The sequence below is a fragment of the Promicromonospora soli genome (genome assembly GCF_014653785.1).
Taxonomy (GTDB): domain Bacteria; phylum Actinomycetota; class Actinomycetes; order Actinomycetales; family Cellulomonadaceae; genus Promicromonospora; species Promicromonospora soli.
In genome coordinates, this window is the sequence record NZ_BNAS01000002.1 from 797,128 (window position 1) to 854,798 (window position 57,671).

General features: G+C 70.2%; 44 protein-coding genes (1 of these 44 running past the window's edge). 27 read left to right on the plus strand and 17 right to left on the minus strand.

Going from position 1 to position 57,671, the window contains the following annotated elements; genetic code table 11:
- From IE250_RS09385 to IE250_RS09395, 3 genes are all read right to left on the minus strand, one after another.
- On the minus strand, nt 1–1,437 hold a 1,437-nt coding region (locus IE250_RS09385; RefSeq protein ID WP_189668985.1), incomplete at its 3' end, for an alpha-amylase.
- A gap of 149 nt (nt 1,438–1,586) precedes the next feature.
- Entirely contained in the window at nt 1,587–1,775 is a 189-nt protein-coding gene (locus IE250_RS09390) for a PspC domain-containing protein (protein ID WP_189668986.1), read from the minus strand.
- Nucleotide 1,776: 1 nt separating this feature from the next.
- Entirely contained in the window at nt 1,777–1,974 is a 198-nt protein-coding gene (locus tag IE250_RS09395; RefSeq protein WP_189668987.1) for a PspC domain-containing protein, read from the minus strand.
- A 386-nt stretch (nt 1,975–2,360) separates the two neighbouring features.
- Between IE250_RS09395 and IE250_RS09400 the strand changes: the two genes are divergently transcribed.
- The gene (locus IE250_RS09400; protein ID WP_229872323.1) at nt 2,361–4,568 is read left to right on the plus strand and encodes a hypothetical protein; all 2,208 of its coding nucleotides are present in this window, start codon (nt 2,361–2,363) and stop codon (nt 4,566–4,568) included.
- 45 nt (nt 4,569–4,613) lie between these two features.
- Here the strand turns inward: IE250_RS09400 and IE250_RS09405 are convergent, their stop codons facing one another.
- The gene (locus IE250_RS09405; protein WP_444544351.1) at nt 4,614–9,104 is read right to left on the minus strand and encodes a DUF3418 domain-containing protein; all 4,491 of its coding nucleotides are present in this window, start codon (nt 9,102–9,104) and stop codon (nt 4,614–4,616) included.
- 405 nt (nt 9,105–9,509) lie between these two features.
- On the opposite strand from IE250_RS09405, the gene IE250_RS09410 reads away from it, so the two are divergent.
- Complete coding sequence (locus tag IE250_RS09410; RefSeq protein WP_189668989.1) at nt 9,510–10,145, plus strand: hypothetical protein; 636 nt, start codon at nt 9,510–9,512, stop codon at nt 10,143–10,145.
- Nucleotides 10,146–10,233: 88 nt separating this feature from the next.
- Here the strand turns inward: IE250_RS09410 and IE250_RS09415 are convergent, their stop codons facing one another.
- The 4 genes from IE250_RS09415 to IE250_RS09430 all read right to left on the minus strand — a co-directional run bounded on the left by IE250_RS09415 (nt 10,234) and on the right by IE250_RS09430 (nt 13,010).
- Nucleotides 10,234–10,899 (minus strand): HNH endonuclease family protein, encoded by a 666-nt coding sequence (locus tag IE250_RS09415; RefSeq protein WP_189668990.1) that lies wholly within the window; start codon nt 10,897–10,899, stop codon nt 10,234–10,236.
- Between the two features lie 198 nt (nt 10,900–11,097).
- Nucleotides 11,098–11,763, minus strand: coding sequence for an HNH endonuclease family protein (locus IE250_RS09420; protein WP_189668991.1), 666 nt, complete (start codon nt 11,761–11,763; stop codon nt 11,098–11,100).
- 251 nt (nt 11,764–12,014) lie between these two features.
- Nucleotides 12,015–12,527, minus strand: a complete 513-nt coding sequence (locus IE250_RS09425) for a hypothetical protein (RefSeq protein ID WP_189668992.1) — start codon at nt 12,525–12,527, stop codon at nt 12,015–12,017.
- A gap of 201 nt (nt 12,528–12,728) precedes the next feature.
- A complete protein-coding gene (locus IE250_RS09430) occupies nt 12,729–13,010 on the minus strand; it encodes a hypothetical protein (protein ID WP_189668993.1) in 282 nt (93 codons plus the stop codon).
- Between the two features lie 309 nt (nt 13,011–13,319).
- On the opposite strand from IE250_RS09430, the gene IE250_RS09435 reads away from it, so the two are divergent.
- The 10 genes from IE250_RS09435 (at nt 13,320) to IE250_RS09480 (ending at nt 22,909) form a co-directional block, all read left to right on the plus strand.
- Nucleotides 13,320–15,212: a M15 family metallopeptidase gene (locus IE250_RS09435; protein ID WP_189668994.1), complete on the plus strand. Its 1,893-nt coding sequence runs from the start codon at nt 13,320–13,322 to the stop codon at nt 15,210–15,212.
- 23 nt (nt 15,213–15,235) lie between these two features.
- Nucleotides 15,236–15,550, plus strand: coding sequence for a DUF2087 domain-containing protein (locus IE250_RS09440; protein WP_189669180.1), 315 nt, complete (start codon nt 15,236–15,238; stop codon nt 15,548–15,550).
- An 89-nt stretch (nt 15,551–15,639) separates the two neighbouring features.
- Nucleotides 15,640–16,107 carry an aminoacyl-tRNA deacylase gene (locus tag IE250_RS09445; RefSeq protein WP_189668995.1) on the plus strand — a complete coding sequence of 156 codons (468 nt, stop codon included), beginning with the start codon at nt 15,640–15,642 and terminating at the stop codon, nt 16,105–16,107.
- A gap of 260 nt (nt 16,108–16,367) precedes the next feature.
- Nucleotides 16,368–16,769: an STAS domain-containing protein gene (locus IE250_RS09450; protein ID WP_229872290.1), complete on the plus strand. Its 402-nt coding sequence runs from the start codon at nt 16,368–16,370 to the stop codon at nt 16,767–16,769.
- A gap of 42 nt (nt 16,770–16,811) precedes the next feature.
- Entirely contained in the window at nt 16,812–18,068 is a 1,257-nt protein-coding gene (locus IE250_RS09455) for an FAD-binding protein (protein ID WP_189668996.1), read from the plus strand.
- An 81-nt stretch (nt 18,069–18,149) separates the two neighbouring features.
- The gene (locus tag IE250_RS09460) at nt 18,150–19,712 is read left to right on the plus strand and encodes a sodium-dependent transporter (RefSeq protein WP_189668997.1); all 1,563 of its coding nucleotides are present in this window, start codon (nt 18,150–18,152) and stop codon (nt 19,710–19,712) included.
- The gene (locus IE250_RS09465; protein WP_189668998.1) at nt 19,709–19,885 is read left to right on the plus strand and encodes a methionine/alanine import family NSS transporter small subunit; all 177 of its coding nucleotides are present in this window, start codon (nt 19,709–19,711) and stop codon (nt 19,883–19,885) included. The genes IE250_RS09460 and IE250_RS09465 overlap by 4 nt, the downstream gene beginning before the upstream one ends.
- 281 nt (nt 19,886–20,166) lie before the next feature.
- Entirely contained in the window at nt 20,167–21,093 is a 927-nt protein-coding gene (locus IE250_RS09470) for an ABC transporter substrate-binding protein (protein WP_189668999.1), read from the plus strand.
- 32 nt (nt 21,094–21,125) lie between these two features.
- The gene (locus IE250_RS09475) at nt 21,126–22,097 is read left to right on the plus strand and encodes an amino acid ABC transporter permease (RefSeq protein ID WP_189669000.1); all 972 of its coding nucleotides are present in this window, start codon (nt 21,126–21,128) and stop codon (nt 22,095–22,097) included.
- On the plus strand, nt 22,094–22,909 hold the full coding sequence (locus tag IE250_RS09480; RefSeq protein ID WP_373301644.1) for an amino acid ABC transporter ATP-binding protein: 816 nt from the start codon (nt 22,094–22,096) through the stop codon (nt 22,907–22,909). Before IE250_RS09475 ends, IE250_RS09480 begins: the two co-directional genes overlap by 4 nt.
- Nucleotides 22,910–22,996: 87 nt before the next feature.
- Here the strand turns inward: IE250_RS09480 and IE250_RS09485 are convergent, their stop codons facing one another.
- Complete coding sequence (locus tag IE250_RS09485) at nt 22,997–24,049, minus strand: sensor histidine kinase (protein ID WP_189669001.1); 1,053 nt, start codon at nt 24,047–24,049, stop codon at nt 22,997–22,999.
- Complete coding sequence (locus IE250_RS09490) at nt 24,046–24,900, minus strand: response regulator transcription factor (RefSeq protein WP_189669002.1); 855 nt, start codon at nt 24,898–24,900, stop codon at nt 24,046–24,048. Before IE250_RS09490 ends, IE250_RS09485 begins: the two co-directional genes overlap by 4 nt.
- A gap of 203 nt (nt 24,901–25,103) precedes the next feature.
- Between IE250_RS09490 and IE250_RS09495 the strand changes: the two genes are divergently transcribed.
- From IE250_RS09495 to IE250_RS09510, 4 genes are all read left to right on the plus strand, one after another.
- Nucleotides 25,104–25,679, plus strand: a complete 576-nt coding sequence (locus tag IE250_RS09495; protein WP_189669003.1) for a SigE family RNA polymerase sigma factor — start codon at nt 25,104–25,106, stop codon at nt 25,677–25,679.
- Nucleotides 25,676–27,088 (plus strand): hypothetical protein, encoded by a 1,413-nt coding sequence (locus tag IE250_RS09500; protein ID WP_189669004.1) that lies wholly within the window; start codon nt 25,676–25,678, stop codon nt 27,086–27,088. Before IE250_RS09495 ends, IE250_RS09500 begins: the two co-directional genes overlap by 4 nt.
- 217 nt (nt 27,089–27,305) lie before the next feature.
- Nucleotides 27,306–28,130 (plus strand): SigE family RNA polymerase sigma factor, encoded by an 825-nt coding sequence (locus tag IE250_RS09505; RefSeq protein ID WP_229872291.1) that lies wholly within the window; start codon nt 27,306–27,308, stop codon nt 28,128–28,130.
- On the plus strand, nt 28,127–29,485 hold the full coding sequence (locus IE250_RS09510) for a hypothetical protein (protein ID WP_189669005.1): 1,359 nt from the start codon (nt 28,127–28,129) through the stop codon (nt 29,483–29,485). Before IE250_RS09505 ends, IE250_RS09510 begins: the two co-directional genes overlap by 4 nt.
- A gap of 123 nt (nt 29,486–29,608) precedes the next feature.
- Here the strand turns inward: IE250_RS09510 and IE250_RS24840 are convergent, their stop codons facing one another.
- Nucleotides 29,609–30,766 (minus strand): excalibur calcium-binding domain-containing protein, encoded by a 1,158-nt coding sequence (locus IE250_RS24840; protein WP_189669006.1) that lies wholly within the window; start codon nt 30,764–30,766, stop codon nt 29,609–29,611.
- 168 nt (nt 30,767–30,934) lie between these two features.
- Between IE250_RS24840 and IE250_RS09520 the strand changes: the two genes are divergently transcribed.
- Nucleotides 30,935–34,912: a TM0106 family RecB-like putative nuclease gene (locus tag IE250_RS09520; RefSeq protein WP_189669007.1), complete on the plus strand. Its 3,978-nt coding sequence runs from the start codon at nt 30,935–30,937 to the stop codon at nt 34,910–34,912.
- A 126-nt stretch (nt 34,913–35,038) separates the two neighbouring features.
- Here IE250_RS09520 and IE250_RS09525 read toward each other — a convergent pair whose 3' ends face one another.
- Entirely contained in the window at nt 35,039–35,764 is a 726-nt protein-coding gene (locus IE250_RS09525) for a hypothetical protein (protein ID WP_189669008.1), read from the minus strand.
- A 164-nt stretch (nt 35,765–35,928) separates the two neighbouring features.
- On the minus strand, nt 35,929–37,209 hold the full coding sequence (locus IE250_RS09530; RefSeq protein ID WP_189669009.1) for an ABC transporter substrate-binding protein: 1,281 nt from the start codon (nt 37,207–37,209) through the stop codon (nt 35,929–35,931).
- Between the two features lie 335 nt (nt 37,210–37,544).
- On the opposite strand from IE250_RS09530, the gene IE250_RS09535 reads away from it, so the two are divergent.
- The 3 genes from IE250_RS09535 to IE250_RS09545 all read left to right on the plus strand — a co-directional run bounded on the left by IE250_RS09535 (nt 37,545) and on the right by IE250_RS09545 (nt 40,401).
- Nucleotides 37,545–37,748 (plus strand): cold-shock protein, encoded by a 204-nt coding sequence (locus IE250_RS09535; protein WP_036971009.1) that lies wholly within the window; start codon nt 37,545–37,547, stop codon nt 37,746–37,748.
- A 226-nt stretch (nt 37,749–37,974) separates the two neighbouring features.
- Nucleotides 37,975–39,042: a threonine aldolase family protein gene (locus IE250_RS09540; protein WP_229872325.1), complete on the plus strand. Its 1,068-nt coding sequence runs from the start codon at nt 37,975–37,977 to the stop codon at nt 39,040–39,042.
- Nucleotides 39,043–39,102: 60 nt separating this feature from the next.
- Nucleotides 39,103–40,401 carry a glycoside hydrolase family 3 N-terminal domain-containing protein gene (locus IE250_RS09545; RefSeq protein ID WP_189669011.1) on the plus strand — a complete coding sequence of 433 codons (1,299 nt, stop codon included), beginning with the start codon at nt 39,103–39,105 and terminating at the stop codon, nt 40,399–40,401.
- Between the two features lie 9 nt (nt 40,402–40,410).
- On the opposite strand, the gene IE250_RS09550 is transcribed toward IE250_RS09545, so the two are convergent.
- Nucleotides 40,411–42,516, minus strand: a complete 2,106-nt coding sequence (locus IE250_RS09550; protein WP_229872326.1) for a S9 family peptidase — start codon at nt 42,514–42,516, stop codon at nt 40,411–40,413.
- 420 nt (nt 42,517–42,936) lie between these two features.
- On the opposite strand from IE250_RS09550, the gene IE250_RS09555 reads away from it, so the two are divergent.
- Genes IE250_RS09555 through IE250_RS09570 form a run of 4 tightly spaced genes read left to right on the plus strand, consistent with a single transcriptional unit; the run spans nt 42,937 to nt 47,104 of the window.
- On the plus strand, nt 42,937–44,361 hold the full coding sequence (locus tag IE250_RS09555) for a branched-chain amino acid ABC transporter permease (RefSeq protein WP_189669012.1): 1,425 nt from the start codon (nt 42,937–42,939) through the stop codon (nt 44,359–44,361).
- A gap of 13 nt (nt 44,362–44,374) precedes the next feature.
- Complete coding sequence (locus IE250_RS09560) at nt 44,375–45,364, plus strand: branched-chain amino acid ABC transporter permease (RefSeq protein ID WP_189669013.1); 990 nt, start codon at nt 44,375–44,377, stop codon at nt 45,362–45,364.
- Nucleotides 45,354–46,343 (plus strand): ABC transporter ATP-binding protein, encoded by a 990-nt coding sequence (locus IE250_RS09565; protein WP_189669014.1) that lies wholly within the window; start codon nt 45,354–45,356, stop codon nt 46,341–46,343. The genes IE250_RS09560 and IE250_RS09565 overlap by 11 nt, the downstream gene beginning before the upstream one ends.
- Nucleotides 46,340–47,104: an ABC transporter ATP-binding protein gene (locus IE250_RS09570; RefSeq protein ID WP_189669015.1), complete on the plus strand. Its 765-nt coding sequence runs from the start codon at nt 46,340–46,342 to the stop codon at nt 47,102–47,104. Before IE250_RS09565 ends, IE250_RS09570 begins: the two co-directional genes overlap by 4 nt.
- A gap of 122 nt (nt 47,105–47,226) precedes the next feature.
- Here IE250_RS09570 and IE250_RS09575 read toward each other — a convergent pair whose 3' ends face one another.
- Both IE250_RS09575 and IE250_RS09580 read right to left on the minus strand, forming a co-directional pair.
- A complete protein-coding gene (locus IE250_RS09575; RefSeq protein ID WP_229872292.1) occupies nt 47,227–50,817 on the minus strand; it encodes a hypothetical protein in 3,591 nt (1,196 codons plus the stop codon).
- Between the two features lie 421 nt (nt 50,818–51,238).
- On the minus strand, nt 51,239–52,534 hold the full coding sequence (locus IE250_RS09580) for an endonuclease/exonuclease/phosphatase family protein (RefSeq protein WP_189669016.1): 1,296 nt from the start codon (nt 52,532–52,534) through the stop codon (nt 51,239–51,241).
- 304 nt (nt 52,535–52,838) lie between these two features.
- Here IE250_RS09580 and IE250_RS09585 point away from each other — a divergent pair, with 304 nt between their 5' ends.
- Nucleotides 52,839–53,387, plus strand: a complete 549-nt coding sequence (locus tag IE250_RS09585; protein WP_189669017.1) for a septum formation family protein — start codon at nt 52,839–52,841, stop codon at nt 53,385–53,387.
- On the opposite strand, the gene IE250_RS09590 is transcribed toward IE250_RS09585, so the two are convergent.
- Nucleotides 53,368–54,618, minus strand: coding sequence for an MFS transporter (locus tag IE250_RS09590; protein ID WP_189669018.1), 1,251 nt, complete (start codon nt 54,616–54,618; stop codon nt 53,368–53,370). The two genes, IE250_RS09585 and IE250_RS09590, sit on opposite strands and share 20 nt — an antisense overlap.
- Before the next feature lie 251 nt (nt 54,619–54,869).
- Between IE250_RS09590 and IE250_RS09595 the strand changes: the two genes are divergently transcribed.
- Together IE250_RS09595 and IE250_RS09600 are read left to right on the plus strand one after the other, a co-directional pair.
- Nucleotides 54,870–57,176, plus strand: a complete 2,307-nt coding sequence (locus IE250_RS09595) for an immune inhibitor A domain-containing protein (protein WP_189669019.1) — start codon at nt 54,870–54,872, stop codon at nt 57,174–57,176.
- A 147-nt stretch (nt 57,177–57,323) separates the two neighbouring features.
- Nucleotides 57,324–57,671, plus strand: partial view of a Gfo/Idh/MocA family protein gene (locus tag IE250_RS09600; RefSeq protein WP_189669020.1) — the beginning only. The gene runs 633 nt beyond the window's last position; only the first 348 of its 981 coding nucleotides appear in the window; the start codon lies at nt 57,324–57,326; its stop codon lies beyond the right edge, outside the window.

Consider the following 57,671-nt stretch of genomic DNA (forward strand, 5'->3'; position numbering starts at 1 on the left):
GTTTCGGGCGCCCACGTGGATCGCCACCGCTCCGTACGGCGGGACCGACGCCGTGAACCAGCCGTCCCCGTTGACGGTGCGCGTCACCGAGCAGCTAGTGCTCGCGACGACGTCGCAGTACGTGCCCGCGGGGAGCGACGTCTGGAACCAGCGCTGCACCGTCGACCCGGTGTTGTTCAGCACCACGTACCCCCGGTTGCCTCGGCCGTAGGCGACGAGGTTGCCGCCGTCGTCCCACCAGTTCGTGACTGCTGTGCCCGCAACGGCGTTGTGGAAGCCGACCATGCCGCGGATCTCCGTCCAGCGCTGGGTGCAGGTCCACCGCCCTGCGCCGCAGGTCGCGTCGGGTACGGAGGTCTCGGTGGCGCCGGGCGCGCCGGCGTCGGCGTTCGAGAACTCGTAGCCGGAGTACACGGTGGGCGACCCGTACGGCCACGACAGCAGGAACGTGTTGGCCAGCACGTACTTGGCCCCCCACTTGTAGTTCATCGACTCGCCGTTGCGCTCGGTGTCGTGGTTGTCCACGAACACGCCTGCCCGGTTGGACGACAGCACGTTGTCGCCGATGAAGCGCAGGTTCTTGATCTGGCCGTCGAACTCGGCCTTGAGCCGGCGCACGTAGGTGAACTCGTGCGAGTCGCCGCTGCCCAGGTACTCCGACGGCTGGATCGGCTCGCCGGCGCCGCCGATCACCTCGTGCACCCAGAACACGTTCGGGTTGCTCATCCGCGCCTTGACCGCCTCGAGGTCCGACGCCGGGATGTGCTTCGCGGCGTCGATCCGGAATCCGTCGACGCCGAGGGAGACCAGGTCGTCGAGGTACGCGGCGAGCCTGCCGCGCACGTAGTCGGAGCCGGTGCGCAGGTCCTGGAGCGCGACGAGGCGGCAGTTCTGCACCTCATAGCGGTTGCCGTAGTCGGCGATGTTGGTGCGGCAGTCGTTGAAGTCCTGGGCGCCGTACGTGCCGGCGAAGCTGTCGTCCGAGAACTGGGTGCCGGCCACACCCGTGCCGGACTGGCCGGCGCCCGCCATGTGGTTCACGACGGCGTCGGCGATTACGCCGACCCCTGCGGCGTCGCAGGTGGCGACCATGTTCGCGAACTCCGCGCGGGTGCCCAGCTTGGACTCGATCCGGTAGCTCACGGGCTGGTAGGACGTCCACCACTGGGAGCCGCGGACGTGCTCCATCGGTGGCGAGACCTGCACGTAGCCGAACCCGGCCGGGCCGACGACGTTCGTGCACTCGGCGGCGACGGAGTCCCAGGTCCACTGGAACATGTTCAGGATGACGTCCCCGTCGCCGTGGACCGGGGTGGCGGCTCGGGCAGATTCGGCGGCGGGCGTGGCCGCGGTCGCGACCAGGCCCAGGGTTAGTGCGGTGGCGAACGTCGTGAGAGTTGCGAGCAGACGTCGGGGCACGTTCGGATGGCGCGTCATTGCGGCTCCTTGCGGCGTCGTACCGGGCTGAGGCGTGTGCGGCGTTGCACAGCCGTTCCGGATCTTGCTGCAAGCGTTGCAGAGCATCCGGCGACACGCCAGAGGCCCGGGTGAAAGACCCGGGCCCGGCGTGTCGGAGCTGTGGGCTCTCAGTCCTCGTTGGGCATGAGGATCCAGAACGCGATGTACGCGAGAAACTGCGGCCCCGGGATGAGGACCGAGGCGACGGTGAGGACCCGGACCAGCGTGGGGTCCCAACCGAATCGGCGCGCGATACCGGCGCAGACGCCGGCGATCATGCGTCCCTGGCGCGGACGAGAAAGTGTCTGTGTGGTCATGTCAGGCCGCCTGGGGCTCGTTCGGGATGAAGATCCAGCCGATCACGTAGGCCAGGACCTGCGGTCCCGGGATGAGGATCGATGCGACGGCGACGATGCGCACGGTCGTGGGATTCCAGCCGAAGCGGCGGGCGATACCGGCGCAGACGCCGCCGATCATGCGGCCCTGACGAGGACGGAAGAGTGTAGGTGTGCTCATGCCATCGACGGTACGTCTGTCGCGGGCTGGCGGGTATCCGGTGATTCCCTGGTGTGGCCCTGATCCGGGCCCGGAGAAATCTCCGAGAGTGAGCGCGGGTGAACTTCGCGGTTCTTCGTTGTTGTCGCGTTCTCGCCCGACCTAGTCTCGGCGCAGCCCTGCCTGCGCAGGGCCTTGCCGGCCCTGAGGGGGCCCTTCAGAGGAACGACGATTTGAACCCTTTGCGACCTACGGGTGTACCGAGCCGTGTCCTGGCAGTCCTGACTGGCGGTGCGCTCCTTGCAGGCCTGATCACGGTGCCTGCGATCCCGGCGTCGGCCGCGACGGCAGAGCCGTCACCGTCCGCGGAGCCTTCCGCCCCGGTAGAGCCGGCGCCGTTGATCACGATGAACGGCGAGGCTTGTGGCACCGAGCTTGCTTGGCACACCGGCACCGGTGATTACATCGATCTGCAGTGGGCCACGACGTTCGACGCTGCGACGGAGGTGTCGTCGGTCTACTACACGATCCTCGGACCGGACGGCGTGGCGGTGACCTGGTTCCCCGACCCGGTCGACGGCGGCCTGAGCACGGTCGAGCGCGAGCTGTACCTAAGCCACGGGAACGTTTATACCCTCGTGGTCCGCGTCCGTGAGGGCGACGTCTGGTCGACGGATCCGGTGGCGTCGTGCCGGTTCGGGGTGCGGCAGCCACCCGTCGTCGCGCTGACCGTGCCGGTGCTCGGCGCCGGAGCCGTGTATGTCTACGGCGAGGCTCGCGGTGGGGCGGGCGTGGCCGGTCAGTACCTGGTGGCCGCCACACGTCAGGGCGAGGCCGTCGCGTACGAGTACGCCGTGACGGCGAACTCGAGCCGACCCGCGACCTGGGAGAGCATCGCTGTGGCGGACAGCAGCCCGGCGTTGATCCCGGTTGTACCGACGGCATCCGGTAGTCAGTACCTGCACGTGCGGGGCGTTGACCGGTATGGCGTACGCGGTCCTGCTCGGTGGAAGAACTTCCTGGTGGGGACCGTCAGCACGACGAAGCCCGCACCGCCGGCGATCACCGTGCGCGGTCTGGAGGATTCGATCTCGGGCGACGGTCGTCTCCCGCTGGAGGTCACGCTCACGAGCGACCTGGAGGTCAGGCCGATGGGCGAGGTCGTGCTCCGGCACGGCACTCAGGAGGTCGGCCGTACGACGTTCGACGCACAGTCCGAGACCGTCCTCGTAGAGCAGGCGCCGCTCGGTACCGGGTTCCAGGACATAGCTGCCGAGTACCGGCAGTTCGAGGGCGCCCCCACGTTGTCTGCGACGGCCCGGATTTGTGCGGACGGCTGTCCTTTCGCTGGTGGAAAGGCCACCATCACGGCGTACGACGATGTGCGCCTGGACCCGAACCTGTACGTCGAGGTGTCCGGGTTCTCGCCGCAGCCGACGTCCTATAAGTTCGAGTGGCTGCGGGCGGGCAAGGTGGTCTCGTCCGGTCGAAGCGATGAGGACGCTCATTACCTCAGCCTGCCGCCCGACGAGGGACACACGCTGACGGCCCGAGTGACCGCCTACGGGCCGGGCATGGCGCCCAAGACGGTCACGGCTTCGGTCAAGATCGGCGACCGGGAGGACGCCGACGTCTGCTACGGCGGAAAGACGATCGGATCCAGATGGCTGACGAGGTACACATACTGCTCCCCGCAGACTGTCTCGTTCGGCGTCGAGGGGAGCGGTCGGGCAATCGAGATGCTGGTGGCCGAACCATGGCTGGCTCCGGGGTACACCAGCTCCAGGGCCGGGGAGCTACCCGATGACGGCAGCCCGACTCCTGCCTATTGGTTCGATCTAGAGGGCTACGTCCAGGGCCAGGGCTGGCAGGGGCTCAAGGTCAAGGACACGATCTACTATGTCGGCAGCGTCGGGCAGAACCGTCGCCTCGAGGCGTTCCGCATCGACGACGGCGGCGTGCTGGCCCCCTACTACGACGTCTGGTACCGCGCCTACGTACCGAAGTACGGCTGGCTGGGCTGGGCCAAGAACGGCGGGAACGCGGGCACTGTCGGGTTCGCCAACCGCATCGAGTCCATCCAGATCAAGGTCCTGCCGAAGGGCAAGCAGCTCACGTCCGGGTCGGGCAACGCGGCGTACTACTCCGCCGCGACGCAGCGGCAGGTGCACGTCCGGTCCTACCTCCAGACGTCGAACGTGTGGCGCACGCCTGTCGTCGGCGGCTCGACCGCGGGTCTGACCAGCACCAGCCAGCGCCTGAGCGCGGTGCGTGTCGACGTCGACGGGACGAGGTACTCGGGCGGGGTCCAGGTGGCCGCCAAGGTCGAGGGCGACGGTTGGCGCGGGTATGTGTCGAACGATCGTGTCGCGGGTACCTACCACAGTGCCCACCGGGTCTCCGCCTACAAGATGCGGCTGACGGGCCAGATGGCTGAGCACTATCACGTCTACTACCGGGCGCACGTCGCTGGGATCGGCTGGCTGGGGTGGGCGAGGAACGGCGGGGAAGCGGGTTCCGCGTCCTACACGAAGCGGGTCACCGCCGTGCAGGTGCTGCTCGTGCCGAAGGGTGATCCGGCGCCGCAGAGCGGCCGGGTGGCTTACCTCCGCTGAGCTCGTCCAGGTGAGGACACCGCACGGATCACTCATGCGGTGCCCTCACCAGCCGTTAGGCGCCAGCACCTTCCGGATCCGCTTCTCGCTGACCGGGCCGTCCGTGCCGAGCTGCTGCGCGAACAGCGAGACGCGCAGCTCCTCGAGCATCCACCGCACGTCGGCGAGCTCGGCGGCGCGAGCGGCGTCGGGCGAGCCGGCGGCGTACGTGGCCTGCGCCTTCTCGTAGGCGGAGGTCACATCGCCGATCCGCCAGGCGAGGTCGGAGTCCCGCGCCGGATTCTCGGCTGCCTTGGTCAGCCGGTGCGACGCCGCGCGCAGGTAGCGCGCCAGGTGCGGCAGCCGTCTCGGCGGCGTCGCCGACACGAAGCCGTCGTGGATCAGGGTCGCGCGGTGCTCACGGATGTCCTGCAGCGTGTTCAGCAGCGCCAGGCTGCCCGACGCGCGGACCTCCGCCTCGAGCGTCCGGCTCGCCGACAACGCGGCCACCACGTGCCCGACGACGCGGTACACCTCGTCCTCCAGGTGCTTCCGCACGAACGCCAGGGCGTCGGCATACGCCGCCGCGGAACGCACCGACGCCGCATCCGGTCCGCCCGACGGCGTGTCGTAGCGCGCCTCGTCCGCCGACGACGTCAGCGAGATGACGGCCGCAAGCTGCAGGTCCGCCACCAGGGACTCAGTGTTCGCATAGGGAGACGCGGCCATGGTCAGCGACTGCGTCCCAGTCCACCGCGACGTGATCCGCCCGGTACCAAGAGCGGCCTCGGACACCAGCAGCCGCCGTACCCCGGCGGCGTGCAGCACGTCCCGCCGCGTCTCGTCGGCCAGGATCCGCAGCGACACCCCGACGGACCGAGCCTGCCCCTTCACCTTCGGAGCAACCTCCTCCACAAGAGCCGGGAACCCCCGCACCACAACCCCGGCCCCCACATCGGTAGACACCGACGAAGGCAGCACCCCGCCGTCGGGCAACCCGGAAGGCCAAGAGGAAAGCCCACCCTGCTCCCCAACAACACCAGCACCAGCACCCCCGCCAACCACCCCACCGTTGGAGCCGCCGCCCACCCCAGAAGGCGACGCCCCTACGGAGGCCGGGGACGAGGAAGACCCTCGCGCGGACGTAATCCTTCCCGAAGTGGAGGGCCCCCCTGGGCCCGTGAACGCGTCCGCGCGAGGGTCTTCCTCGTCCCCGGCCGCCCCAACCGAAACAGCCCCAGCAGAAGCAGCAGAAGCAGCCCGAGCCTCAGCAAGCGCCGCACCAACAGCACCCCGCACCGCAGACCGCACAGCAGCCTCCGCACGCGCCGCCAACTTCCGCTGCAGCAGCAGCAGATCCTTCGACTCGTCCAGCACGACCGAAGACGCAGAACGCCCACGCCCACGCTCCTCGATCACCCGGAACGTCATCCGCAGGTGCCCCGGAAGCCGCGAGACCCGCTCCTCGTCCCACACCTCGGCCGGCACCACCACATCACGCAGCGCACGAACGGCCCGCGTGAACGCGGAGACGAACGGCTCCGCCATGTCGCCGGCCCGGACGATGTCTTCCCAGGCCGGGCTCTCCGCGCGCATCCAGGCGACTATGTCGCGCGCGACGTCGGGTGCCGGCACCAGCTCGCGCCGCACAGTCTTGGGCAGCGACTTGATGGTCGCGATGGTCAGCTCTTCGAGGAGCCCGGGCACCATCCAGTCGAACCCGTCGGGCACGACGCGCGCGAGCACGGCGACGGGAATGTGCACGGTGACGCCGTCGGCGTCGGACCCGGGCTGGAACTGGTAGGTGAGCGGCAGGGAGAGCTCTCCCTGGGGCCACGTCCCGGGGAACTCTGTCGTGTCGACGGACGCGTCGCCGACGAGCTGCTCCATCGTGAAGGCGAGCAGGTCCGGCGTCTCCTTGCGGGCCCGCGACCACCAGCGGTCGAAGTGCGCGGCGGACACCACGGAGTCGGGGACGCGCTCGTCGTAGAAGGCGAACAGGTCGTCCTCGTCCGCGACCAGCCCCCGCTGCCGGGAGCGGGCCTCGAGCTCGCCGGCCTCCTCCAGGAGGGCGCGGTTGTCGTGGAAGAACCGGTGGTGCGTGGTCCACTCGCCCTGCACGAGCGCGTGCCGCACGAACATCTCGCGTGCCGCCTCGGGGTCGACCTTCGCGTAGAGCACGCGGCGGTCGGACACGATCGGCACCCCGTACAGCAGCACCTTCTCGGTGCACATCGCCGCGCCCTGCTTGGAGGACCAGTGCGGCTCCGAGTAGGTGCGCTTCGCCAGCGGGCCGGCGAGGTCCTCTGCCCATTCGGGCTGGATACGCGCGACGTCGCGGGCCCACAGGCGGCTGGTCTCGACCAGCTCGCCCGCCATGATCCACACCGGAGGCTTCTTCGACAGCGGCGACCCGGGGAAGATCGCGAACCGCGCCCCACGGGCGCCCACGTACTCGTTGCGGGCCTGCTTCTTGGCGCGCTTCAGCGCAACTTCCCGCTGCGGTCCACGCAGGTGCGCGACGGCGGACGCCTTGACCTCCCCGGTGTCCTGCATGCCGATCTGTGACAGCAGCCCGGCGAGCAGCGACCTATGGATCGTGTCGTCGTCCCACATCTGCCGATACGAGGGCGACTCAATGTCGGTGCCCTCCACCGGACTGGGCCGAGCGCCGTCGGACGCGGGGCGGTGGCGCGGCTGGAACGACATCTCGATGCCCAGGGGCCTCGACATCTCGCGGAGCTGGGCCACGACGTCCTGCCACTCGCGGATGCGCAGGAAGTTCAGGTACTCGGCCTTGCACTGGCGGCGGAACGCCGAGCTCGACAGCAGGTGCTGCTGCTCCCGCACGTACTCCCAGAGGTTCAGGTAGGTGAGGAAGTCGGAGCCCGGGTCGGCGAACCGCGCGTGCAGCTGGTCGGCCTGCGCGCGCTGCTCGGCGGGGCGCTCGCGGGGGTCCTGGATCGACAGCGCGGCCGCCACGATCGCCACCTCGCGGGCCACGCCGTGGCGTGAGCCCTCGATGACCATGCGCGCCAGGCGCGGGTCCATCGGCAGCTGCGCGAGCGTGCGCCCCACCTCGGTGAGCAGCGTGACGCCGTCGACCTCCTCCAGCGCGCCGAGCTCGGTGAGCAGCTGGACACCGTCACGGATCGAGCGGGTGTCCGGCGGTTCCACGAAGGGGAACCTGGCGACGTCGTCGGGCGTGCTGACCACGCCCACCGAGATCATCTGCAGGAGTACCGACGCCAGGGAGGTGCGCAGGATCTCGGGCTCGGTGAACTCGGACCGCCCGGCGTAGTCCTCCTCCGAGTAGAGACGGATCGCAATGCCGTCCGCGACGCGGCCGGAGCGGCCGCTGCGCTGGTTGGCGGACGCCTGCGACACGGGCTCGATCGGCAGCCGCTGCACCTTGGTCTGCTTGGAGTAGCGGCTGATGCGTGCCGTGCCGGGGTCGACGACGTAGTGGATGCCCGGGACGGTCAGCGACGTCTCGGCGACGTTCGTCGCCAGCACGATGCGCCGCGAGGCGTGCGGCTGGAACACCCTGTGCTGTTCCGCGCTCGACAGGCGTGCGTACAGCGGCAGTATCTCGATGTGCTGCGGGTGCTTCGGGTCGCGGGCGCGTTCCTTGAAGTGCCCGGCGAGGCCGTCGGCGGCGTCGTGGATCTCGCGCTCGCCCGAGAGGAACACGAGGATGTCGCCGGTGCCCTCCCGCAGCAGCTCGTCGCAGGCGTCGATGATGCCGGTGACGAGGTCCTTCTCCTCGCCGCCCCGTGCCTTGCCCTTCTTCTTCGGGCTGCCCGAGTCCCGCGGTCCCCGCGAAGTACCGGAGCGGAGCGAGGACACTTCGTGGGGTGGCGGCGCCGGTCGCTCGCCCTCCGTAGCCGCCTCGCCCTCGTCGGGGGAGAGCGGGCGGTAGCGGATCTCGACCGGGAACGTCCGGCCGGAGACCTCGACGATGGGCGCCAGGTCCGCGAGCACCTCGGTGACGTATTCCGGCGCCCCGCCCCGCCGGGCCAGGGCCGCGGGCGAGAAGTGCGCGGCGAACCGCTCCGAGTCGATGGTGGCCGACGTGATGATGAGCTTGAGGTCGGGCCGCTGGGGGAGAAGCCGCGACAGGTAGCCCAGCAGGAAGTCGATGTTGAGGGACCGCTCGTGCGCCTCGTCGATGATGATCGTGTCGTAGGCGAGCAGCTGCGGGTCGCGCTGGATCTGGGCGAGCAGGATGCCGTCGGTCATGACCTTGACGAGCGTCTCGTCGCTGGACTGGTCGGTGAACCGGACCTGGTAGCCCACCACGCCGCCGAGCTGCGTGCCAAGCTCCTCGGCGATGCGCTCCGCGACCGTGCGCGCGGCCAGCCGCCGGGGCTGGGTGTGCCCGATCTGGCCCTGCCGTCCGCGCCCGAGCTCGAGCGCGATCTTCGGGATCTGCGTCGTCTTGCCCGAGCCGGTCTCGCCGGCCACGATCACCACCTGGTTGTCCCGGATCGCCGAGGCGATGTCCGCGCGGCGCGCGGAGACGGGCAGCTGCTCCGGGTAGGTGATGGGCGGCATCTCGACGGCCGCGCGCTTGGCCGCCGCGGCTTCCAGCTGGGCCGTCGAGACGCGCTGCGGCCCGTTACGCCGCGGCCGACGGTTCTGGTTTCCCGTCTGCTTACCCGAGCCGCGGCGACGGTTCCGGCCTCCGCCCGGGCGGCCGCGATCGCCGTCGGACACTGGGGTGGAAGAAGGCTCGGTACTCACAACCCCTCATTGTCCCAGGAACGGCAAGGTGATTTGCCCCGCCGGCGCTGCGGTCGGTCGGCCGCGCCGCCCCTAGGCCATGGGGATCGCTCCCCATGTTGCCTCGGCCGCGTCAGATCTAGGCTTCGAAAGCCTGCGACGTGCAGGGATGCGTGAGGGGAGCTGGATGGCTGAGCAGCTGAAGGTCGACGCCCGTCCGGCCACCGACGGGCCGACGTGACACCGAGCGAGCTCATCGATCTGTGCGAGCGCCGGATCAACGAGCTGAGCCGCATACGTCAGGGGTTCGAGCACATCGGCCTGCCGGAGCGCGTCGAGGCCTTGGTCGACGACCTCCGTGCCACGGCGTCCGGCTGGGACGCCGCGATTGACAGCCCGCCCGCGGGGAATCCCGCGGCCGTCCGCGCCAACGCGCAGGCCGTCCGGGCCGCCGCGGCGGGCCTGCGCACCATGGAGAGCGTGTTGCGCGGCCATGCCACGGTGGTGCTCGAAGCGCAGGGCATCGACGTCATGGCCAACACCCTCGACGACTACGCGACCGCCCTGGAGGCAGGGCAGGCCCGCCACGCCTCCGGTGCCGCCCGCCTCCGTGCCGCCCAGCAGAAAGTCGCCGGGCTCCCGTCGGTCATCGGCGACGCCGGGCCGGACGAGGTCGCGACGGCGTCGATGGCCGCGCTCGACGCCGCCTGCGCCGGGTACGCCGCCTGCCAGGACGCCTACCAGGCGGTGTTCGACGCCGAGGCAGCGCTCCGCGCCGCCGTGTCCGACGCCGGGCCCAGGCGCGGATCGTCGACGCCCCGCCCCGCGAAGGTCCGGCACCACATGCAGCAAGCCAGGGCCACGGTGAAGTAGAACCGTGGCGAAGTAGAACCGTGGCGAAGAAGAAGCAGGGCGCCCGAGGGACGCCCTGCTTCCTGGTGCTTCGGGGTAATGAGGCGGATCAGTACGAGCAGGTGTTCAGGAGCCCCTGCAGCGCTGTCTTCTCGGCGGAGTTCAGCGTGAGGCCCCAGCGGTACTTCGTGTGGATCCACATCTTCGAGTACGCACAGCGCTTGCTGGCGAGCGGCGGGACCCACTCGGCGGGGTCCTTGTCGCCCTTCGACCTGTTCGACTCGGCCGTGACAGCGATGAGCTGCGGGCCGGCGAGATCGTTCGCGAAGCTCCGCCGGCGGTCCGTCGTCCACTCGCTGGCACCCGAGCTCCAGGCCTCGGACAGGGCCACGACGTGGTCGATGTCAAGGTCCGACGGCGCCGTGCGCGTTTCGCCGTCCCACTCGCTGTACCAGCTGCCCGACGTCGGGTAGCAGTCGCTACCGACCTGCACGTTGCTGCCGTCGCGCTTGAGGACGGTCTCGCGGGTGGTGCACCCGTCGACAGTGATCCAGTGCGGGAACAGGTCTCGGTCGTACGGGGCAGACGAGCCCTCTGCCTTCACGGTGAGTGCGTTGAGCTCGGACTGCGCGGTTGCCTTGGAGGGGAGGCCCGGTGGGTAGGCGCCTGCGGGCTGGGGGTGCACCACCACGAGGAGCGCGACAAGCGCCAGCGCCGTGACGGACGCGATCAGGTGACGCGTTCGAGACCCTCGCTGAACGGCGAACTGCGACATGGGACAGACCTTCCTCGAGACTGACCTGGGCGTTCATCGTCGAGGCGGTCGGTGACGGCTACATGACCATGATGTGACGGTTGGCGAAAATCCACCCATATGCGTAGTTCGTGCCACCTCAACTACAAAGCGGCGCATCGGCGAGGCAGGGCGCCCGGTGGGCACCCTGCCTCGTGATGCTTCTCAGTGCGGGGCCGATCAGGACGAGCAGGTGTCGAGCAGCGGCTGCAGCGACGCCTTCTCCGCGGTGTCCAGGGTGAGGTCCCAGCGGTACTTGGTGTGGATCCACATCTTTGCGTAGGCGCAGTGCGAGCTGGCGAGCGGCGGGACCCACTCGGCGGGGTCGTTGTCGCTCTTCGACCTGTTCGACTCGGCCGTGACAGCGATGAGCTGCGGGCCGTCGAGGTCGTTCGCGAAGTCCTGCCGGCGGTCCGTCGTCCACTCGCTGGCGCCCGAGTGCCAGGCCTCGGACAGGGCCACGACGTGGTCGATGTCAAGGTCCGACGGCGCCGTGCGCGTTTCGCCGTCCCACTCGCTGTACCAGCTGCCGGACGTCGGGTAGCAGTCGCTGCCGACCTCGACGCCGTCGCCGTCGCGCTGCAGGACGGTCTCGCGGGTGGTGCAGCCATCGACGGTGATCCAGTGCGGGAACAGGTCCCGGTCGTACGTGTCCGACGAGCTCTCCGCCTGCACGGTGAGCGCGTCGAGCTCGGCCTGGGCCACTGCCTTGGACGGGACGTCCGGTGGGTAGGCGTCGGCGGGCTGGGGGTACACCACGATGAGGAGCGTGACGAGCGCCAGCGCCGCGACGGACGCGATCAGATGGCGGATTCGAGACGTTCGCTGAACGACGAGCTGCGACATGGGACAGACCTTCCTCGAGACTGACCTGAGCGCGTTCATCGTCGAGGTGGCCGGTGACACCCGAATGACCGTTATGTGACGTTTGGAGAAATTTCACCCGCTCTGCCGCCATGGCCCGCTGGAGACGGTTCGCCTGGGCTGTCGTCCCAAGCGCAAGGTCCGCCCCGACCAAGCGATCTGGCATGGGGTCTGGGTGAGGACCATGCCAGATCGCTTGGCAGAAGCGGACCTCTGTCGGGCAGCTGGCCGGCTCAGATCGCGCCGGCGGTCAGCAGGCCGAAGTAGTAGCCGAGGCCGACCAGGAGCAGGGCGCCGACGGTCTCGATGATGGCGAGCGCGAGGCCCCAGCGGGCGAGCCACAGGTCGAAGCCCTCCTTGCCGGCGCGGGCGACCGCGATGGCGTTCAGGATGACGCCGATGACCGGCAGGGCGGCCAGGAAGAAGGTGACGAGGCTGAACACCGCGGTCTGCGGGTCCTCCTCCTCGGCAGCATCGGCGGCGGCCGGCGTTGCGACGGCGATCGCGGCGGCGACCTCGGTCGTGGCGACGGCCGTCGCGGTCTCGGCAACCGGAGCCGCGGCGTCGGGCGCGGGCTCGACGGCGGGGGCCGCGGTGGTGGTCTCTGGTGCGGGGGCCTCGGCCTCTGCCTTCGCCTCGGACGTCGCCTCGGGCGCGGCGGGCTCGGTCTCCACGACCGTGGTGGCGGCCGCGGCCGTGTTCTCTTCGGTCGGGGCCTCGGCGGTCGTGGTGTCGGGCGTGGTCATGGTGGTAGTGCTCCCCTGGTTGCAGGTTCTAGGAAATGTCAGGCCATATTGTGGAGTATCCAAATGATCCTGGATAGACCGTTATAGCCCATAGATGTATACCCCTGAGTGCAGCGGAGGCCGCCGCTCCGGGGGGAACGACAGCCTCCGTGCTGCTGAGGGCGCTGCCGGGCGCGCAGGCGCCCGTGGTGTGCTGCTAGGTCACATGGTCGTGGCGGCCGGAAGCGAGAGCGTCGTCAGATAGACGCCGACCCCGACGATCACCAGGTACAGCACCGTGAAGATGATCGAGAGGGCGAGGCCCCACTTCGCGAGCTTGCTGTCCAGGCCCGCCTTGCCGGCCTTCGACACGGCGATCCCCGACACGATGATCCCGATCGGCGAGGCGATGAACGCCAGCACAAAACCAACGATGGCCAAGGTGTTCGCCTGCGGGTCCTGGGCTGTGCCCTGGACGGCGGGTGCGTTGGGAGTCTCGGACATGAGGGACTTCCTTTCACGGCCACTGTTCCGGCCGTTCGGCTGCGGGCGCGAGTGCGCCCGTACGGACCCGGGTCAGTGTGAAGCATCCTGAGATGTACCTGGAAGACCTCATTGCGTTATACGCCCGAATCGTTACCCTTGTCGACCGTGGGTGTCATCAGCGCCGACGTCGTCGTCCTCGTGGAGGAGTGCGGTTCACCTGAGCGCCGATAATTACCCCGCTCGGATTCGCCAGACCGTGATAGTCCTGTGTAAGGATCCGAAGTTACTGCGCACCACGAAGCAGCGCACCGACCGAGGGGGCGACGCGTGAAGGACCAGGCGAAGAAGCCCGTTCACCCCACTCCCCGCGCGAGCCTGCGCAGGTTTCTCCGGACCGCCTGGACCGGGGCTGTCGCCACCCTGATCGCTGCGGGCGTGCTGGTCACGGCCGCGGCGAGCGTTCCCGCGTCGTACGCACCGGGCACTGCCCGGGACCTTCCGATCCGGCTCTACGGCCTGATCGAGAGCTTCACCGTCGGCGAGACCAAGACCGCCCCGGAGGGCGTGACGCTGGGTCAGATCGTCGCGGTCCTCGAACGCGCGGAGAAGGAGGCGCAGGAACAGGGCCCCGACTTCAGCCCTACGGTCGCGCAGGCCGCTGCAGAGCTGGGAATGCTGTACACCACGTACCAGATGCAGCAGCTGGCGTTCGGCGAGAACAACGAGGGCCTTCGCATCGAGGACGCCCCCGTCGCGCGCACGTCCGAGCAGGGCCCGTCGGAGCAGGACGCCAGCGCTCCGGGGTCGGGCGCCGAGAAGGACGGTGCGCAGAAGGGCGACGCCGAGAACGACGACCGCGGTGCTGACAAGAAGGACACCGCCGACAACCTGCCGCCGGACGAGGACGGCCCGCCCGCGGTACAGGTGTCGGACGAGCACGCCTCGGTCATCGAGCCGCACACCCACGACCCGCAGGCAAGCTACGTCACCTACGACGAGGTAGTGATCGCAGCGGTGCGGCTGGCGAACATGCTGGATCCGTCGGTGCCCAACGCGCTGGTGGAGGTGGAGGGCGTGGACGAGCGCGAGGGGGGCTTCTCGCTGCGCGAGAGCCTGCTCGACGTGGTGAGCATGTTCGGTGGTTCGACCCTGGGTTATGCCAATGGCCGTATCCCCGCGGACGTGCTGTGCCCGCTGGAGTTCGCGCCCGGGCACATGCTGCGCTGTGACGCGGCTGAGCGGCTGACGGCGCTCAGCGCGCAGTACGAGGAGGAGTTCGGCTACCCGATACCCATCACCGACTCCTACCGGTCCTACGCCGCTCAGGTCGCCGTAGCTGGGATCAAGCCGCATCTCGCGGCGATCCCGGGCACGTCGAACCACGGCTGGGGCCTGGCTGTGGACCTGGACAACCCGATCGCGGGCGGCAACTCCCGGGAGTACGTCTGGATGCGTGTGCACGGTCCTGACTACGGCTGGGACAACCCGTCGTGGGCCCAGCTCGGCGGCGCCAAGCCCGAGCCGTGGCACTTCGAGTTCTTCGCGGCCGGCTCCATCCCGAACCGCGCCATCGACGCGTCCGACGTCGGCACCTGGGCGCCGACCGACTCGGCGAGCCCGCGCTACAAGCCGGCGCTCGACCCCAAGCCGACCGACGACACGTCCGGGGGCACGGTTCGCGATCCCGTCACGAAGCCGTCGGACGAGCCGAGCACCAGCCCGCCTTCGCAGAAGCCGCCGCAGCCGACGCCCAAGCCGACGGACCCGACGCCCACGCCGACGCCAACCCCGAAGCCGACGCCCACGCCTACCCCGACGCCGACGCCTACCCCGACGCCGACGCCGACGCCTACCCCGACGCCGACGCCTACCCCGACGCCCACGCCGACGCCGACGCCGACCGACCCCACGCCCACCCCAACCCCAACCCCGACGCCCACGCCGAGTGATCCGAACCCCACGGATCCGACGGATCCGTCGTGCTCGAGTGACGACAGCGACGCTGAGACGAGCCAGTCGACCGCACCGAGCCCCGACGCCCAGCCCGAGTCCGAGGCCGAGCCCGAGCCCGAGCCGACGACCTCGCCGTGTCCGAGCGACGAAGCCGCGGGTACCGGGGACGGGACCGCACAGGATCCCGAGCCCTACTCGACGACGTCGACCCCGCTGGCTACCCTCCGCGAGGAGCTTGGCGTCGTCGGCGACGACACCGAGGACTGATCAGGGAAGGGACAGCCGTGCAGATGCCGAGCGAACGGGCAGCGTCCGGCTCCGAGGGAGGGGCCAACGACGACCCCCGGCGCTTCCTGCGGTCCGGGCGCCTGGAGACCATGCCGCGGCGGTGGCGCGACAAGGTCGCGGTGACGCGGTACCTCGCGGTGCAGGTGCTGCCAACGCTGCTGGAGCCGATGACCGAGCGCGAGCTGACGGACCGGCTGCACGAGCTGGTCCACGACCCGGTAGGCGTCCGGCGCGCGATGGTGGACCAGGGTCTGGTGCGGCGCACACGTGACGGCGCCGAGTACTGGCGCACGGAGCGCACCGAGTACGACGCCTGAGCCCCCAGGGAGTCCGGGTTGCCGCGCGGGAGATAACTTGACCATAGTGCGAGACAACGAAAACCCGTGTTTTCGGGATGGGAAATCTCATGAGTGAAGAGCGTGCTGTCGCGGCGCTCGAGGCGGCGGGTATCCCGTTCGAGATCAAGCGGCACGGCCAGGTCGGGAGCCTCGCTGAGGCAGCAGCCGCGCGCGGGGTCCAGCCGGCAAAGCTGATCAAGACCATGGTGGTGCGGCGGGCCGACGGTGATTTTCTGTTCGTGCTGGTCCCTGGTGACCGGCAGATCTCCTGGCCAAAGCTGCGTGCACTGCTCGGCGTCTCGCGGCTGTCGATGCCGAACAAGGACGTGGCTTTCGAGGTCACAGGCTACGAGCGGGGAACCATCACTCCGTTCGGGTCGTTCCACAGGTGGCCCGTCGTCGCGGACTCCCGGCTCAGCGAGCCGGGGCTCGTGTCGATCGGCGGAGGCGCTCACGGTGTGGGTGCCACGGTCGATGCCGTCGACCTCACGACGGCACTCGACGCCACGGTTGCGGACGTGACCGACCCTGCCTGAGACCCTCTCGGGGAGGTGCCGAGCAGGCCCGCAAGGACGCGGAGGCCGACAGTTCCCCTTCGCGCAACGTGACCGTAACGCCATGGGGGTGGACGAAAGCCCGGTGTCGGGTGAACACTCGCCGTAGGCAAATCTTGCCCCACGGGGGCAAGGACCGGTCAGACAGCACCAAGAAGTGTCCAAGTCAACGTCCAAGCCAGTTTGTAAGTCAGTGTCTAACGAAGTCGAGCCGACCAATGCAGGACGGAGCGAATGACCCCATGGACCCTCTCCCGTCAGACTCAGCGCAGGACCTGGTTCCCGGACGACTGGGATCCGGTATCGCCTGCCGGAACACCTACGAGGGCACGGTGCTGACCCTCTGGGGTGACATCGATGCGCTGTTGCGCGAGAACGCGAGCGCGGCCATGGCCACGCTCGCCGCACGACCCGATCCCGACCCCGTCATCGTCGACGCTCGGGACGTCACGTTCATCGACTCCTCCGGGGTGGCCTTCATCCTGCAGGTGTTCGTGCTCGGCGAGGAGACGGGTTCCCCCGTGCTGCTCCGCGAGCCGTCCGCCGTGGTGATGGAGGTCCTGGACATGGTCGGTATCAGCCAGCGGATCCCGGTGGTCCGCAACGCTGCAGCAGCGCCTGAGCCGCAACTGCACCTCATGTGATCGTTCGCGTCCGACCGGGCGCAGGAGTGGCACCCTTGTCCGGTGAAGAACTGGGCAGCGAACCTCACCTATTCCTCCGCGCGCGTCGAGCGCCCCAGGACACTCGCGGAGCTTGCCGGCATCGTCGCCGGCGAGCCCCGCGTCAGGGCACTTGGATCACGCCACTCGTTCTGCGACGTCGCTGACACGAAGGGCGTGCACGTCCAGCTCGACCTGCTGGACGACGGCCGGGCATCCCTCGAGGTCGACCCGTCCACGGGCGTGGCATCGGTCCGCGCGGGCCTGCGCTACGGCGAGGTCGCGGCCGACCTGCACGCGCAGGGGCGGGCGCTCGCCGCCATGGCCTCCCTGCCGCACATCTCGGTGGCGGGCGCCGTCGCCACGGGCACCCATGGCTCCGGGGACGGGACGCGCTCCCTGGCCGGCGACGTCGTCGGCCTGGAGCTCATGACCGCCTCCGGCGAGACGCTGACGCTGCGCCGCGGCGACGCCGACTTCCCCGGGTCGGTGGTGGCGCTCGGCGCCCTCGGGGTCGTGACGCGCGTGGAGCTCGCGACCGCGCCGACGTTCGATGTGCGCCAGGACGTCTTCACGGGTCTGCCGTGGGACGCGCTGATCGAGAACCTCGACGCCGTGCTGGGCAGCGCGTACTCCGTCAGCGTCTTCACGAGCTGGTTCGAGCCCGACGTGCGCATGGTCTGGTGCAAGTCCCGCGTGGCCGACGGCGCAGGCGTGGCCCCCTCGCTCCCTGTCGATCTGGGTGCCACTCCGGCGACCCAGCCGATGCACCCTCTGCCCGACGTCGCCGCCGTCGCGTGCACCGAGCAGGGCGGGGTCCCCGGGCCGTGGTTCGAGCGGCTGCCGCACTTCCGCCTGGACTTCACGCCGTCCCTGGGCGAGGAGCTGCAGTCCGAGTACCTGCTGCCGCGCACCGCGGGGCCCGACGCCGTTCGCGCCGTGCGGGCCCTCGGGGACCGGCTCGGCCCGCTGCTGCTCACGTCCGAGATCCGCACGATCGCCGGCGACGACCTCTGGCTCAGCACCACGCCCGAGGACAGCCTCGCGCTCCACTTCACGTGGAAGCAGGACTGGCCGGCCGTGCGGGCGGTGCTGCCCGAGCTGGAGGCGGCGCTGCTGCCGCTCGGCGCGCGCCCGCACTGGGGCAAGCTGTTCACGGTTCCCGTGACCGCCCTCCGGGGCCTGTATCCGCGGTTCGACGACTTCGCCGAGCTGGCCGAGCGCCTCGATCCGACGGGCAAGTTCCGCGGCGGATACGTGGAGACGCTGCTCGCGGAGTGAGCTCGGCGCCTGCCGGCTGGGTGAAGCTCGCCTGAAACGTCGGATTTCGCACTCACGGGGTTTATCTCGCAAGATCAAGGTATGAGCGACGCGCAGAGAACGACCGCGGAGCCCGAGAAGCGCGAGGAGTTCAGCGGACAGCTGGGATTCATCCTGTCCGCTGTCGGCTCCGCCGTCGGGCTGGGAAACATCTGGCGCTTCCCGGGGGTGGCGTACGAGAACGGTGGGGGCGCGTTCATCGTGCCCTACCTGATCGCGCTACTGACGGCAGGCATCCCGATCCTGTTCCTGGACTATGCGGTCGGGCACCGGTTCCGTGGTTCAGCGCCGCTGGCCCTCCGCCGGGTCAAGCGCTGGCTCGAGGGCCTCGGCTGGTTCCAGGTGGCCATCTGCTTCGTCATCGCCGTCTACTACGCGGTGATCATCGCGTGGGCGCTCAGCTTCTTCGTGTACTCCTTCGACCTGCGCTGGGGTGACGACACGGTGGGCTTCTTCACCGGTGACTACCTCCAGCTGGCCGACGTCGGCGGCGCGGACCCCTGGTTCACCCTGGACTTCGTGCCCGCGGTGCTGATCCCGCTGGCGCTCGTGTGGGCGGCGACGATCGCCGTGCTGGCCGCCGGGGTGGCCAAGGGCCTGGAGAAGATCAACCTGGTGTTCATGCCCCTGCTGCTCCTCGCATTCGGGACGCTCGTCGTGCGCGCCCTCTTCCTGCCGGGCGCGGCGGACGGGCTGAACGCGCTGTTCACGCCCGACTGGGCGGTGATGGCCGACCCGAACGTGTGGATCGCCGCCTACAGCCAGACCTTCTTCACGCTCTCCGTCGGGTTCGGGATCATGATCACGTACGCCTCGTACCGGGCGCGTCGCGCCAACCTGACGTCGCCTGGTCTGGTCGTGGCGTTCTCCAACTCCGCCTTCGAGGTGTTCGCCGGCATCGGGGTGTTCGCCGGGCTCGGCTTCCTCGCGCACCAGGAGGGGGTGGGCGTGGCCGACCTCGAGGGCATCACCGGTCCTACCCTCGCGTTCATGACGTTCCCCGCACTGGTCTCCGAGATGCCGGCGGGGCCGGTCTTCGGGGCGCTGTTCTTCGGGTCGCTCGTCATGGCCGGGTTCATGTCGCTGCTCTCCATCGTGCAAGTGGTCTCGGCGTCGTTCCAGGAGAAGTTCGGCTGGTCCCGCAGGCAGGCCTCCCTCCGCGTCGGCGTGGTGTCGGCCGTGCTCTCCGTGCTGGCGTTCTCCACCACCACCGGCCTGGTCGCGCTCGACACCGTCGACCAGTGGGCGAACAACATTGGCATAGTGGTCTCCGCCATCGCGATGTGCGTACTCCTGGGATGGGTGCTCCGCCGCACCGAGGAGATGCGGTTCCACCTGAACGCGGTCTCCACCATCGGGGTGGGCCGCTGGTGGGCGTTCTGCGTGGTGGTGCTCGGGCCCGTGGTGCTCGCGGCGATGCTGGTCTCACGGATCGTCAGCCTGGTCCAGGACGGCTACGAGGGATACGCCGGGTGGTACCTCGTCGTCATGGGATGGGGCACGGTGGTCCTGCTGTTCGTGGCGGCGCTCGTGCTCACCCGGATGCGGTGGCGTGTCGAGCCCGATGTCTACGACGCATGGCCCACGTTCGGAGGTAAGTCATGAGCAGCGCAGCGATCACCCTGATGGTCATCTCTCTCGTCGTGCTGTGGGGCGGTCTCGCCGCGAGCATCGTCGCGATCGTGCGTCGGCCCGACCGGACGGAATGGCCGCCCGGCGGGGAGCTCGAACGTGGTCCGGAAGACCGGCCGGACGAGCCGGTCGAGCACGACACCTGAGCGGCACCCCGGCAAGTCGGTCCTTGACCAACTTGCCGGGGTTCTTTGCGCAGGTCAGACCCTAGCTGGGTGGGTGAAACACCTGTGTAACACGTCATATATCCCGGTGTGACATGGGTCTCGGATGTCCGGGTTTACGCCTGCGGGGAGTCACGGTTAGGTGAGACACGCATTCGAGGCGCCATGTGCGCCGTCGGGTCCTCTGCTCCTCTGATGACGGAGATCTGCCGGGTCGTGCTGGGCCTCGTGACACGCATACGAATCGACCCAGGAGACCCCTGATGCGCAGGCTTCCCGCCCTCACCGCTGCGGCGACACTGACCGCTGCCGCCCTCGTCCTGACTGCATGCACCGACGCGTCCCAGCAGACCGCGGACGGCGCCACCCCCGACGAGGCAAGTGCCGAGGCGTCGTTCGACCCGTCGACTGTCGAGGTCGACGCGGAGATCGCCGCGATGCTCCCGAAGGAGATCGCCGACAAGGGCACGCTGTCCGTCGGGTCCGACACCGCGTACGCGCCCGCAGAGTTCATCGACGTCGACGGCAAGACGCCGGTCGGGTTCGACGTCGACCTGGTGAGCGCGGTCGCCGCGGTGCTCGGCCTGGAGGCCGAGGTTGAGTCGGCGCCGTTCGACGGGATCATCCCCGCCATCGGCTCCAAGTACGACCTGGGCGTCTCCGCGTTCACCATCACGGACGACCGCACCGCCGAGGTCAACATGATCAGCTACGCCATGGCCGGGTCGCAGTTCGGGGTGGCCGCCGGCAACCCGGAGGACTTCGATCCCGAGAACCTGTGCGGCACCACGGTCGGGGTGCAGACCTCGACCATCCAGGACGAGGAGCTCACCGAGGCCACCAAGTCCTGCGAGGACGACGGCGAGGAGCCGATCGACGTAGTGCGCTACGAGTCGCAGGCGGACGTCACCACCAACCTCGTGGGCGGCAAGCTCACCGCCATGTACGCCGACTCGCCGATCACCGCGTACGCGGTGGAGCAGAGCGCCGGCGAGGTCGAGACCATCGGCGAGATCCGGGACGCAGCGCCCTACGGCATCGTCGTCTCCCAGGACGACGAGGAGCTGACCGAGGCCGTGCAGGCGGCCGTGCAGAAGCTCATCGACGACGGCACCCTCCAGGCGGCCTTCGCCTCGTGGGGCAGCGAGGACGCCGTCGTGGCCGAGGCCGAGCTGAACCCGGCCGAGTGACCCGCACCCCAAGGACCGAAGCGAGGGGTGAGATGAGCTCCAACAAGACTCCGGCGGGCGACCCGGTGCCCAACCGGATCCACGCGCGGCCCGTGCCGCGGCCCGGCCGCCTCGTGGCGGCCGTGGTCGTGCTGGTACTCGCCGCCATGGCGGCCAACGCCCTGATCACGAACGAGAACTTCCGCTGGGACGTGGTCTGGCTCTACCTGCGCGACATCGTGGTGATCCGCGGTGTCATGTGGACGCTCGTCCTCACCTTCGCGTCCATGGCGATCGCCGTCGTCCTTGCGGTCACGCTCGCGATGATGCGCCGGTCGGACAACCCCGTCATGCGCTGGGTGAGCTGGGTCTACATCTGGTTCTTCCGCGGCACGCCGATCTACACCCAGCTCATCTTCTGGGGACTGATCGCGGTGCTGTACCCACGGCTGTCGCTGGGCATCCCCTTCGGGCCGGAGCTCTTCTCCTTCCGCACGGACGACGTCATCACCGCCTTCTGGGCGGCCCTCCTGGGCCTCGCGCTCAACGAGGCGGCGTACCTCGCGGAGATCGTGCGCGCCGGCCTGACCTCCGTGGATCCCGGCCAGACCGAGGCCGCCAAGGCGCTCGGGATGAAGGACGGCAAGATCATGCGCCGCGTGGTGCTGCCGCAGGCCATGCGTGTCATCGTGCCGCCGACCGGGAACGAGACCATCTCGATGCTCAAGACCACGTCCCTCGTGGTCGCCGTGCCGTTCACTTTCGAGCTGACCTACGCCACCAGCGCGATCGGCAACCGCAACTTCCTGCCGATCCCGCTGCTGGTCATCGCGGCGCTCTGGTACCTGCTCATCACCTCGATCCTGATGGTGGGCCAGCACTACCTGGAGCGGCACTACGGTCGCGGGTTCGGCACGGCCACCGGACGCCGCGGCCGCGGCACCGGGCCGGGCGGCGGCAAGCAGGCGGCCATCGCGGCCGCCGGGACCGTGCGGGTAGACATCACCAAGGAGGTGACGCCATGAGCGTCGTCACTGACTCCGTTGCCGCTCCGGCGGACGCCACCGACATGGTCTCCGTACGCGCCGTGCACAAGGTGTTCGGCCACGGGCACGACGCCGTGCACGTCCTGAAGGGCGTCGACCTCGACGTCGCGCGGGGCGAGGTCACGGTGATCCTCGGCCCGTCCGGGTCCGGCAAGTCCACCCTCCTGCGCTGCATCAACGAGCTCGAGGAGATCACCGGCGGCTCCGTGGTGGTCGGCGGCGACCTGATGGGCTACCGCAAGGACGCCAACGGGACGCTGCACCGGCTGCACCCGAAGGCGGTCGCCAAGCAGCGGTCGCGCATCGGCATGGTGTTCCAGCGGTTCCACCTGTTTCCGCACATGACGGCGCTCGAGAACATCATGGAGGCGCCCGTGCAGGTGCGGGGGCTGTCCAAGAGGGCAGCGAAGAAGCGGGCGATGGAGCTCATCGAGCGGGTCGGGCTGTCCGACCGGATGGACCACTACCCGGCGCAGCTCTCCGGCGGCCAGCAGCAGCGGGTCGCGATCGCGCGGGCGCTCGCGATGGACCCGGAGCTCATGCTGTTCGACGAGCCGACGTCGGCCCTCGACCCCGAGCTCGTGGGCGAGGTGCTGTCGGTGATGCAGGACCTGGCGCGGTCCGGCATGACGATGATCGTGGTCACGCACGAGATCGGGTTCGCCCGTGAGGTCGCCGACCACGTCGTGTTCATGGACGACGGCGTGATCGTCGAGTCCGGGCCGCCGAGCGCGGTCCTGGACGACCCGCAGGAGCAGCGCACCCAGGACTTCCTGGCCCACGTGCTCTAACCCACCCCGCCGAGATAGAACCAGGGCGAGATAGAACCCCAGCAACCGCTCGGGTTCTATCTCGCCCTGTTCTATCTCGCCAGAGTTCTACTTCGGCGAGGTGGCGGGGAGGCGGAGCTCGAAGCGGCAGCCGCGCCCGCCGTCCGGTCCGGGCAGGTTGGTGACCGTCGCCGTCCCCGCGTGGGCCTCGGCCACACCACGCACTATGGAGAGGCCGAGGCCCGCCCCGCCTCCCGGGTTGTCGCCGCGCTCCGGGGTGCGCGCTCCGGAGCTGCGCCAGCCCGCCTCGAAGACGCGGCCGAGGTCCGCCTCCGGGATCCCGCCGCACTCGTCCTCGACGGCGATCACCACCGTCCCGGACCCCGTCGCGTCCTCCTCGCACGCCACCGCCACCCGCACAGTGCCGCCCGGACCCGTGTGCCGGATCGCGTTCACCAGCAGGTTCTCCAGTGCCCGCCCGACGTCCTGGGCGTCGAGCGACGTGACCACCGGATCGGTGACGTCCCACGCCAGGGTGACCCCTCCGGCGTCGGCCAGGGGCTGAGCGGCGGCGATCGCGTCGGAGGCGAGGTCGGCCACGGCCACCGGCTCGCGGCGCAGCGTCGTCGTGGGGGACTGGAGGCGGGAGAGGGCCAGCAGGTCGTCGACCATGGCGGCCATGCGCCGGTTCTCGGCGAGGATGCGGGGCACGTGCTCGTCCACCTGGCCGACACCGTCCTCCAGCGCCTCCGCCAAGGCCCGGACCGCGGCCAAGGGCGTGCGCAGGTCGTGCGACACCCACGCCACCATCTCGCGGCGGCGCACCTCGACCTCGCGGTCGCGTTCGCGGGCCGCCTTCTCGGCCGCTGCCTCGGTGGTGACCGTGCGGATCCGCGCCGTCAGCACCAGGCCGACGGCGAGCGCCACCGGCACCGTCGCAAGGAGGAGCAGCAGGACTGTCGCGGAGTCGTCGTCGGACAGGAACATGGCCCGCGCGCTCGCGTAGACGCCCGCCGCGACCGACGCCACAACCACGAGCGGTGCGAGGGTCGCGGCGAGCCCGACCCGGCGCCGGGCCAGGGCGAACAGGGCGACGACGCCCACCGCACCCACCGCGGCGGCTACCGAGACGGACAGGACCACACCCTCGAGATCGTTCACGCCCGGCCTCCCGGCCCCGCGGCGGGGAACGGCCCCTTGGCGGGAGACGGCCCCGCGGCGGGCGACGGAGACGTGGCGGAAGACGTAGCGGGCGGCGTGGCGTCCCACCGGTAGCCGACGCCGAAGACGGTCACCAGCCGCGCCGGCCGGGACGGGTCCGCCTCCACCTTCTCGCGCAGGCGCCGGACGTGCACCGTCACGGTGGACTGGTCGCCGTACTCCCAGCCCCAGACGCCGCGCATGAGCGCCTCGCGGTCGTGCACCTGGCCGGGGTGCGTGAGGAACCAGCGCAGCAGCTCGAACTCGCGCACGGTGAGCTGCAGCTCGGCGCCGGAGCGCGTGACGCGATGGGCGGCGGGGTCGAGGCGGAGGTCGCCGTCGTACAGGGCGCCAGGCGCCTCTGGGGCGGCCCCGGAGCCGCCGACCGTGGCCCGGCCCGGCGGAAGTGCCGAGACACCTGCTGGGGCGGAGGTGGAAGCCGTGACGGCCCCCGCGCGGCGCAGCAGCGACTGCACCCGCAGCACCAGCTCCCGCGGGCTGAATGGCTTGACCACGTAGTCGTCGGCGCCGATCTGCAGGCCCAGCACGCGGTCCTCCTCCTCGCCCCGTGCCGTGAGCATCAGCACGGGCAGGTCGGCGCGGGTCGCGCGAAGGCGCCGGCACACCTCCAGGCCGTCGATGCCGGGCAGCATGAGGTCGAGCACGACGGCGTCGGGCGGGTTCGCGGCGGCGGCTGCCAGCGCGGCTGGGCCGTCCGCGGCATGCTGGGCGACGACACCGGCGCGTTCCAGATAGGCGACGACCACCTGCGCGACGGTGGCGTCGTCGTCGATCACCAGAACTCGGGCCACGCCTCAGGGTACGGGCGGGCGGGGGCAGAAACCCGGCGTCGGGCGAGGCCGTCAGCATCTCGTAAGAAGCCGTCCGGAAAGAAGCGGAACCAGATCGGTCCCGGTCTGCGTCTAAGGTGCATGACGCACACGAAGCGGCCCGCACGGCGCCGCGAACCAGTGCCGGGGCAGGTCACCGGCCACAGCTCCGGGCGGTGCACCGGATGAGCGAGGTAGCGGTGAGCCTGGAGCCGGAGATGTCCACCGGTGACTTCCCCGTAGTCCGGAGCGGTCTGGACCCGGTAGCGGAGTTCACGGTGTTCGCACAGGTCAGCACTCCGGCCCTGTACCGGATCGCGTACCTGCTCTGCGGCGACCAGCACCGCGCGCAGGACCTGGTGCAGCTCGCCCTCGAGCGCACGTTCAAGGCCTGGAAGAAGGTGGGCGACGGCGACCCGTTCGCCTACGCGCGCCGCGTCCTGGCGACGGCCCGCATCGACACATGGCGCCGCACCAAGCGCGAGACGCTGAGCGACGACCCGGCGAGCAGTGCGCCGGAGCGGAGCGCTCCGGCGTCGGACACCGGGCTGGGCGACCGCGACCGCCTGGTCCGCGCCCTCATGCAGCTGCCCGTCAAGCAGCGCCGCGTCGTGGTGCTGCGCTACCTGCTGGACCGTTCCGAGGCCGACACCGCGGCCGAGCTCGGCATCTCCGCCGGCACGGTCAAGTCCACTGCCTCGCGCGCCCTGGCGCGCTTGCGCACCCTCGTGGTGCCCGACGGCGAGATGAGTCGATCATGAACGTCCACGACATCAACGCGAAGCAGGACGCGACGCTGGTCGCGGAGCTGCGTGCGGCCGGCTCGACGATCGAGCCGCCCGAGTCACTGGACTCGGTCACCATGGCGGTGCGGGCGGTGCGGAACGTCCGCCGGCGCCGGGTCGTGGTCGCTGCGACTGCCGGCGTCGCCGCACTCGTGCTCGCCGGCGCGGGCATCGGTGCGGCCGGCGCGATCTACGCAGACCGGCAGGAACCCTTGCCGGGCACTGACAAGTCGCATGCCGAGTCGGCACGGGCGAGCGAGTCGCCGTCGGCCAGCCCGAGCCCCTCCCCGAGCCCGAGCATCGAGCCCGACGCCGCACCGACGGAGTACCTGCGGACCGGTGGCGGAACGCTGCCGGTGATGCCGGGCGTCGAGCGCGGTGTCGTCGAAGGCGGGGGGCACGCCCCGTACATCCTCGGCGGCCTCTGGTACGAGGTGCCGCCGGGCGGCTGGTTCGCGGTCGGCGACGTCAACGCGGGCGGCGTCGCCGGATGGCTGGACCCGGAGCACCCGGAGGCCGCGGGCCTTGGCGAGACCGGCACCATCGACGACATGGACGCCACCATCGAGCTGCGCAACGTGTTCGACGTTGCCGGCTGGACGGTGCCGGCGAAGGACTCCGGCGCGATGACGCTGGACATCGAGGGCGCGGACCTCGTGGTCATCGAGCAGCACAAGCGGGAGGGCAAGGTCCGCCCCGCCACGATCACGCTCCGCAGCGGCGACGAGGGCTGGATCATCGAGACCCGCTTCCCCGCGAACGCGCAGGGCGACACCACGCTGCGAAACTTCGTCGGGAACCTCTGGTTCAAGGAGGCGGGCGAGCCCGACTGGTACCAGCCGGAGTTCTCGACACCGGTCCTGGACGCCATCGAGCGCGGTGTCCCGGCCGACTGGGTCAGGACCGAGCACAACGGCCTGAAGTTCGCGGTGCCGAAGGGCTGGGTCGACAAGGAGACCGAGGGTGAGTTCTCACCTGGCGTCGAGTGGACCGGGCCGACGATCACGCACGTGGACCCGGGCGTCGATGCGGAGACCCTCGAGTCGTGGACGGACGCCTCCAAGGAGGAGAAGGAGCGCGCGGCCGAGGAGACTGAGTGGCCCGAGCGGGTCTACGTCCAGGGCGGGAAGCCCGGCGGCAACTGGTGGAGCCGGACCATGGACGCGCCGCAGTCTCAGATGATCGACGTCCCGGGCGCCGACTACGCCGAGGTCCTACCGACCATCCATAACGCGGACGGTGAGGCCGACTACTACTGGCTCCAGATCTTCATCCATCAGGAGGACCAGGGCGAGAACCTGTTCCTCGTGGTCGAGTTCGACGGTACCGAGCAGGGCTTGAAGGACCTGCACACCTTCCTGGGGACGCTGGACTTCCGCCGCTGACCCGCCCCGCATCACCCGGCACGTGTCAGACGTGCAGGTCACCCCAGTGATCTGTGCGTCTGGCACGTGCTTCGACGTGCGTGGTGGCCTGGATCACACCCGCTCCGAAGAAATCCGTTAAAACCGGATGGAACCTTCGCCCCGGTCGGCCCGTGTTCCGTTCGTGACAGTCACGAGTCCGCGCGTTCGAGCGCCAGAGTCCCGGGTCCCCAAGCCCGTGGTTCTGCGCGTCGTGCGCGCCGACTCCAGCTCTGCGGACGACCTGGAGACCGTGACCACCCAGCAGAACACCCCAGACTCCCCTTCCACCACGACGCCGAAGTCGGCGGCGGAGCTCGCGATCGTGCCGGTCGCGGACGACGTAGACGTCGAGTCGGCAACCAAGCCCGGGGCCGAACCCGTGCCCGCGACCAGGCCACTCACAGTGGTCCGGGATGGGGCGGCGGACGCCGATGACGTAACCTCGCTGCCCGTGCGTACAGACCGGCCCAGGGCCACTCACGCGCGCAGGAACGCACAGGTTTCGAAGAACGAAGAGTTCACCGCGTTCATGCGAGAGGCCAAGGATCCACTCCACCGGATGGCCTTCCTTCTGAGCGGTGATGCGCACCGTGCGGAGGAGCTCACCCAGCAGACCTTCGAGCGGTGCTACCGGCACTGGCACAAGGCCCGCCAGGGCGATCCGCTCGTCTACGCGCGACGCGTGCTGGCGAACCTGCGGATCGACGCCTGGCGCCGTACGCGGCGCGAGGTCCTGACCGGCCCCGACGAGCTGCCGCAGGACGACGTCCGCGTCTCCCGGCCCTCGGCTCGGATGCCGACCCGCACCGTTGACGATCGTGACGCCGTCGTGCGCGCTCTCCTGCGGCTCCCGGTGAAGCAGCGCCGGGTAGTGGTGCTGCGCCACCTCCTGGACCTTTCGGAGTCCGAGGTCTCGAACGAGCTCGGAATTCCCCTCGGCACCGTGAAGTCCACGGCCTCGCGCGGGCTCGCCCACCTGCGCGCGATTCTCGATCTCGATTCACTGGGCGGCAGTCGATGAACATGAGCCTCCCCGACGACGACTTCGTCGCCCGGGTCCGCGAGTCGGCGCACGCGGCAGTACCCGCGTCGACGCTGGACCTGGACAGCGTCCTGCGGTCGAGCCGTCGTAAGCACGCCACGCGGCGTGCGAGCGTCACGCTGGCCTCCACGCTTGCGCTCGCCACGGTCGGAGCCGGTGCGGCCGGTGCGCTGCCCGGTATCCCGGGCTTCTGGAGCAACAACCCGGTAGAGGTCACGCCCAGCGCGGCACCGCCGTCGACGTTCGACGAGGGCGAGGTCGACGTCGAACCGCCTGCGCCGTCGCCCACCGACATCCCGACGCCGGACCCGGCGGCGGAGCTCGCATACCTGGCGCCCGGCGTGCGCACGGTGGCGCAGCCCGCGGCCTATCGCGTCGATGCGGACACCGCTGTGCTCGACCTCGGTCTCTCCGCCGGGGGTGGCGACCGCTATCTCGCGGTGGTGACCCTGGCGAAGATCGACGGCCGGCACAGCGCCACAGACCTGGAGGTCCTCGCGGGTGGCGACACCGCCCTCGAGAACCTCCGTGCGGGGAACCTCGGTGGAACCCTGCTCTGGCGCGGCGTCACGTCCGACGCGATGGTCCTGCCGTCCGACGGCGGTCCGGCCCTCGTGTTCGGCTTCTCCTCCGGGGCCATGGAGGGAGACCAGTTCCTGGTCTTCGACGACCCGCAGACCGATGGTGCCGCGGGCGCGCAGGGGGCGTCCGCGTCACCGGGTACCGGTTCGGACGGCGGTTCCGGCGAGACGGGCGCGCCCGAAGCGGGCGCGTCGCTCCGGGTCACGCCGTTCGACGTGCTCGGCGACGGCAGCGTGTGGATGCGGGTCCTGCAGGTGGACCGCTCGACGGCGGAGCCGCGCGGGTTCGTCTACTCGAACCAGGGCACGTGGAGCGCCTCCTGGTGCCGCAGCACCTCGCCCGAGTGCGCGGTCATCCACGACATCGCGGGCGAGACCGTGAAGAAGCCGAAGGCCGCAGCACCTGCGCCGATGGTCGCGAAGCTGGCTCCGATGCTGGTCGAGAACGCGCAGGCGAACGAGGTCCCCGCGATGGAGACCTGCGTGGCGCAGCGCACCGGCACGAGCTGGACGGCGCCGCCGCAGCTCACCGGCAAGGCGTTCTCGCGGGCACCGAAGGGTGTGGACGCCGACGTCTGGCGGCTGTGCCTGGTGGACATGAGCGAGGCACTGCAGCTCGCCTCGGCGGGCGAGATCGTGCCCGACGGCGAGGTGTCGCCCAGCCCGGCTCCCAGCAAGGAGCCGACCGAAGCTCCCGAGGACGGGGATCCCCTCGGCCTCGGTGCACTCCTGGAGGGACTCTTCGGGGGATAAGACTTCCCGGTCCGCGTCTCGTCTGGGGAGATGGCGTGGGCCGGGAACACATGAGCAGGCCGAGGCAGATTCTGGGGATCTGCCTCGGCCCGCTCTATTTTCTCAGACTGGTTTCAGATGTGACTACTCGCCGTCCTCGCAGGCGATGCCGTTGCCGTTCCCGTCCAGGTGGGGCATGTAGCCCGGCTCCGTGCTCGCGAGCGGGGCCGCACCGGCGGCACGCACGGCGTCGCAGTTCCAGTAGAAGACCGTTCCGGGGTTCCCGCCGTTCCCGTTCCCGTTGTCGCCGTCCTGGTCCTCTTGCTGCTCCTGCTGCTGCTGTTGTTCCTGCTGCTCGAGCGCGGTCTCCCGCTCCTCGAGCTGAGCCTCGCGGTCGCCCAGAGCCTGTTCGCGCTTGGCCACCTCGTCACGCTGCTTCTCGACCTGAGCGCGTTCGGACTCGATCTCGGCGCGCTGCTCGTCGATCTGCGACTGGATGTTCTGGGCGTCGGTGATCGCCTGGTTCGCGTCGGCCTGCTGGCCCGCCGTGACGATCACACCCACGATCACGCCGAGCGCGATGCCGGCCACGGCGATGGCGATCATCAGCCCGGCACCTGGGGGGCGCGGGCCGCCCTGGCGCACGGGGGCGCCGGGGCGCGGTCCCGCTCCCATGGGTCCTACGGGCACCTGCCCGAGGGGCATCGGTCCGCCGGGGCGCGGGCGGTTGGCGTCGTCGATGCTCAGCGGACCAGGACCGGAGGCCCCGGGCGGGCCCGCAGGCGGCGCCAGCCTGCCGCCGAGCCCCTTGAGGGCGGCGAGCACGCCAGTGGTCGGTCGCTTGCTGGGTGGCTCCGGAGGCGGGGGCGGGGGCGCCATACCGGGTTGCGGCGGGTACACGGGCTGCGGGCCCGAACCCGGCCGGGGCGCGCCCGGTGCCGGGGGAGCACCGATCGGCGCCATGGTCATGGTCGCGCCCATCGCCTCGGCGGGCGACATGCTGGGCACGCTCGGCGGCGCGGCGGCGGGGCGGGTGGCGGGGCCGTCGATCACCTGGATCGCGACCGTCCGGGTGTCCGCGTCTGCGCCCGTCTTCACGGCGGGAGCAGGGGCGGAGCTCGGCTGTGCGGCGGGCTCGCCGCCGCGGGCTCCGGCGTCGGGCTGGGGAGAGTCGGGCCGGTCGACCCAGTAGTCCCAACCGGGCGGGGCCGGCGGCCACGACGGGTCGGGAGCCCAGTTGGAGTCGGGTCGGAATCCCGGGGGCACCTGCCAACCCGGAGGCGGGTTGAAGCGCACGGGCATGGTTGCTCCTTCGATACGGTCGGCCCCACTATCGGCCATCCAGGCGGGTCGGCGCCAGAACCCGGCGCCAAAAGGTGGCGCGGGAGGTGCTGCCTGCTACCCCGTTAACCGGACATGTGGGGCGACAGTAGCGCGCTCGTGTCGGTGGTCCCTGGTAGACCTGGGGACATGTTCCTCCTGGAGCGTGAAGACGCCGGCACACTCGTGTACTCGGCCAGCGACCTGGTGATCGCCGGCGAGTGCGAGTTTCGCCTGCTGCGACGCCTCGACGAGCTACTGGGTCGCAGCCCTCGCCGTCCGCGGGAGGAGGACGAGATGCTCGCCCGCACCGCGGCCCTGGGCGAGGACCACGAACGCCGCGTCCTCGACGGTCACGTCCGCACCTTCGGCCCGGCCGACGCCGGACGCCCTGGCGGCGTGCTCGAGGTCGCACCCGCCCGCCGCATGTCCCGCGACGAGCTGACCGAAGCGCACGCCCGCACGCTGGCCGCCCTGGAGCAGGGCGCCGACGTCGTCTACCAGGCCTCGTTCTTCGACGGCCGGTTCCACGGCCGGGCCGACTTCCTGGTGCGCGACCTGCTCGGCGAGATGGTGCACTCCGGCGAGCACGGCGGCGTCATGGCGCTGGATCCAGCGGCGCGGCATTCCGAGGCGCGCAGGCTCGCCCCTCAGCCGCGGTACGCCGTGCACGACTCCAAGCTCGCTCGCCGCACCAAGGTGCGCGCCCTGCTTCAGCTCGCCGCATACGCGGACCAGCTGATGGCCGCGCGGATCGACCCGACGGACGAGGTGCACCTCGTGCTCGGCACGGGGGAGACCACGTCGCACCGGCTGGCCGACCTGCTGCCGGTCTTCCGCAAGCGTCGTGCGCGCCTCACCGAGATCCTGGACGCCCACGTGGCCGACGACGCCCCGGTGAGCTGGAGCGACGGGCGGTACCTGACCTGCGGCAGGCTGCGCGACTGCCAGGACTGCGCCGATGCCGCCAACCGCAGCCGCGACGTCCTGCTGGTCGGCGGGGTGTACGGGGCGCAGCGGGCCAGGCTGTCGGCATCGGGGATCACCACCATCGACGGGCTCGCGGCCGCCGAGGAGCCACCGGACGGCATGGCCGCCGCCCGCTTCGAAGGGCTGCGCGCCCAGGCGCGCCTCCAGCTCGGGCTGGACGACGGCGACGGCTCGGTTGCACTCGACCACCTGCCCGACGGCGTCGACCCCGACGGCCCCGACGGCCGGCTGCGCTGGCAGCTCACCGCTACCGAGGCCATCGACCGGCTCCCGAACCCGAGCCCCGGGGACGTGTTCTTCGACTTCGAGGGCGATCCCCTGTGGGAGGACGCGCGCCTGCCCGGCGACGACCAGGCGCCGGCCATGGGCCTCGACTACCTGTTCGGCTGGGTCGAGCGCCCCGGCCCGGACGACGGGATACCGCCCTTCCACGGGCTCTGGGCCGACGACCTGGCGAGCGAGCGCGACGCGCTCGTCCAGTTCGTCGACTACCTCAACGCACGTCTGAGGACGTATCCCGACCTGCACGTCTACCACTACGCCGCCTACGAGAAGACGCACCTGCTCTCCATCGCGGCGCGGCACGGCGTCTACGAGGACGAGGTGGACCAGCTGCTCCGCGACGGCGTGCTTGTCGACCTCTACGCGGTGGTGCGGTCCTGCCTGCGGATATCGAACCGGTCCAAGTCGATCAAGAAGCTCGAACCGCTCTACATGCAGGACGATCCGTCACGCGAGGGTGTCACGAGCGCCACGGCGTCGGTCACGGAGTATGCGGAGTACGCGAAGCTCGCCGCCGACGGAGATGAGCGGGCGGCGGAGCTCAGGCAGCGGATCCTGGACTACAACGAGTACGACTGCCGGTCGACGTTGCGGTTGCTCGATTGGCTGAGGGTTGCGCGATCGTCGGTCGGGTCGGTCGAGGCCCGGCCGTTGGCGGTCGAGCCTGTCCCGTCGGTCGAGCCTGCCGAGACCTCGCTGGTCGAGCCAGCCTCGTCGGTCGATCCAGCCTCGTCGGTCGATCCTGCCTCGTCGGTCGAGCCTGTCGAGACCCGGCCCTTGGCGGTCGAGCCTGCCCCGCCGGTCGCGCCCGTCGAGTCCTCCGAAGCCCCAGAGGAGAGCCCTCGGGCAACGGCCCGGCGGGAGGGGCGGGAGCGGCGGTTGGCGCTGGCCGCCGAGATCTCGTCTCGCGTGGGGGAGAACCGCGGGGAGCGGTCGCTCGAGGTGCAGGCGCTCGCGATGCTGGGCGCCGCGGTCGGGTACTACCAGCGGGAGGAGAAGCCCTTCTGGCAGGAGCACTACGCGCGGCTCGAGCTGCCTCTGGACGAATGGCCCGGGCGGAGGTCGACGTTCCACGTGGAACGTTCGGTCGTGCTGCGGGACTGGGGCGTCGAGGGGCGCGATCGGCTGCCCACGCGAGAGATCGAGCTGGTGGGGCGCATGCTCGACGGGTCGCGGGTCGACGGCTCAGACCTCGGCGTAGGCGACGGCGTCCAAGTGCTGTACGACCAGCCCGTGCCGCCGGTGGTCGGCGAGCTCGAAGCACGCGCCGTGCGGGGCGAGCACTCGGGCGGCGTGATCCTGGCGATCCACGAGGAGCCTGACGCCGAGCAGGACGACGCACCGCGGTGGCGCGACGTCGTCGTCCTGCGGGAGCGGCTGTCCGGGGGAGCGGAGCCGCACGACCAGGCGCCCGTGGCGCTCGCACCGCAGCGCGGCCCGGCCCACGACGCGCAGGAACGGGCGGTCGAGGAGGCGGCCCGCGCCGCCCTCGCCCTGTGGGACACGGATCGCACCCTGCCCGACGGCGCCGCGGTCGACCTGCTGCGCCGTCGGCCGCCACGGCTGGTCGACACTTCGACAGGCTCAGGGCAGCGCGACGGGGACCTGCCCGGGCTCGACGGCGGAGACGACGGCGGGTTCGGCCTGGAGGCGGCCGTGCATGCCGCCGTCGAGCGGCTCGACCACTCCTACCTCGCCGTGCAGGGCCCGCCCGGTACCGGCAAGACGCATGTCGGGTCGCACGTCGTCGCCAAGCTCGTGGGCGCCGGCTGGCGGGTGGGCGTGGTGGCCCAGTCGCACTCGGCGGTCGAGAACATGCTCAGCGCCGTCGTCGACAAGGCGGGGGTGCCGGTCGAGCTGGTCGCGAAGAAGCAGCGGGCGAAGGGCACCGAGAAGCCTGGGCCCGGGGCTCAGCCGTGGCAGGAGCTGACCAGCGCCGAGCTCGCGGACTTCGCCGCGAGCAGCACCAGCGGCTGCGTCGTGGGCGGCACCGCATGGGACTTCGCGCACGAGCGCTGGCCCGACGAAGGGCTCGACCTGCTGGTCATCGACGAGGCCGGGCAGTTCTCGCTCGCCGATACGGTGGCCGTCGGCCGGGCCGCGCAGCGGCTGCTCCTGCTCGGCGACCCGCAGCAGCTTCCGCAGGTCAGCCAGGGGAGACATCCCGAACCTGTCGACGCGTCGGCGCTCGCCTGGCTCGCCGCCGGCAGCTCAGTGCTGCCCGACGGGCTCGGCTACCTGCTGCCCGAGTCGTGGAGGATGCACCCCGCTGTCTGCGCCGCCGTGTCCCAGCTCGCGTACGCCGGCCGGCTCTCGGCCAACCGGGTCACCACCGAGCGTTCGCTCGACGGCGTGGCGCCCGGGGTGGTGCACGTCCCGGTCGTCCACGAGGGTCGCTCGACGTCGTCCCGCGAGGAGGCCGCCGAGGTGGTCCGCCAGGTGCAGGCCGTGATCGGACGCGCGTGGGTCCCGGGAGGCGGCCACCCGTCCCGCCCGCTCGGCCCCGACGACGTGGTGGTGGTCGCCGCCTACAACGCGCAGGTCCACACGGTGCGCGAGGCGCTGCGCACGGCCGGCCTCGGCGGCGTGCCCGTCGGCACGGTCGACATGTTCCAGGGGCGTGAGGCGCCGGTCGCGATCCTGACGCTCGCCGCCTCGGCGCCCGAGAACGTCTCCCGCGGCATGGGATTCCTGCTGTCGCGCAACCGCATCAACGTGGCAGTGTCGCGCGCACAGTGGCGGGCGGTCGTGATCTCGTCACCCCGGCTCACCGACTACCTCCCCGGCGACCTGGAGGCCAACGGCGTCCGCCACCTCATGGAGCTCGGCGGGTTCCTCCGCCTCATCGGCAGCTGACGCATCGGCACCTGAACAGCGGCCGCGACAGAACTGTCGCGAGGTCTTCGCCGCCCGTTGGTCGAGCTTGTCGAGAACAGGGTCTCGACAAGCTCGACCAGCGAGGAAGCTCGACCAACGAGGAAGCTAGAACTCGCCGCCTCCGAAGTCGCCCCCACCGAAGTCGCCGCCCCCGAAGTCACCACCGAAGAAGCCGCCACCGTCGCCACCGGCGTCGCCGCCCTCAGCGCCGGAAGCCTCGACCGGTTCGGCACCGGCCTCCTCGCCACCGGCCTCCCCGCCGGCCTCACCGCCACCCGCCTCGCCGGCGAAGTCCTGGCCCGGGTCCCCGAACGAGCTGCCGAACATCATGTCCGCCACGGCCGAGCCGATGACCATGCCACCGATCGTGCCGAGCATGCTCGCGCCCAGCATCGAGCCGAAGCCCGGACCACGGCTCGCGCCGAAGTTTCGCTCGAGGGTGCCGGGGTTTCGCATCTCGGCGCGGGTGGCCATGCGGGCCAGGTCGCGCGGATCGTCCGACGTCGCGCGCTCGTTCGGCGGCACGGTCTCGCTCAGCTGGGCCAGCACTTGGCTCCGCTGCTCAGGCGTGAGCTGCGCGAACGCCTCCGCGTGCGCCTCTTCGACCCGGTCCGGCGGCGCGGTGCGCAGCAGGTAGCGGTAACGCTCGATCGCCACCTCGTCCTCGCTGCGGCCCGTGCTCGCGGCGGATCCGTAGACGGGTGCCGTGCCGTAGTCGGGGGTCTGGCCCGGCGCCTGCCGATACTGCGGCTGCGGCGTGCGGCCGCCCTGGTACATGCCGGGGGTCTGCTCGCGCGGCTCGCGGCCGAGCAGTCGGTCGAGGAAGCCCATGATCTCAGTCCTTAGTGAGGTTCGGTCCTGACGGTCCACCCGGGTCAACGGAACGTCGTCGTCCTGGGTTCCCGTCCATCGTCCCGCTCGTACGCGGACGGGACATGACGAAAGACCCGGCCACCTGGGTGGCCGGGCCTCTCGTGGTAGGTCTGTCGGGAGCGTCAGCCCTCGACGGAACCCTCGATCGCGCGCTCGAAGACGATCGCGTTCTTGTCGTCGTACTTGTAGACACCGACGAACGCAGACGACGGGTCGTTGTCCTCGTTGATCGGCCCGATGCCGGAGACGCCCTTGTAGTGGATCTCGTCGCCGGCCTCGAGCGCCGCGACGCCCTCCTCGAAGGTGGTCACCTCGGTGCCGCCGTTCGCGCCGGACACCGCGGCGAACTCCGCGGCGATGTCGGTGCCGGCGGTCGACCCGGCCTTCACCGCGGCGAGCGCGGCGAGGATCACTGCGTCGTACGACTCAGCGGCGTAGGCGTAGTCGGCGAGGGGCTCGCCCTCATTCTCCTCGTACCAGGCGCTCGCCTTGTCCTTGAACTCCTGCGCGGGGTCGGCGCCCGGGATGGTGCCGATGACGCCCTCGAGCGTCCCCTTGTCGAAGTCCTTCGTGTAGTCGGCGGTGTTGCCGTCGCAGAAGTACGTGGTGCCGTTGAAGTCCCAGCCCTGCGAGACGAGCTCGGCGACAGCTGCCTTGGTCTCCTCGAACGCGATGATGGCGATGGCGTCCGGCTTGGCTGCCAGCGCGTCGGTCACGATGGACGAGAAGTTGGTCTCGCCCGGGGCGAACTCGTCGCCGGCGCCCGTGCCGCCGTACACGACCTCGGCCCCCGCGGCCTCGATGGCCTTCTGCACGTTGTCGCGCAGACCGGTGCCGTAGGTCTCGTTCTGCACCAGGAAGGCGACCTTCTGGTGGCCGCCGTCGAGGATGAGCGAGCCGAGCGCCGCGCCCTGCACGGTGTCCGGCGGAGCGGTCCGGGTGTACAGGTCGCTCGCACCCGACAGCTCGGTGGACGTGTTCGCGGGCGAGATCTGGAGGACCCCAGCCTCGGTGAACTGGTCCAGCACGTTCTGGGACACGGACGAGGACGCCGCGCCGATGGCAACCTGCGCGCCCTTGCCGATGAGGTCGGTGGCGGTGTTGGTCGAGACGCTCATGTCGGTCGAGTCGCCGGAGTCGCCATTCTCGAGCTCTACGTCGTTGCCGAGCACACCTCCGGCAGCGTTGATCTCGTCGACCGCGAGCCCGACGCCAGCGAACTCGGGCGGGCCGAGGTAGGCGAGGGAACCGGTGACCGGGAGGATGGTGCCGATGACGAGCGGTTCGGCGGAGCCTTCACCTTCACCTCCGCCACCACCACCCGAGGTGGAGCAGGCGGCCAAGCCCACGCTGAGGACTGCCGCGAGCGCGAGACCGCGTGCAGCCGTGGAACGTCGAATCATTGCTGTTCCCCTTCAAGCGGGAGTGGATCTGACGGCGACACCTTGCCCCGTCGTGGCGCTGAAAGTAACTACATCGTGTGACGGTCGTGTGTCATATCGACCACTAGTGGACACATTGTTACGAGGACGTGACCAAGTTCACCCTGGACCCCAAGAAAAGTTCATCCGCGGACCCGTCTGACGAACGTCACGAAGTTTGGTCGGGCTTTCCTGGGCTCGGGCGGGTAGGCTTGTCTTGTTGCAGTGCCTCGATCGTTCTTCCAAGAGATGACGACGACACCGTGATTACTGCGATCCCGAAGGCCGGGGTCGTCGCATCTTGCAAGGAGCAGTACATGGCATTCGGAACCGTCAAGTGGTTCAACGCCGAGAAGGGCTTCGGGTTCATCGCACCCGAGGACGGTGGGCAGGACGTGTTCGCCCACTTCAGCGCGATCCAGTCGAGCGGCTACCGCTCGCTGGAGGAGAACCAGCGCGTCGAGTTCGACGTGAAGCAGGGCCCCAAGGGCCTCCAGGCGGAGAACATCCGCCCGATCTGATCCTGACAGCCAGCACGGCGGGTTCGCCTGAGTACGCTTGAGCTCGCCTGGTTGTATGACGGCGGCCCGGTCACCTTTTGAGGTGGCCGGGCCTTCGTTCTGGCCGGCCTTCGTTCTGGCCGGCCCGGCGCGCACGGCCCCGCGGTCCGCCTCCGCGGGCACGCGGGAGAATGTGCTGGTGCAGCACTTCGCCTCCGACAACTACGCCCCCGTCCACCCCGAGGTCATGGCCGCGATCGTCGCGGCGAACGACGGCGCCGCCGTCTCGTACGGCGACGATCCCGTCTCGGCCCGCCTCCAGGCGCGCGCCGCCGAGGTGTTCGGCGAACAGGCCCGCATCTTCCCCGTGCTGAACGGCACGGGCGCGAACGTCATCAGCCTCATGGCGGCCGCCCCGCGCTGGGGCGGCGTGATCGCCAGCGACGTCGCGCACGTCCACACGGATGAGAACGGCGCTCCCGAGCGGGTGGGCGGCCTCAAGATCCTCGCCGTCCCGAGCGTGGAGGGCCGCATCGGGCCCGACGCCGTGGACCGCTACGCCGGGGACATCGGCAACGTGCACCGCGCGCAACCCGCGGTCCTGAGCCTCACGCAGGTGACCGAGCTGGGCACTGTCTACTCGGTCGCCGACCTCAAGCTGCTCGCGGACACCGCCCACGCGGCTGGCCTGCGCGTGCACGTGGACGGGTCTCGCCTCGCGAACGCGGCGGCCACGCTCGGCGTCGGCCTACGGGAGATCACCACCGACGTCGGGGCCGACATCGTCTCCCTCGGTGCCGCGAAGAACGGCGGCATGCTGGGCGAGGCGATCGTGGTGCTGTCCGACGGCGGCGGCGCGGCCGGCGCATCGGCGGACCTGGGCGAGGCCGTCCCGTACCTGCGCAAGGCCACCATGCAGCTCGCGTCGAAGACGCGGTTCGTATCGGCTCAGCTCCTGGCGCTGCTCGGCGAGCCGGGTACGCCGACGTCTGGCGCGGATGCGGGCGCGCCCCTGTGGCTGCGCAACGCCGCGCACTCCAACGCGATGGCCGCGCGTCTGCGTTCGGGCATCGAGGCGGCGGAGCTGACCGGCGACCAGCCGGGCGCGGTCCGCATCACCTGTCCGACGGAGGCGAACGTCGTGTTCGCGACGCTGCCCCGCGCGGCAGCCGACCGTGCGCGTGCCCACGCGCGGTTCTACGACTGGGCTCCGGGCGAGACCGCCGACCGCGTCGAGGTCCGCTGGATGTGCGCCTGGGACACCACGGAGACGGACGTCGACGGGTTCGTCCAGGCGCTCGGCCGCGCTCTCTGAGCGGGTTCGGGTGGCGGCTCCCTTGCACGCGCCGCGTGCGATGGGGTGAGACTGGAGGCCATGAGCAGCTCTCGCCCGAGCGGACTCCTCACCGCGGTAGCTCTCGCAGTGGCGGCCCTGTTCGCGGGCTGCACCGGTCCGACCGCGGAGCCCGGCCCGACAGCGCTGCCCGGACCCACCCAGTCGAGCACCCAGACGAGCGAACGGCCGAGCCCGCCGCCGCCGAGCGGTTCGCCGTCCGGTTCGGCGTCGCCACCCGAGACGCCGTCCGGCGCCGTATCGCCGGGGGAAGCCACCGCTGAGCCGACGCCGTCGCCCACTCCGGAGCCCCCGCCCGGATCTCCGGACCTGTCGCTCGTGGCCGGCTGGAGCCTGCAGGAGAAGGTGGGGCAGATCGTGATCGTCGGCCTGCCTGTCGCCGGTCCGTTCCAGCCGACGTTCGACATGCTCCGGGACCAGAAGATCGGCGGTGTGTTCCTGCACGGACGCACCACGGCGGGCCGACAGCCGGTGAAGGACCTGGTGGACGCCGCCGTTGATGCCGCGGCGCGCGGCAGGGAGCCCCTCTTCGTCGCGACGGACCAGGAGGGCGGCGCGGTGCAGGTCCTGCGCGGGCCCGGCTTCAGCGACATGCCGAGCGCGCTCGACCAGGCGGAGATGCCGGCGTCCGACCTCCGGGCGTGGTCCCGGAGATGGGGCGCCCAGCTCGCCAGGGTCGGCGTGAACCTCAACCTGGCGCCGGTGCTGGACCTCGTGCCGCAGGAGACGGCGGCGTCCAACGAGCCGATCGGGGTCTTCGGGCGGAACTACGGGTACACGGCGGAGTCCGTGATCACGCACGGCAACGCGTTCGCGCAGGGGCAGCGCGACGCGGGCGTGCAGACGTCGATCAAGCATTTCCCGGGCCTCGGACGCGTCACCGGGAACACGGACAGCACGGTCGGCGTGACCGACACGGTCACCGGCCCGGACAACCCGTCGGTGGCCGTGTTCGAGGCCGGCATCGAGTCGGGCTCCGGTCTGGTCATGATGTCGTCAGCGATCTACACGCGGATCGATCCGGACGCCCCGGCCGTGTTCAGTCCCCGGGTGGTGGGCCTGGTGCGCGAGCTCGGGTTCGACGGCGTCATCATGTCCGACGACCTGTCCGCGACTGCGCAGGTCGAGAAGGTGCCCGCCGGAGAGCGCGCGGTCCGCGCCGTCGGCGCAGGGGTCGACCTGGTGCTCGCCTCGGCGCGGCCGTCGGTCGCCCCGGCCATGGTGGACGCACTGATCAGGGCCGCGCGGAACGACCCCGCGTTCGCCGCGAAGGTGGACGCGGCGGCGGCCCGGGTCGTCGCGGCCAAGGCTGGTGTCTGAACCTGCGGGTCAGCGGTCCGCGAGGCCTAGCACGTCGAGCGTCCAGGCGTGCTCGAACGCGATCTGCTCCCACGCCGAGTAGCGCCCCGAGACGCCGCCGTGACCCGCCGCCATCTCGATCTTCAGCATCGCCGGTGCGCCCGCGGCCTGCAGCCGGGCCACCCACTTCGCCGGCTCCACGTACAGGACGCGGGTGTCGTTGAAGCTCGTGGTGGCGAGGATCCGGGGGTAGTGCGATGCGTCGTCGGCAACGTTCTCGTACGGCGAGTACGAGCGCATGTACGCGTACACCTCGGGGTCGTGCAGCGGGTCGCCCCACTCGTCCCACTCGGTGACGGTCAGGGGGAGGGTCGGGTCGAGCATGGACGTCAGCGCGTCCACGAACGGCACCCCGGCCAGCACGCCCGCGAACAGCTCGGGCGCCAGGTTGGCGGCCGCGCCGACGAGCAGGCCGCCGGCACTGCTGCCGTCGGCCACGATGCGGTCCGACGCCGTCCAGCCGGTGGCGACGAGGTGCCTGCCGCAGGCCACGAAGTCGGTGAACGTGTTGCGCTTCGCGGCCAGCTTGCCCTCGTCGTACCAGGCGCGGCCCATCTCGCCGCCGCCCCGCACGTGCGCGACGGCGAAGACGACCCCGCGGTCAAGCAGGCTCAGGCGCGGCACGGAGAAGTAGGGGTCGATCGACATCTCGTACGCGCCGTACCCGTACAGGAGCAGCGGCGCGGGCTCGGCGGGAGAGCCGGAGCTTTCGGTGGTCGAGCCTCTCGAGACCCCGAACCGCACCTTGTCCTTGCGCCAGACCAGGGAGATCGGTATGCGAGTCCCGTCCTCGGCGACGGCCCACTCCCGGCGCTGGTCGTAGTCGCTCGCGTCGTAGCCACCGAGCACCGGCTGCTGCTTGAGCAGAGTGCGCCCGCCGGAGGCGACGTCGTACAGGTAGAGGGACTGCGGCGTCACGAACGAGGTGTAGCCGACCTTCAGGTTGGGCTGCTCCCATACGCCCACACCCGCGCCGACGGACTCCAGCGGCTGGCCGAAGGAGATCTCCTGGAAGTCCCAGGAAACGGTGGCCTCGGCCAGCGACAGCACGGCCGAGCGGGAGATCGCCTCGCGGCGGTAGTAGAGCACCAGGTAGCGCTCGCTCGAGCTCACGCCCTCCAGCCGCACGTCGGGGTCGTGCGGCACGACGACGGTCGCCGCCTGAGGGGTCACCGTCTCGCCGCGCGCGGGAACGGGGGAGGCGACGAGCTCGAAGTTCAGGGCGTCCTTGTTGTGCAGGATCAGGAGCACATCGCCGCTCGAGGGCAGCACCGCGTGCTCGACCGTGTACTCGACGCCCTCGCGGCGCGGCCACACGACGCGGAACTCGCCGGTCGGGTCATCGGACTCCAGGAGCCATGACTCGCTGGTCACCTTGGAGCCGAGCTCGATCTGCAGGTACTTCTTCGACCGGGACAGGCCGACGCCGACCCAGTACCGCTCGTCGGGCTCCTCGAACACGATCACGTCGTCGGACCCGGGCGTGCCGAGCCGGTGCCGCCAGACGCGCCAGGGCCGCCAGGCGTCGTCGACCGTGAGGTAGAAGATGTGCTCACCGTCGGGTGCGAACAGCGCGCCGGGCGCGGTGTCGGGCACCTCGTCCCCGAGGTCCGCACCCGTGGTCAGGTCACGGACGCGCAGGGTGTAGCGCTCGTCGCCCGCGGTGTCGGTCGCGTAGAGCAGGCGCCTGCCGTCGTCGGACACGTCGAGCGAGCCCAGCGCGAAGAAGTCGTGGCCCTCGGCCTCGATGTTCTGGTCCAGCAGCACCTGCTCGCCCGGCACCGGTTCGCCGGGCTCGAGGACGCGAGGCGTCCAGTCGTCCGGTCCGGCGGCGGGGTAGCGCGCGTGGATCGAGTACTGCTGGCCCTCGACCGTGCGGGCGTAGTACCACCAGCCGCCGTCGCGCGAGGGGACCGAGAGGTCGGTCTCGAGGGTGCGGCCCTTGATCTCGTCGAACAACGTCTGCCGCAGCGGCGCGAGGTGCTCCTGATGGGACAGGGTCCAGGCGTTCTGCGCCTCCAGGTACGCGACGACCTCCGGGTCCTCCTTGTTGCGGAGCCACTCGTAGTCGTCCATGACGGGATCGCCGTGGAACGTGCGCTCGGCAGGGCGGCGCACGGTAAACGGGGGCTCGGGCAGGGGAGGGACGAGCTCGGACGGTGCAGGGAGAGAGGCAGTCACGGAGTCGGTCGATCGATCGGTTGCTGGGGCTGCCGCTGGGGAAGCAATGGCGTCGTCGGGCACCGTGTCAGCCTATCCGCGCCGCCCGCTGCGTGACTTGCCCAGTGACGTCCGTTCTGCTCCGTCTCCATGGCGCTTTGTGACCTGTGTGTGACCCTCGCGTGCAAACAGTGACACAACGCACGGCTACACTCTCGGCACACCGATGCCATAAGTTTGATGCAGGCCTGGTTAAGCAGGACTGAATCATTCCGGCGTCGCGCGGCACCGAGACCTCGGAGCACCACTCACCAGAACCGACGGAGGACCCGGCAGATGACAGCCGACCGACCGAACCTCGCGACAGCCGCGCGGAGGCTGCTCGCCACGCTCGCGGCAGTGGCCATACCGGCCATGATCGTCGCGACGCCCGCCATGGCAGCCTCTGCGCCTGACGCCGAGTGCACACCTGACGCCTCGACCGCCTGTGTCGTGGCGATCGTCCTGGACGGACAGAGCAACCCCGTCCCCGACGTCGGCGTGAACATCTCGGGCGCGGATTTCGACGTAGACGTGACCACCACCAAGGAGGGCCCGGCGTCCGTGGAGGTGCCACACGTCGGCTCCTACACGATCACCCTCGACGAGGCGACCGTCCCGGACGGGCTCTTCCCAGACGCCACCGAACGCGTGGTCACCGCGCAGAACGGCATCGCGGCGCGTTCCGCGTTCCGGCTGACCACCACGCCCCCCGAGGGCGCCGAACCCACCGCGACACCGACCGACGGCCAGCCGACGGACGCGGCGACCGACGGCACCGTGCCCGCTGACGAAGGCCTCGGCGGCGCCGACACCACCAGGGGGTCGGGTCCGTCCTTCGGCCAGATCTGGCAGCAGTTCGGCTCCGGCATCCGCTTCGGCCTGCTGCTCGCCCTTGCCTCGGTGGGCATCAGCCTCATCTACGGCACGACCGGCCTGTCGAGCTTCTCGCACGGCGAGCAGGTGACGCTCGGCGCCATGTTCGGCTTCATCGGCATCCAGTGGATGGGCCTTCCGGTCTGGCTCACCCTGATCCTTGTGATGGTGGTCTGCGCCGCCACGGGCTGGTTGCAGGACGCCGCCATCTGGGCTCCACTGCGCAGGCGCGGCACCCCGGTCACCCAGATGATGATCGTGACCATCGGCCTGTCGCTCGCGCTGCAGTACATCATCCAGATGGTGATCGGCGGCCGGTCGCTCCGTGTCCTGCCGCAGAACCCCCGGCCCCTCGAGATCGCGGGCATCACCCTGAGCACCGCGTCGTGGCTCTCGATGGGGGCCGCCATCGTGGTGATCGGGTTCATCGCCTGGTTCCTCACCCGCACCCGGATCGGCCGCGCCACGCGCGCCGTGTCGGACAACACGGCGCTCGCGGCGGCCACGGGAATCAACCCCGACCTCATCGTCCGCATCGTGTGGATCATGTCCGCGGGCTTCGCGGGCCTGGCCGGCATGCTCCTGGCGATCTCGTTCGGCTCGTTCAACTGGTCGCTCGGCATGCTCCTGCTGCTCCTGATGTTCGCCGCCGTCACCCTCGGCGGACTGGGCACTGCGTTCGGCGCCCTGCTGGGATCTCTCGTGATCGGCCTCGTCGTCGAGATGTCCACACTCATCCCCGGAATGCCGAGCGACCTCCGGTACGCGTCGGCACTCGTGATCCTCATCCTCGTGCTGCTGGTACGGCCTCAGGGCCTGCTCGGCCGCGCCGAGCGGATCGGCTGAAAGGAGAACCATCATGGAACTGAGCCGCATCCTCACCCAGGCGCTCGCCGAGCTCATCGCTCCGACCACGGCAGCCATCGCGCTGGCCGCAATCGGCCTCAACCTGCACTTCGGGTTCACCGGCCTCCTCAACATGGGGCAGGCAGGCTTCATGCTGCTGGGCGCCTACGGCTTCGGCATCGCCACGATGTCCGGCGCGCCGTTCTGGCTCGCTCTGGTCGTCGCGCTCGCCTCTGGCGCGCTGTTCGCTCTCATCCTCGGTATACCGACGCTGCAGCTGCGTGGCGACTACCTGGCGATCGTGACCATCTCGGCCGCGGAGATCATCCGAATGCTCGGCCGTGCCACCGTCTTCCAGGAATGGACCGGCGGCGCGGCAGGCCTCACGGGCAGCTCCTTCAAGGCGACGTTCCAGGAGCTGTCGATCCTGCCGGCGGCCCCGGAGCGCGGCGCGTTCGGGCCGCTCGAATACGTGTTCACGGGCTCCGACTCGTGGTGGACCCGTCTGTTCGCCTGGGCCGCCGTGCTCGTCGCGGTCCTCTTCGTCTGGCTCCTGACGCGCAGCCCGTGGGGCCGCGTGCTCAAGGGCATCCGTGAGGACGAGGACGCCGTCCGCGCCCTCGGCAAGAACGTCTTCTCCTACAAGATGCAGGCGCTGGTGCTGGGCGGCATGCTCGGGTCGCTCGGCGGCGTGCTGTATGTGCTGCCCCGGTCTGTGGCACCCGACTCGATGGGCCGCTCGCTGACGTTCTTCGTGTGGACCGTGCTGCTGCTCGGTGGCGCCGCCACCCTGTGGGGCCCGGTGCTCGGGTCCATGCTCTTCTTCGCCGTCTACATGCTGCTCCGCGCAGGCATGCGCGAGGGATTGGAAGGCGTGGTTTCGAGCACGATGGTCGAGCAGATCGGCGGGATGCTTGTTGGCGTGACGCTCATGCTTCTCGTCATCTTCCGTCCACAAGGAATACTGGGGAACAAGAAGGAGCTCGCCTTCGATGTCCGATGAGACGCAGAACAAAGGCACTGAGGTGACCGAGCCCGAGACCACGGTCGAGGCGCTCGACACAGTCGAGCGCAGCGACTCCGTGGCTGCCAAGGTGGCGGAGCATGTGCTGGCCAAGGTCGAGCCGACGGTCGGCGTGAGCAAGCCGGACACGATCATGGTCGTCGACGACGTGGTGCGGCGGTTCGGCGGTATGACCGCCGTCGACGTCGGGCACCTGGAGGTCCAGCGCGGCGTGATCACGGCCCTCATCGGCCCCAACGGTGCCGGCAAGACGACGTTCTTCAACCTGCTCACCGGGTTCGACAAGCCCAACCAGGGCTCATGGTCGTTCGAGGGCAGGTCGCTCCACGGGATGAGCGCCACCAAGGTGGCGCGCAACGGCATGGTCCGCACGTTCCAGCTCACCAAGGCCCTCTCGCGCCTCACCGTGCTGCAGAACATGCTGCTCGCCGCCATGGACAACCCGGGCGAGAACCTGTTCGGCTCCCTGGTGAGGCCCCTGTGGGCGGGCACCGAGAAGCGGAACACCGAGAAGGCGCTCGAGATCCTCGCGCGGTTCAAGCTCGACACCAAGAAGGACGACTACGCGGGCTCCCTGTCCGGCGGTCAGCGCAAGCTCCTGGAGATGGCGCGGGCCCTCATGACGGACCCGACCATGATCATGCTCGACGAGCCGATGGCCGGCGTGAACCCCGCCCTGGTCCAGTCGCTGCTGCACCACATCCAGGCGCTGCGCGACGACGGCATGACCGTGCTGTTCGTGGAGCACGACATGCACGCGGTCCGGCACATCTCCGACTGGGTGGTGGTCATGGCCGAGGGCAAGATCGTGGCCGAGGGCCCGCCCAAGTCCGTCATGCAGGACCAGGCAGTGATCGACGCCTACCTCGGCGCCCACCACGACACCGACCTGGGGGACGACTCGCTGCTCGACCCCGCGGTGCTGGCCCGGCTCGAGGCCGAGGAGGACAAGCGATGAACGACGCAGCCAAGGCGCCTCAGCGGGAGACCCTGCTCAAGGCGACTGACATCGTGGCCGGCTACATACCCGGCGTGAACATCCTGAACGAGTGCAACCTCGAGGTCGCCAAGGGCGAGCTCGTCGGCATCATCGGCCCCAACGGCGCCGGCAAGTCGACGCTGCTCAAGGCCCTGTTCGGCCTCGTGCACGTCAGCTCCGGCACCGTCACGATGGCCGGCAAGGACATCACCAACCACAAGGCGAACAGCCTCGTGTCGCAGGGTGTCGGCTTCGTGCCGCAGAACAACAACGTGTTCCCCTCGCTCACCGTCGAGGAGAACATGCGGATGGGCGTGTACCTCAAGCCCAAGATGTTCGCCGAGCGGTTCGAGTTCATCACCGACCTGTTCCCCACCCTCGGGGAGCGGCGCGCGCAGCGCGCGGGCGCCATGTCCGGTGGTGAGCGCCAGATGGTCGCGATGGCCCGTGCGCTGATGATGAACCCGTCGGTGCTGCTCCTCGACGAGCCGTCGGCCGGGCTGTCGCCGGTGCGTCAGGACGAGACGTTCCTGCGCACCCGGATGATCAACAAGGCCGGCGTGTCCATCGTCATGGTGGAGCAGAACGCGCGCCGCTGCCTGCAGATCTGCGACCGCGGCTACGTGCTCGACCAGGGCCAGAACGCGTACACCGGGACGGGCAAGGAGCTGCAGTCCGACCCGAAGGTGATCTCGCTGTACCTGGGCACGTTGGCCGAGGACGTCGACAAGGCGAGCTAGTCCCGCCGAAGTAGAACTGTGGCGAGATAGAACTGTGGCGAGATAGAACTCTGGCGCAACCCCTGGTCAGGGGTTGCGCCAGAGTTCTATCTCGCCACAGTTCTATCTCGGCAGGGGGCTCGTCAGGCCTGGCCGTCGTCCGCCACGGCGAGCCAGCTCAGCGCAGGGGCCTCCGTGCCGCCGTCGTTCGAGACGGTGTAGGTGACCACTGCCGCGTCGGGCAGCGTGAACGTCCCCGAGACCACCGCCGACTGCCCCATGCTCCCGTTCGGGAAGGCCGCGGAGCCGACCGGCACGGTAGTGACCGTCCCGTCCGCCGCCCCGGTCCACGAGACCGACGTAGCCATACGACGTGACCGCCCCGAGCCCGGGTTCCACCACTCGGTGTGCCCGGACGACACCGTGTACGTGCCGGCGGGCAGCGTGAGCCGGTACTGCAGCGGTGTGCCCGTCCCGGCGGTGTACCAGCCGGTCTCACGCATCTTGTCGTACGGGTTCGTGTTGAGCAGCCCCTTCGCGCTGTACGACGCCGCCCGGCCCCAGCCGCGCTCGGCCGACCACGCGGCGTCCGCCTCGCGATTGAGCAACGGCCGGTCCTCAGCGTCGGCCCAGGCCCGCACGGCGGGGTACGCGACGGCGTTCGGAGCAGCCGGCGCGTTGGCGTCGATGAAGTACCGGAGCCCCTCGGGCACCACCTCGACGTATAGCGAGATCCGCAACGACGGGTCCTTGACGAAGGTCCCGTCGACCCGGACGAGGGCGTACGGGGTGTCGAGCGCACCCTCCGGCACGAACCACGACACCTCGGCGTCGATCGTGGTCCCGGCCGCCGAGACGGCCCGGACGGTCCGAGGCAGGTCGGCAGCCTGCCCGACGGCGGTCGCCGCCCGGGCCGGTGCCTCGACCACCTTCACCGGACGCTCGGCCGCGTCGCCGAGCCGCACCTTGGCGCCGCCGGTCAGCACGTCGACGCCGTCGAGCGTGAACGTCCCGCTCGCCACCCGCACGGTGACGGTGTGCTCGCGCTGCTCCAGGCCACGGAGCCAGTACGACGTCTGTCGCGTGCCCACGGTGCCCACCTGTTCCGTGCGAGGCGTGCCGCCGTCGATCGTCACCTCGAGCGTCGCAGCACCCGTGGCGCCGAACAGGTTCAGCCCGGTACCGGTGAAGTCGACGTTCACGGACTGGCCGGTGCGCAGCACGTGCTGGGTCCGGTTGAAGTGCGCGAAGCCGGCCTGCGCGAAGGTGAACCCGTCCGGGTAGGCCAGGCGCGCGTCGGAGTCGTCGATCTTCTCGGACGCCCAGGCGTACCCCTTGACCGGAGTCACCGCGAGGTTGTCGTACCGGGTGTTGTAGAACCCGCTGGCCAGTGCGATGCGCCCGGAGAGCACCGGGTTGGCAGACGGGTCGACGTGCTGCACCAGCCGCGCGCCGTCCAGGTTTGCCGTGATGACGTTCTCCCGGGCCTCGACGGCCAGGGTGTGCCACGCGCCGCCGTCGAACTCCGCCACCGTGCCGGAGGCCACGACCGCGTCGAGCTTGCGCAGCTGCCACCGCCCGTCCTCGTGCACGCGCACGGTGTAGGTGGCCTGGTCGCCGCCGCGCGCGTACGTCTGGCGCACGCCCAGCCCGGCGAAGTTCTCGAGCGTGCCGTCCCGGTCCACCGCGTCGAGCTGGAAGTCCACCATGGCGGTGTAGTCGGCCCAGCGGTGGTCGCCGAGCACCGTGGACGGTGCCGCCGTCTGGAGCACGTCCTGCCGGCCGTTGCCCCACACGTTCCAGGTGAAGCCGCGGTTCTGGCCGTGGATCTGCTGCTGCAGCACGTTGCGGTGCGCCGCGTCGTCGGATCCGACCACCTCGAACGCGCCGTCCTGGTCGGCCGTGTACCTCGGGGTGCCGCCCCGCCGCTCCAGGTACGTCATCTCCCGCCCGCCGACGGTGGTCACCGGGTAGTCGTCGTACTCGAAGTTGTCCCGGTACGGCAGCTCGAGGATCGTGTCCTCGGCGTCGGGCGCGAAGTCGCCCGGTGCGTACTCCGCCGTCGTGCCGTGCACGCCGTCCTCGAGCGTCGACAGCGTGACGATCGAGTACGCGGGCACCTTCACTCGGTACACGTCGTGCTCGACGCCGCCGATCGTCTCCGAACGGACCGGCGCGTAGTAGCCGGTCTTCTGGAAGTAGTTGGCGTCGTACGCCTGGTCGGCGTCCGGGCCGCGCGTCTCCCACGCGTAGAGCGGCCGTCCCGCCGCGCCCAGGTCCGCCACCTTGACCTCGAAGTACCGGTCCGTGCGGGTGTTGTTGGCGTGCACCTGCGACCACTGCTCGTCGGCGTCGCTCTCGGCGCTCGCGGGCGTGCGGGCGGTGAGGACCGTGCGCGTCGACGTGTCGACGTTCGTGCCGCCGTCGCCCTTGGTGCCGTCGCCGCCGGTAGCTCCCTCGACGTACTCCCAGCCGTCCTCGACGAACTGGTGGAAGTGCCGCACCGCGACGAGGCCGACGTCGCCCTCCCAGTAGCCGGACCACGGGTCGGAGGCCCGGATCAGGTGCTTGGGGGAGTACTGCGTGCCCTCGTACATGGCGCTGACGGCGGGCTGGAACAGGAACGTCGTCATGTGCGCCGGGTCGCTGCCCGCGCCGCTCCAGCGGTAGGCGTTGATGAACCGGTCGGCGATGTCGGCGGCGGAGACGGTGCCGCCCACGCCGCCGCGGCCCGGGTCGGCCGCGATCCGGTACTGCGGGTCGATCATCGGGGCCACGCCCTCGGAGTACAGGATCTCCTTGCCGAACTCCTTGTTGAGCCGCGTGACGTTCGGGCCGCCCACGATGTCGTAGTGATAGCCGAGGGCGTCCACCTGTTCGAGCGCGGCCGGGTCGGCAAGGATGCGGGCGGCGATCGCGTCGCCCTCCCGGTAGGAGTCCAGGGCGACGATCTTGATCTTCGAGTAGTCGTAGCGGGCGCCCGGCGCCGCGGCGTCGCGCTCGAGCCACTGCGCGAACTGGACCGTCCAAGCGAGCTCGGACGCCTGGTAGGTCGCGCCGCGCACCTCGTTCTGCGACGGGCTCATCCAGTCGAACTCGACGCCGAACGTGTCGTAGGCGGCGTCGATCGTCTCCTTGTACCACTGGTACCGCTTGGCCGGGTCGTTGCCCGTCCAGGACGGCTCGCCCCAGCGCAGCGCCTCGGTCTCGATGTCGGGGTTGATCGACAGCGCGTCGGCGATGAAGTGGAACCCCGCGCCGCGCAGCACGTTCGCGGGCTCGTCGGCGCTGCGCTTCGTGGCCGGCTCGGCGCCCGACGAGCTGTTGCTGTCCGCCCCCAGCTCGACCTTGATGTGCTTGAGGCCCGCCCCGGTCTCGGGGTCGAACAGCATCCGCATGATCGCCCAGTAGGCGTCCGGGTTCTCCTCCTTGTAGTCGAGGAGCAGGTTCGACGTGTTGTTGCACGAGACGGACCCGAAGCCGCCGAAGGCGTTGTAGGGGCTGCCATCGGCGCGGCGTTCGACGTCGTCACCGTCGACCACGAGCTCCTTCCATGCGATCGACGGGTCGTCGAGGCGGAGCTCGGGAAGGGGCGCGTCGGTCGAGACCGCAGTGGGTGCGGACGCTTCGTCCGGTGCCGCTCCTGCCGGTGGAGCCAGGAGGCCGCCGGCTGCGAGGGTGAGGATGGCGGCCGTCGCGGCTCCCGCGGCCGTGAGGCGGTGGGTACGTGGCATGAGGAACTCTCCGTCGTCTTTGACTGGTCGAGGAGAGCCTGATCGAACGTGATCAGTTATGACCGGATGGGTTGGTCCGGAGGTGCCCTCCGGCCTTGAAAGTACGGGGAGGTGACCGGAATGGTCAACGATGTGATCGATATTGTTTGGGTCGGTCTTCGTGCCTGGGTCCGCCGAATGGGGCGGGCGCCGACAAGGCTTCTTGATCCTGGGACCGCCGAATGGGGCGGGAGACGTGCGGCCGGCCTCGCTCACGCGCCCCAGGGGGCGCTCCGCTACGGCTTTACGGCCGGCCGCACGTCTCCCGCCCCATTCGGCTCTTCCTATCGCTCGCCTTCGCGGGTGGTTGGCGAGAGAAGACTGTCTGGTGAGAGTGGCAGTCGTGGGTGTACGTCGCTTGGTGTAGGTGTGCGTGTGGGTGTCAGGGGTGGGTGAGGTCGGTCCAGGTGAGGCGGTGGTCGCTGCTCGGGAACGGGAAGACGCCGGTGAGGCGGGAGAGGGGGTCGGCGGCGGCCGGCCAGAAGACTCCAGCGTCGCGGACGCGCAGGTCGCGCGAGGGGAGCACGTAGTCGACCCGGAGGTTGCCCGGGGCGGTGTCGGCGAAGTCGGCCGTGTCGAGCGCGGGATCGCCTACGTGGTTCAGGTTCGCGCCGGCCTGCAGCTCGGCGGCCTCGGGCGCGCCCGCCGACGTCGGCTGCGGGTCGGTGACCCGCGGGTGGCTCAGCAGCTGGTGGATCGCGGCGTCCACGGAGTCGCCGTCGGCCGGGTCGGCGTTGTAGTCGCCCACGATCACGAACGACGAGCCGGGACGCAGACCGCCGCGGTGACCCTCGTCGTCGTACAGGTAGCGGGCGGCGCGGCCGCCGCGCACGTAGTCCGCCCAGAGCCGGATCTCGTCGTGGTTGCGCAGGCCGTTGCGGTCCTCGACGCCGTCGAACGACGGCGGGGTCGGGTGCGCCGCCAGCACGTGCACCGTCTCGTGGCCGACACGCACCGGCACGTCCCAGTGGGACTTGCTCGACAGCGGCAGCACCGCGAGCTCCTCGGCCGAGTACCAGTCGGCCGGGGCGTCGGTAGCCGGGTCGTCCGGCAGGAGCGCGCCCGGCATGTCCTGCCACTTGAAGCTCTGGAACGTGCGCACGCGGTCGTGCTGGATGGGGTACTTCGACAGCACGACCATGCCGTACTGCCCCGGGAAGAGGCCGAAGCCGAGCGCGTCGTCGCCGCCGCCCACGGTCCCGTTGTTGTTCAGGTCGAACCCGCTCGGGATCCCCGTGTTCGACGGCGCCACGAAGGCGTAGGGGTACTCCACCGGCGTCCCGGTGCCCTGCGGCACCTCGAGGTAGTTCTCGCGGAACAGGTCCGCGGCGGCGTACGGGTCGAGGTCGCCCGAGTAGTCGAACTCGTTGAGCAGCACGATGTCGGGGTCGGCGTGCTGGATGACCTCCGCCACGGTCGCCGCCTGGGCGTCGTCGCCCGTCGACAGGTCGGCGACGAGCTCGCCCTCCTGAGCCCGGTTGAGCGACAGGTTGTAGGTGGCGGCGCGCAGGGTCCGGTGTCCGGCGTCGGCCCGGTCCGCCGGCGTCGTGCCTGCCGAACCTGTGCCTGTCGAAGCCGTGCCTGCAGCGGCCGTGCCTGCCGAGGCGAGGAAGGCCCCGGCCAGCAGGGCTGCTGCCGCGGCCGCGGCCGTCAGGCGCGAGGGGGTACTGGCTCGCATGACTGCTCCTTCTTCGGGTGTCGTGCCCTGGGAATCACGGCCGCCGTGCGTGGATGTCACGGCTCGCCGTGCGGTGGTGTGGTGCGCGGGCTGTCCGCGTCAGCCACCGTAGGGCGGCGTCGGTTCAGATGGGTGAACGGCGCATGAACAGCCGCGCGCCCGGTCCGCGGAGGTTCACGCGGGGTCGTGATCGAATCGTTGCGCCAGGGCTGCCGGCATGGCCGTTCCTGCCGATAGGTTTCCGGGGCGGCCCGGCCGGTCGCCACGACGGCGTCCGCCGTCGTGCAGCGTGAGGGAAGAGCCGATGAACCGCATTTTCCGCCCCGCCCGCCTGCTGACGGCAGCGGCCGCAGTGACCATCTCGCTGACCATGCTCACCGGTTGTGGTGCGTTCCTGGACGAGATCGTGTCGAACGGCGATGCCCCGCGCGACGAGCCGGGCGGCGAGGTCACCGCTTCCGCCGAGGCGGATGCCTTCGCGATCCTGAAGGGCGACTGCATCGACCTCGAGGCGCTCCAGGGCTACGGCGAGGCCGCGGAGGGCGAGGAGTACGAGGTCGAGTCGGTGCCCGTGGTGCCGTGCGCCGAGCCGCACACCGGCGAGGTGTATGCCGAGCTCGTCATGAAGACCGACAAGTTCCCGGGCGAGAAGGGCATGTCGAAGAAGTTCGACGAGTGGTGCTACGCCGAGTTCGGCAAGTTCGTAGGCATCTCCTACGACGAGTCGAGGTACGGCTACACCGGCTTCTACCCGACCAAGGACAGCTGGGAGCAGCTGGACGACCGCACTCTCCAGTGCATCGTCAGCTCCGAGGAGCCGTTCACGGGCAGCCTCAAGGGCGTCGCCGAGTAACCCGTGCCGCACCTTCGCGCGCCGTAGCGCGTGGGGACGCAGCCCGCAGGTCCGCCGCGAGGACCGCCAGTGCGGCCAGCACGAACATCGCCCCGAACAGGGGCACCGTGCCGACGCCGTCCGCGGCGACCACCCACGCCCCGAGCGCCGCCCCGCCGGCGATCCCGAGGTTGAAGACGGAGCTCGATATCGCGGACGCCGACTCGACGGCGCCCGGGGCGACCTGCATGCACAGGAACGACAGGGCCGGCGGGATCGCGCTGAACGCGACGCCGAACAGGGCCAGGCCCACCAGGGCGATCGCGGGGACGTGCCCGAGCGCCCAGAGCAGCATGAGCGCCCCCGTCAGCAGCCCGAGGGAGGCGAGCACCGCGTGCCATGGCCGCCTGTCGAGCACCTGGCCGATGAGGACGGTCGCGGCCACGCCCGCCGCCCCCTGCCCGAGCAGCAGCATGCTGAGGTACTTGTCTGGAAACCCTGCGGTCTCCAGCAGGAACTGCGTGACGAAGGTGATCATGATGAATCCGCCCGTCACGAGCAGCGCCGTGACCACCATGAGCACCACGAAGCGGCGCATGCTGGGATCCGTGCCGCGGGCGGTCCCGCCCTGCTCCGGGGTGACGTCCGGCATCGCGACCGCCATCGCAACGCACGCTGCCAGGCTGACCACCGAGAACAGCAGGAACGCGGTGCGCCAGCTCGTCTGCTGACCCACCCAGGTGCCGAGCGGGACGCCGAGCACGGGCCCGAGCGAATTGCCGATGGTGAGGCGAGCGATCATCTTGCCGCGCACGGCGGGGGCGAACAGGCTCGCGGCCGCAGGCGCGACGGCCGCCCAGAAGAGCGCCTGCCCCAGCGCGGTGAACATGCGCGCAGCCATCAGGTCGGCGTAGCCGATCGCGAACGCGGACCACAGCGAGCCGATCGCGCAGACGGCGGTGGTCGCCGCCAGGACGTAGCGGCGCGGGAACCGGCGCGTCAGGCGCGAGAGCGGCAGCGACGCGAGGAAGACGACGGCGGCATAGGCCGTGACCAGCAGCCCGATCTCGGACGTGCTGCGGCCCAGGTCGGGGGCGATGAGGGTGAGCAGGCCGCCCGGCAGGTTCTCGGCGGTGACAAAGGTGAACGCAGAGACCGACAGCGCGACGAGCGCGGCGACCGCGCGGCGCTGGTTCACGGGAGAGTGCTGGGTCGCAGACTGGGCGGCTGCGGGGGGCGTGGTCGCGGTCATGCTGTTCTCCGGCTGGTCGGCGGGCGTGGGCTCACCCGGACGACGAACTGGTCCGGCGGACGACGACAAACGTACGCGGCCTCGAACCGATTCTACGAACGCATTTCCGGCGCGGATCGCGAACTAAAAATGTGTCGTAAGCAACATTGTCGTAATATTTCCCTGGTTTCCTCCTACTTGGGACATAGGCGTCCCGCAGGTCCGGCGAATCACCTCCTCGTCCCGGACACCGCACTCTTCACGGAGGAAACATGAACCCACGCATCTGTGCTGTCGGCGCGGGAGCTGCTCTGCTGCTCTCCGCCGCCGTCGTACCGATCACCGCTTCGGCAGCGCCACCGGTCGAGGAGCCGCCGCAGCAGGCGGCGCCCGCCAAGGAGGACAACCGTCCGGACGCCCTCGCCGAGAAGCAGACCGAGAAGCGGCAGCGCGCCGTGGACCTGGTCGCCACCGGTGAGGCGAAGGTCGAGACCCGCGGCACGGGCGCCCACGCCTCGAAGGTCGTGGAGATCGCGCCGAACGAGTTCGTCGAGTACGGCGTCGAGGAGACGGCTCAGCTGTTCAGCATCCTCGTTGAGTTCGGCGACCAGGCCGACGAGCGCTTCCCGGACGCCGCCGCAGGTCCGCTGCACAACACGATCCCGGAGCCGGCCGACAACGACAACTCCACCTACTGGGAGCCCGACTTCTCCAGCGAGCACTTCAAGGCGATGTTCTTCACCGGCCTGGAGGACCAGGGCGGGGAGTCGTTCCACGACCTTTACGACGAGATGTCGTCGGGCCGGTTCGACCTGCAGGGCGACGTGTCCGACTGGGTGACCGTGCCGTACAGCACGGCCTCGTACGGCACCACCGAGTCTGGCACGGACATGACGCGGTTCGTCCAGGACGCCGCGGACGCCTGGTACGAGCAGCAGGTCGCCGCGGGCAAGACCGCCGCGGAGATCGACGCATACCTCCAGTCGTTCGACGTCTGGGACCGCTACGACATGGACGGCGACGGCATCACCGCCGAGCCGGACGGCTACATCGACCACTTCCAGGCGATCCACGCGGGTGAGGGCGAGGAGGCCGGCGCACCCGAGTCGGCCATCTGGTCGCACCGCTGGGCCGTAAACCAGGGCGGCTTCGGCTCGGACGGCCCGGCCGCTTTCGAGAAGCTCGGCGGTATCAAGATCGGTGACTCCGATCTCTGGATCCGCGACTACACCACGGAGCCGGAGAACGGCGGTCTCGGCGTCTTCGCGCACGAGTTCGGCCACGACCTCGGCCTGCCGGACTACTACGACACCGCTGGTGGCGAGAACGGCACCGGGTTCTGGAACCTCATGAGCTCCGGCTCGTGGATGGGCCACGGCGACGGCACCATCGGCACCACGCCGGACCACATGGGCGCCACCGAGAAGCTCTTCCTGGGCTGGCTCGACTACGAGGTGGTGGAGCCGGGCGAGACCGAGCGGGTCAAGCTGGGCCCCTCGTACCACGCCACGACGCGGGAGCAGGCGGCGATCGTGACCCTGCCGGACGGCGTCGCGAAGATCGACCTGGGGGTTGCGCCGTTCGACGGCCAGTTCGCGTACTCGGGTCAGGCCGACGACCTGAACAACACGCTCGCCTCGCCGTCGTTCACCGTGCCCGCCGGCGGCTCGCTGGCCGCCAAGGTCCAGTACGCCATCGAGGCGGACTACGACTATGCGTTCGCTGAGGTCTCCACGGACGGCGGCGGCTCGTGGACGTCCCTGCCGACCAACCTCTCGACGAACGAGGACCCGAACGGCACCAACCCGGGCAACGGCATCACCGGCAGCTCGGCCGGCGCATGGGTCGACCTGACGGCCGACCTCTCCGCGTACGCGGGCCAGACGGCGTCGGTCCGGTTCCGCTACTCGACCGACGGCGGCACCACCGAGACCGGCTTCATGGTCGACGACGTCGCCGTGGGCACCGCCCTGACCGAGGACTTCGAGGACTCGTCCGACTGGACCGTCGACGGCTTCATGACGATTGCCGCCGACGGGACCTACGAGGTCGAGTACTCCCACTACTACGTGGCCGAGAACCGCGTGTACGGCGGGTACGACGCCACGCTGAAGACCGGCCCGTACAACTTCGGCTGGCTCTTCAGCAACGGCAACCGGGTGGAGCACTTCCCGTACCAGGACGGCCTGCTGATCTGGTACGTGAACTCCCTGTACGGCGACAACAACGTGTCCGCCCACGCGGGTGGCGGCCAGGCGCTGCCGGTCGACGCGCATCCCAAGTCGCTGACCTGGTCGAACGGCGCGATCGCCCGCAACCGGATCCAGACGTACGACGCCACGTTCGGCCTGCAGAAGACCGACCCGCTCTCGCTGCACCGCGAGCTGTCGGCGACCGAGTCGGCCTCACTGATGACGGGCAAGCAGAAGCCGGTGTCGAAGTTCGACGACACCAACCCGGAGGCGTACTACGACCCGGCGAACCCGGGTAACTCCGTACTGGTCGGCGGCACCGGAACCACCATCAAGGTGCTGTCGCAGGACACCTGGTCGGGCAACATGACCATCCAGGTCAACTGACCCCTCCCCGATCCCGCCGAGGTAGAACTGGGGCGAGATAGAACCCTGGCGAAGTAGAACCGCAGCGCGAAGCTGTAGTTCTACTTCGCCAGGGTTCTATCTCGCCACAGTTCTACCTCGGCGAACGCGGGCACTACGCTCGAACGCATGACACACCTGCGATGGGGCATCCTGGCGGCCGGCTGGATCGCCGAGAGCTTCACATCAGACCTGAACGACAACGGATTCACCGTGCAGGCGGTGGGGTCCAGGTCCCTGGAGAAGGCGCGCACCTTCGCCGACCGTTTCGGCATCCCGACGGCGCACGGCTCCTACGAGAACCTCGTGAACGACCCCGAGGTCGACATCGTCTACATCTCCACGCCGCACCCGTTCCACGCCGAGGCCGCGAAGCTGGCGCTGGAGGCCGGCAAGCACGTGCTGGTCGAGAAGCCGTTCACGCTCAACGCGTCCGAGGCCCAGGAGGTCATGGACCTCGCCGAGGCAAAGGGGCTC

Excerpts from the sequence above, each read along its gene's own strand:
- IE250_RS09390 (WP_189668986.1), bottom strand. The coding sequence starts at position 1,775 with ATGACCACACAGACACTTTCTCGTCCGCGCCAGGGACGCATGATCGCC.
- IE250_RS09395 (WP_189668987.1), bottom strand. The coding sequence starts at position 1,974 with ATGAGCACACCTACACTCTTCCGTCCTCGTCAGGGCCGCATGATCGGC.
- IE250_RS09400 (WP_229872323.1), top strand. The coding sequence starts at position 2,361 with ATGAACGGCGAGGCTTGTGGCACCGAGCTTGCTTGGCACACCGGCACC.
- IE250_RS09405 (WP_444544351.1), bottom strand. The coding sequence starts at position 9,104 with ATGCCGCCCATCACCTACCCGGAGCAGCTGCCCGTCTCCGCGCGCCGC.
- IE250_RS09415 (WP_189668990.1), bottom strand. The coding sequence starts at position 10,899 with ATGTCGCAGTTCGCCGTTCAGCGAGGGTCTCGAACGCGTCACCTGATC.
- IE250_RS09420 (WP_189668991.1), bottom strand. The coding sequence starts at position 11,763 with ATGTCGCAGCTCGTCGTTCAGCGAACGTCTCGAATCCGCCATCTGATC.
- IE250_RS09425 (WP_189668992.1), bottom strand. The coding sequence starts at position 12,527 with ATGACCACGCCCGACACCACGACCGCCGAGGCCCCGACCGAAGAGAAC.
- IE250_RS09430 (WP_189668993.1), bottom strand. The coding sequence starts at position 13,010 with ATGTCCGAGACTCCCAACGCACCCGCCGTCCAGGGCACAGCCCAGGAC.
- IE250_RS09440 (WP_189669180.1), top strand. The coding sequence starts at position 15,236 with ATGCCGAGCGAACGGGCAGCGTCCGGCTCCGAGGGAGGGGCCAACGAC.
- IE250_RS09445 (WP_189668995.1), top strand. The coding sequence starts at position 15,640 with ATGAGTGAAGAGCGTGCTGTCGCGGCGCTCGAGGCGGCGGGTATCCCG.
- IE250_RS09450 (WP_229872290.1), top strand. The coding sequence starts at position 16,368 with ATGGACCCTCTCCCGTCAGACTCAGCGCAGGACCTGGTTCCCGGACGA.
- IE250_RS09460 (WP_189668997.1), top strand. The coding sequence starts at position 18,150 with ATGAGCGACGCGCAGAGAACGACCGCGGAGCCCGAGAAGCGCGAGGAG.
- IE250_RS09465 (WP_189668998.1), top strand. The coding sequence starts at position 19,709 with ATGAGCAGCGCAGCGATCACCCTGATGGTCATCTCTCTCGTCGTGCTG.
- IE250_RS09470 (WP_189668999.1), top strand. The coding sequence starts at position 20,167 with ATGCGCAGGCTTCCCGCCCTCACCGCTGCGGCGACACTGACCGCTGCC.
- IE250_RS09475 (WP_189669000.1), top strand. The coding sequence starts at position 21,126 with ATGAGCTCCAACAAGACTCCGGCGGGCGACCCGGTGCCCAACCGGATC.
- IE250_RS09480 (WP_373301644.1), top strand. The coding sequence starts at position 22,094 with ATGAGCGTCGTCACTGACTCCGTTGCCGCTCCGGCGGACGCCACCGAC.
- IE250_RS09495 (WP_189669003.1), top strand. The coding sequence starts at position 25,104 with ATGAGCGAGGTAGCGGTGAGCCTGGAGCCGGAGATGTCCACCGGTGAC.
- IE250_RS09500 (WP_189669004.1), top strand. The coding sequence starts at position 25,676 with ATGAACGTCCACGACATCAACGCGAAGCAGGACGCGACGCTGGTCGCG.
- IE250_RS09510 (WP_189669005.1), top strand. The coding sequence starts at position 28,127 with ATGAACATGAGCCTCCCCGACGACGACTTCGTCGCCCGGGTCCGCGAG.
- IE250_RS24840 (WP_189669006.1), bottom strand. The coding sequence starts at position 30,766 with ATGCCCGTGCGCTTCAACCCGCCTCCGGGTTGGCAGGTGCCCCCGGGA.
- IE250_RS09520 (WP_189669007.1), top strand. The coding sequence starts at position 30,935 with ATGTTCCTCCTGGAGCGTGAAGACGCCGGCACACTCGTGTACTCGGCC.
- IE250_RS09525 (WP_189669008.1), bottom strand. The coding sequence starts at position 35,764 with ATGGGCTTCCTCGACCGACTGCTCGGCCGCGAGCCGCGCGAGCAGACC.
- IE250_RS09530 (WP_189669009.1), bottom strand. The coding sequence starts at position 37,209 with ATGATTCGACGTTCCACGGCTGCACGCGGTCTCGCGCTCGCGGCAGTC.
- IE250_RS09535 (WP_036971009.1), top strand. The coding sequence starts at position 37,545 with ATGGCATTCGGAACCGTCAAGTGGTTCAACGCCGAGAAGGGCTTCGGG.
- IE250_RS09540 (WP_229872325.1), top strand. The coding sequence starts at position 37,975 with ATGGCCGCGATCGTCGCGGCGAACGACGGCGCCGCCGTCTCGTACGGC.
- IE250_RS09545 (WP_189669011.1), top strand. The coding sequence starts at position 39,103 with ATGAGCAGCTCTCGCCCGAGCGGACTCCTCACCGCGGTAGCTCTCGCA.
- IE250_RS09550 (WP_229872326.1), bottom strand. The coding sequence starts at position 42,516 with ATGGACGACTACGAGTGGCTCCGCAACAAGGAGGACCCGGAGGTCGTC.
- IE250_RS09555 (WP_189669012.1), top strand. The coding sequence starts at position 42,937 with ATGACAGCCGACCGACCGAACCTCGCGACAGCCGCGCGGAGGCTGCTC.
- IE250_RS09560 (WP_189669013.1), top strand. The coding sequence starts at position 44,375 with ATGGAACTGAGCCGCATCCTCACCCAGGCGCTCGCCGAGCTCATCGCT.
- IE250_RS09565 (WP_189669014.1), top strand. The coding sequence starts at position 45,354 with ATGTCCGATGAGACGCAGAACAAAGGCACTGAGGTGACCGAGCCCGAG.
- IE250_RS09570 (WP_189669015.1), top strand. The coding sequence starts at position 46,340 with ATGAACGACGCAGCCAAGGCGCCTCAGCGGGAGACCCTGCTCAAGGCG.
- IE250_RS09575 (WP_229872292.1), bottom strand. The coding sequence starts at position 50,817 with ATGCCACGTACCCACCGCCTCACGGCCGCGGGAGCCGCGACGGCCGCC.
- IE250_RS09580 (WP_189669016.1), bottom strand. The coding sequence starts at position 52,534 with ATGCGAGCCAGTACCCCCTCGCGCCTGACGGCCGCGGCCGCGGCAGCA.
- IE250_RS09585 (WP_189669017.1), top strand. The coding sequence starts at position 52,839 with ATGAACCGCATTTTCCGCCCCGCCCGCCTGCTGACGGCAGCGGCCGCA.
- IE250_RS09590 (WP_189669018.1), bottom strand. The coding sequence starts at position 54,618 with ATGACCGCGACCACGCCCCCCGCAGCCGCCCAGTCTGCGACCCAGCAC.
- IE250_RS09595 (WP_189669019.1), top strand. The coding sequence starts at position 54,870 with ATGAACCCACGCATCTGTGCTGTCGGCGCGGGAGCTGCTCTGCTGCTC.